The organism is Tepidibacter mesophilus (assembly GCF_002724055.1).
GTDB classification, from domain to species: Bacteria; Bacillota; Clostridia; order Peptostreptococcales; family Peptostreptococcaceae; genus Tepidibacter_A; species Tepidibacter_A mesophilus.
Window position 1 is genome coordinate 57,672 of sequence record NZ_BDQY01000010.1, and the last position, 42,552, is coordinate 100,223.

Here is a 42,552-nt window from a genome sequence, read left to right on the forward strand (position 1 = left end):
TTAGATCCTCCGATAGCAGCAGCTTCTGTAACTCTAACTAAGTTTATAGCTAAATTTCTATCCATATCAAATTCCCCCTTTTAAGTATATCACAATATATATAATATGTTACACTACTTAAAAAGTCAACCACTTCCACATGTATGCTATATATTTTTTTATATCTAAAGAAATTATATAATTATCAACCCGTGGATATATTTAATCGAAGAACTACATCATCAACTATTTTGAGCAACGGAGCCCGTAGGGATCGTTGGCGACATGAGTCAGCGCGTTAGCGACTAGACGAATTTTTTATATGTTTCCGTATTTCTCCATAAGTTCTTCTATTATTTTACTTTTATCAAGTCTATGAACAGCTTCAACAAATCTTATAGTTCCAGTTTTAGATCTCATAACTACAGAATGAGTCTGTATTCTATTTTTGTCATAACATACAGCACCTTTTAAAAGATCTCCTTCTGTTATTCCTGTTGCTGCAAAGAATAACTCATCTCCTTTAGCAAGATCATCAAGAGTTAATACCTTTTTTATATCATCATCCTTAAGTCCAAGCTCATAACATCTAGTTGTTTCTTCATCACTCATAGGATGTAATACTCCTTGCATATCTCCGCCCATACATTTCACAGCAGCTGCAGTTATTACACCTTCAGGAGCTCCACCTATTCCCATTAGTATATCTACACCAGTATCTTCAAAACATGTTGCAATACCAGCAGCTACATCACCTTCTCCAAACATTTTTATTCTAGCTCCAAGTCTTCTTATCTCAGAAACTATTTCTTCATGTCTTTCTCTATCTTGTATTATAACTGTTAAATCAGATATTTCCTTATTTAGCGCTTTTGCAACTCTAGCTAGATTATTTTGTATTGAATCATTTATATCTATACATCCTTTAGCTTTAGGCCCTACTATAAGTTTTTTCATATATGTGTCTGGTGCATGAAGTAGGCATCCCTTTTTAGCCATGGCGATTACAGCAATAGCATTAGGAAGTCCCTTAGCTATTAATGAAGTCCCATCTAGAGGATCAACAGCAATATCAACCTCCATATCAGAATCAGTTCCACATCCAACCTTCTCACCTATATAAAGCATAGGTGCCTCATCAAGCTCACCTTCACCAATAACAACTTCTCCTCTTACCTTAACACTAGAAAAAGCCTTTCTCATACCCTCAACAGCAGCTCCATCTGCTCCGTTCTTATCACCTTTACCCATAAATCTAATACTAGCAAGTGCAGCAGTTTCTGTAACCCTAACAATCTCCATAGCTAAATTTCTATCCATAATCAACTTCCTCCCGTTAAATACAAATTTCACTTTAATTATACAGTATATTTAAACATTTTGTAAAGATATATGTTACATTTTTTATTATTTATGTTACATTTATTTTTATTTTTACTTATATAGCACTAATATTTAGGACGAATCATAACCATTAGTGCTGAATATATATAAAAAAGGTTGTAAATCACAAATGATTTACAACCTTTTCTACACAGCTACACTTATAACTATTTTTAAGCAACAGAATCGTAAGACTTTTTGGAGACATGAGTCAGTGCATAGCAACTAGACGAATTTTTTATTTGTCATATTAATAAAGTACTCATGAAAAGTCGTATCATCCGTAAGTTCCGGATGAAAAGAAGTCGCAAGCATATTATCTTGGCGTGCAGCTACAATATTTCCATCAATGCAATGAAGTAACTCAACATTTTCACCAACATCTACAATATACGGAGCTCTAATAAACACCATAGGTATTTCTTTATGACTTACCCCTTCAATTACCTCTTTAGTAATAAAGCTATCTATTTGAGAACCATACGCATTTCTTCTAACTTTTATATCCATAACTTTTAAATGAGCATCTTCATCACTATCTAGTTGGGCAGCAAGCAAAATCATACCAGCACATGTTCCCCATACAGGTAACCCTCTCTTTATCTTACTTACTAAAATATCTTTGATTTTAAAATCATCAAGTAGTTTTCCCATTGCTGTACTTTCTCCACCAGGTAAAATAATCCCATCTATATCGTCCAGTTGTTCAGTTTTTCTTATTTCAACAGCTTCATGACCTATAGCTTTAATTATATTTATATGCTCTTTGAACGCACCTTGAAGTGCTAAAACACCAATTTTTTTCATTTTAGTACCCTCTATTAGCCATTCTTTCTTCTTTATCTATTGAATAAACATTGATTCCAACCATTGCTTCTCCAAGATTTTCTGATACTTCAGCTAATATTTTTGGATCATTATAATGTGTAACAGCCTTAACTATAGCATTAGCTCTTTTTCTTGGGTCTCCTGATTTGAATATTCCCGAACCAACAAATACTCCATCACAACCAAGTTGCATCATCATTGCAGCATCAGCAGGAGTAGCAACACCACCAGCTGCAAAATTTACAACAGGAAGTTTTCCATGTTCATGAACATACTCAACTAAATGAATAGGAGCTTGTAGTTCTTTAGCTGCATTCATTAATTCTTCCTTTGATAAACCTTGAATTCTTCTCATTTCAGAATTCATCATTCTCATATGTTTAACAGCTTCTATAACATCTCCTGTTCCAGGTTCACCTTTAGTTCTAATCATTGATGCACCTTCTCCAATTCTTCTTAAAGCTTCACCTAAGTTTTTAGCTCCACAAACAAAAGGAACTTTAAAATCTTTCTTATCAATATGAAGAGTTGGATCAGCAGGTGTTAAAACTTCACTTTCATCTATGTAATCTACTTCTAAAGCTTCAAGTATCTGTGCTTCTACGAAATGTCCTATTCTTACCTTTGCCATAACTGGAATAGAAACAGCCTCTTTAATACTTTTTATCATTTGTGGATCTGAAGCTCTTGCAACTCCACCATCTTTTCTTATATCAGCAGGAACTCTCTCAAGTGCCATAACAGCACAAGCACCCGCTTCCTCGGCAATCCTTGCTTCTTCTGGATTTGTAACATCCATTATAACTCCACCCTTTAACATTTGAGCTAAGTTTTTATTTAATTCATATCTACTCATTATTAACCCCTCCTTAATTGTAGCCATACAATAGTTGCATCTTTTCCCTTTTCTAACGATATTATCTCATATTGTATCGTATTTAATCAATATAATTATATGAATTTATACTTTTTTTATAATTGTATGGTTACAATTCAATAATAAGTTCTTAAATCAATCAAAAGCTATTATTCTGGGAAGTATCATTTCATTAATTAGTATTTTCAGTTTCCCATACAACAAAATATACTCCATCATCTCTTTTTTGTCCTTTTCCTAGTTCACAATGTCTAAGGACTGCGAGCTGTCTATCTATTTCTTCTTTAGATATATTAAATTTTTCTATAAGCTGTTTCATATTCGCTCCATTCATTTCTTGGATAAAGCTATAAATTTCTTTTTGCAAACCAGTAAGTCCATCTGTTCCAAAATGACCCATACTTTTTCTAGTATTTAATGCACTTTTTACAGCCATTGGATCACATTTTTTTAATGTACTACGCGATATTGCACAATCTTCACAAAAATATTCCCCCATAACCACATAACCATCTTCATCTTCTACCATTTTTTCACATTGCTTACAATGTATCATAAAAACCACCCCTTTTAATTATTTTATTCAATACTAATTTCTTCAAATAATATTAATTCTCCTATGTATTTAGATATTTCTTTCTTAATCTACTCAACTAAAAAATGCCTCTGATTAAAATGTTAGCTACTTTTGGCTTAATATTTTTCTATGAAACTTAGATTATGGCGTTTAAATATCCGTTAAGAAACTTCGTTGTCTGACAATAGGGAGTTTACGAAGTTTTAGGATATTTAATAAGACACAATCTTTAGTTTTATAAAAATATTAACTAAGTAGCGGTATTTTAATCAGAGGCATTTTTTTGCTCAACCACTATACTAAAAATATTTTTTACTTAACCCCTTCCCAATCCTTTAAGAATCTCTCAATTCCAAGATCAGTCATAGGATGCTTTAACATCTGTACAAATATATTATAAGGAATAGTAGCTATATCAGCTCCTGCAAGAGCAGATTGCTTAACATGCTCAGTATGTCTTATACTTGCAGATATAATTTCCGTTTCTATTCCATGAATATCGAATATATCAGATATCTCTCTTATTAGGTCTGAACCCACATGCCCTATATCATCTAATCTTCCAACAAATGGACTCACATAGCTAGCTCCAGCTTTAGCAGCTAGTAAAGCTTGGTTTGCAGAGAATACTAAAGTAACATTAGTCTTTATTCCATTGCTAGACATATGCTTTACAGCCTTTAATCCTTCTTTAGTCATAGGAATCTTTATAACTATATTCGGATGAATTTTAACAAGCTCATCAGCTTCTTTTATCATACCTTCAGAATCTAAAGATATTACCTCAGCAGATATAGGGCCATCTACTATACTAGTTATCTCTTTAACTACCTCTTTAAAATCTCTTCCTTCCTTAGCTATCAAAGATGGGTTCGTAGTAACTCCCTCAATAACTCCCCAATCATTTATCTCTCTTATTTCATCAACATTAGCTGTATCTATAAATAGTTTCATAAAACCAACTCCTTATATGTAATCGCTTTCATATTATATTTTAACATATATTTGCTTGTCCTATATATATTTATTTTCATATAGGGAATACTAATCTAAAACTTATATATTTTACCAACAAGGAGGTTTACAATGAGAAAATTATCTCTATTTATTTTACTTATATTTATAGCTTTTAATATTATGGCATGCTTTGATTTTTCACCTTCATACCAAGCACCAGATCCTAATACAGTAGAAAAGGAAAAAATCAAAGATACTCCATCACAAACAAGATCTCAATCAAAAAATGAAATACTTAAAATAGGAGATCAAGATGTAACACTAGACTTTAACTTATATGATGATTCTAATTTAGAACTAACAACATATATACCACAAGATATGTTAGCATCTTCCAAAGAAGGCGATTTTTTATCCATCTATGCCAACTTCAACAACAAAAAAAATAAAAAAGCAAAAATAGCATTCTTCTCACCAATAAAAACAGTATCATCTAACTTAGAAAATATGAAAAAGGTAGCAAGAGAAAATGTAACAAAAGACGGATTTGAGATAACAGACCAAACAGTTAACAATTACACTTTAATAGAAGACTCTGATGAAGAATTCGATATAATAAAAAAGCAAGAAAATAAAGAAGACATGATAGGAAAGGTATCTCTGTTTAACCATAATGAAAGAATGTACTACATTATAGTTCAATACCCACAAGACTTAGAAAAAGAAGTCCTCCCTAGAGCTCAAAATATAATAAATGATATTATGTTCTACGATGAACAATTTGAAGAAAACAAAAATTCGTCTAATGCTACGCATTGACTCATGTCGCCAACGAGTCCTACGGACTCCGTTGCTCAAAATAGTTGATAATGTACTTCTTTTATCAATATTATCCATGGGTTCAAAATTTTTAAGATTCTAATGTTTTCTTTGCCTCACACTCTTATACTTTAAAAATACATTTTTTCACTTAGGCTCCCATACTAAAAAATACCTGTAATTAAAATGTTAGATAATGATTTAAATGTTTTTTTATAAAAATTATGTTGCATCGTTTGAATATCCGTTAAGAAAGTTCGTTGTCTGAACAAAGTGAGTTTAGAATTTTTAGGATATTCAATAAGATGTAACATTTAGTTTTATAAAAACATTTAACACATTATCGTTATTTTAATTACAGGTATTTTCACACCCAACCCAACCAAGAAAAAATATATTTCTAATAACTACCTATATCATTTAAGTATTTATCCCTAGCCAAATTATAACTAAATATAACCTCTATAACCTTCTCTTCTATATCAGCAAGCCTTTCTTGAGCTGCAATAACTTCAACCATAGTACCAGCCATATCTTGAAGATTAGCATTTTTTATAACAGAAGTCTCAAATCCATATCCCTCTTTATATCTGTACTCAGCTATTTCAAGGGATTCCTTAGCATTCTGAACTACGCCTTCTGTATAAGCTAACATATCAGCGGTAGCCATTACAGCTTCATAAGATTGCATTATGCTTGCTTCAACTTCTTTGCCAGCACTGTCTATATTTACTTTTGACTTTTCCATCTTTATTTTAGCTTCCTTATACTGATATGTATTGTCTGGATACTGACCAGATGTAAGTTCAAAATTCAATTTATCAACTAAGTACTGAGCTTGAGCCTTTCTTATTTCAATCCTCTTCTCACTACCTTGCTTTAATCCCGCTTCTAAATTAGCTTCTAGCTTTGTAGTAGTAAAATCTTGAACCAGATTTATATTTTTATTAAGATCTAAATTAATAACCTTCTTTAGTTCTATTTCTGCATTTTTTCTATTCATACAAGCTTTTCTATAATCTACATTCATAAGATTTACTTGAGCTTGAGATAATAAAACATCGTCTTTAGCCTTCATTCCAGCATCAAATGCATCTTTTGCCATTTTATATTGAGCAGTAGCTCTATCAAGAGCTATTTTTTTAAGATCTTCTATCTTCTTAGTTTTTATTACTTCATAGTATTTTTGACGAGTAAGAAGTCCTATTTGCTTTTGAGCAATTAAATACCCATCCTTTGTAACCTCATTTTGAAGATCAGCCATAGTGGTCATAAGCTCAGTTGTAGAATTAACAGCTAGTACCCTTTCTACATCTATGTTTAACTTCTCAGCTATAGTTGAGTTAGCTCCTTCTATAGCTAGATCAAAAGATTGCTCTCCACCCTTAAGCCCATCTTCTATTTGTTTTTTCTGTGCCTCTAGCTTTTTTCTTTGCTCCTCAGGTAAAGATGGATTTGAAAGAGCACCATTAATTTGATCTAATTTAGGTCCATAATAATCCTTTGCATCATCCAGCTTATCTTGCCCCTTCTTTATTTTTCTCTCATTATGTTTAGCTCTATCCAAAGATAAATCTGTTGCTCTTAAATCTACCTCAAGTGATTTTAATATATAGTTGTTTTCAGTTGCAATCTTTATAGCATCATCCAAAGTTAAATTTAGATCTTCATTTTTATTCACTTCTTTTTCTGCTGCAATTTCCTGTCCATATGAATTAAAAGATGTACTCATAGGTGTTAAAATAAGTGCTGCCGATATTGCCACGGAAATAATTTTTTTATTCATCTTTATTCCTCCTCACTAAAACTTTTCACTATGTCATTTTGAAGCTTTTCAAGTAATTTATTTACTTGTTCTTTCTCTTCAATACTTAACCCGCTAGTCATTTGCTTACTAAAGTCGATATGAGTATCTTTTATTTCCTCAAATAAAGTTCGTCCTTTATTAGTAAGATAAGCTATAGAAGATCTTCTATCTTTAGGATTAACTTTCTTTTCTACTAATTCCTCTTTTTCCATTCTATCTATAAGACCTGTCATATTGGCCCTAGTTACAAGCATCTTATCTCCTATTTCAGATAGGGCCATACCATCATTAGAATATGACAATAGAAGTAGCACATAAAATTTTGATTCAGATATGCCATGGTTCACAAATAAGTCGTTATATACAAATCTCATTATCTCAACACTTTTTAATAAGTTGATTATAGTTTTTCCAGACATATCCTCAATGAAATTGTAGCTATCTAAAAAATTATACAGTTCCCTCTTGTTCACTCATACCACCTCTGTTATCATTTTTAAATACGCGTTTAAATAAATTATATCCAATAAATGCCCATATACAACCAAATACTATAAGATACATTATATCTTTTGAAAATATTCTTATTGGTGTACTCTTTACTAAGATATCTCTTATAGGAGTTATAGCGTATACCAAAGGCCATATACCTTTTATTATATACGAAAGAACAACAGGGGTCTGCTCTACAGGCCATGCATACCCAGCAGTTAAAAATGTAGGCATTGATAAAAGCATTGTAAACTGTGTAACCTGAAGCTTATCTTTAAATAATGCTGCTATTAACATACCAGGTCCAACAAGTGCCAATATGAACACCATAACATACCCAAATGCATATAATAGTGACCCAGTGAAATTTATATCAAGAAAATACTTTAAAATTAATGCACATAATACATATGTTAAGCTTGCAACTATAGAATATATAATTGATTTCATAAATATATTTTCTTTATCATCCATTATCGCTGGAATAAATGCTGATAAAAACAATTGTTGTACGAACACCAGTATTATCCCAGGCATAACATAACCTTTGTAAGTATACTTAGCGTCATACAATACCCTAGATTCAATATTAAATATCTTGGCTAAATCATAAGAAGTTTTAGGGTCTATTCCTTTAGCTTGAAGTATCTTTATATTTATGCCTGCATTTATAGTAGCAAGTATTTCTGATGCAGATGATAAAGCTGTATTTCCTACAGTTATATTACTTTCATCTATTATAAGAGCTACACTAGATGACTTTTGCTTTTTTATATCCTTATTAAAATCTTTGGGTATATAAATTCCCATATGAGCTTCTTTAGAATCTATTTTATATTTTAGTTCCTCAAATGAATTAACAGTAGAAGATACATAATACCTATCGTTATTTTTAAATTCATTTACTATCATTCTAGAAGAAGATGAATTATCCATATCAAGTACTACTATAGGTATATCATTCAAATAATCCTTTATATATACTCCGCCGAAAAGAAAGGTAAGAAATAAAGGTCCTAAAATCAATATAACTACATTTTTAGGTTGCTTAAAAAACTTTATTATCTCGTTAATTAGTTTCAATAATTTCACCTTCTCCCGAACTTTTTTTCTTACTAATTCTATTTTCTCTAAATATTTCAACTACTATAGCCAATATATAGAATAAAACAGTTACACAGATTAAATATCTTATATCATCTCGATAGTTTATAATATAGCCCTTAACCATTAAATCCCTTAGATTGTCTGCATAATGCTGCAAAGGTATATATTTTCCTATGAATTTATATCCATCATTCATACCTATTAAAGGATATGTATAACCTATCATAATACTATTAGGTAAGAAAAGTATAGCTGCAGCCTGAGATGCCTTTATCTTATCCCAAACTACTGATGATATAAAAATTGCAATAGTAGATACTGACATAGAGAATACAAAAGTAAGAGTCATAAGCTGTTTAATACTACCTCTAAACGGAACATCAAATACACTAGTTTGTATATATATATTTAACATAAGTGATATAAATCCAAGAATAGTATAAACTAATATTTTTGACCCTAAGTAAGTAATCATACTTCTTCGTTTTTCTCTATCTATACTAACAGAAGCTGCTATAACAAGACCAACTTGAACTATTGATGCCATAAATCCAGGCATCAAATAATTAGTATAATTTCTAGTTGGATTAAATAACATCCTAGTCTGTATTCCTATAGATGACACTATCTTCTTAGCTTGATCAAAAGGAATATTAAGCTTTCCCTGCAAAACTTTTACTAAAGCTCCTCCTTTTATAGTCATAAGGGTTTCTGCTGCTTGAGCCTTAGCAAATGAAGTATAAGGAAGCTGACTTCCATCATATACAGTCAATATAGTAGGTGATTCATATTCCTTAAGACTTTTATAAAAATCATCTGGAATAATAAGTCCAAATCTAACTTTGTTTTCAACTATCAACTTCTCTATATCGTATGGACTACCTACATAATATTTAACATCAAACATTTCATTATCATCAAAATAACTTACTATACTCCTAGAAAACTGAGTATTGTCTCCAAGGTATACAGCTGTAGGTATTTCTTTTAGTTGATGATCAGAAAACATATAGCAAAGCATTACATTTACCACTAAAGGTGTTATGAATATTAAACTAAATGCCATTATATATTTTTTTATTTTATTCACCAACATCACCTACTTTTCAAAATCCACAAAAGCACTCATTCCAGGTCTTAATATATTTTCCTCGTCTTCTACTTTTATTTTTACTCCATATGAAACTATATCGTAATTTCCATTGTCATTAGTAGCTTTTTTAACTGCAAAATCAGGTTTTTTGTTAACTCTTACAACCTTACCTTTAAATGTTTTATCTTTAAATGCTGTAACCGTTATTTTAGCTTCTTGACCTTCATAAACTTCGCTTAATTTAGTCTCATCTAAATTAACCTCAATCCACATATTACTTAAATCAGAAACAGTCGCTATACTCATTCCTGTAGATACTAATTCTCCTTTATCTATATTTAAAAGAGTTATATTCCCATTTATAGGAGATTTTATATTTGTATCTTGTATATAAGCATTTACTTCTTCAAGTCCTGCTTTAGCTTGCTCATACTTACCTCTTGCCGCTTCTACCATATTAGTAGCCGCTGCAACCATAGCTTGTGCTCCAGATACATCTTCAGTTCTAGCTCCCTCATTTGCCATACTAAGCGTTTGCTCTGCCATATCAAGTTGAGCCTTTACTTCATCTCTCTTTTGAGCTGATACAGCTCCTTTTTCATATAAATTTTCTACTCTTTCATAAGTTTTCAGCATAAGATCATAGTAAGTCTGCGCTTTTGCTATATCTTGGCTTCTAGCTCCATTTTGAGCTTTATCAAGCTGTGAGTTAGCAGCTGCAACTTGTGACTGGGCAGCATCTAGTTGCCCTTTAGCTGCACTTACAAGTGCCTCCATTTGGTTTTTTTTAGCTGCAAGTTCCTTCGAATCTATAGTAACTATTAAATCTCCCTCTTTAACTATTTGTCCTTCTTCAACCTTAACTTCCCCTATTTTACCAGGTATCTTAGAATTTATATCAACCTCTTGTGCTTCTATAATACCTTGATATTTATCATTAGTTTCAATTTCTTGACTAGATGCACACCCAAACAGCATTGTGCTAGCTAGCATAATTAGACAAATTAAAATATTTTTTTTATTTTTCACTTTATGTACCTCCCTCAAATAGTTAACATGTTTATTAATTAGTTTATATGTTAATTATATTACCTCAATAACATTTTGTAAATATATTTTTCAATAAAAAAAGAGTGGATATAATATCCACTCTTTTTACATTAACACATTATCAACCTTTTGTTTTAACTCAAATATATCAAAAGGCTTTTGAAGTATTCCCTCTATTTTTAACTCATTGAGTATATGAACTTTTTTAGGATCTGTAAATGCTGTCAATATAAAAACCTTTATATCTTTATCATAGGTTCTTATATTTTGTAAAATCTCATCACCATCCATATTCTTAAGTCTCATATCCAAAAGAGCTAAATCTAATTTATTATTCTTTACTGTATCTATGGCTTGCTCACCATCTTCTGCTAAATAAACTTCATATTCTTCACTGAACAAACTGTTTAAAAGGGATCTTAATCCTAACTCATCATCCACAATAAGTATCTTTTTCATCAACATATCCCCCTAGATTAATGGTTCTCTATTCTTGTTATAATCTTAGCTTCAACAGACCCCATTTTATCTTCTCCAACAACAGAAATTATATCATCATCATCAAAATTGCTTTCTTTTAAATCATCTCCATCTATATCTATAAACTTAATCGTACTAGTTGAATATCTTATATATATAGTTCTTCCATCTGCATTATTTTCAAGTTCTATTTCATTATCACCAGTATCTATATCTTTTATTCTTCCTGTATATGTACTCATGCTTACATTATTATCAGCTTCAATCTTAGTTATATCTCCACTTTCTAGCGTTATTTCTATCTTATGGTTTATTCTAAGGTCATAAAGCCCAGCAGAACTATTGCCTATTTCAACTTCAAATCCAGGAGCTAATTTATATGTCTTAGTTTTACTATCATCATCTAATATAGTTATTTCTGGAATTTGTGCCATTTTTATTTCTTTTAAAGTTCCTTTTACTTTTGTTTTAACTGTATCTGCATCTATATCCTTAACCTTATCGTATTCAACTTCGAGATCTACCTTATCTCCTACTCTAAGATCAGATATTTTAGCTTTATCATTATTTCTTCTTACTTTAGCATCCTTATCTATATCGAATTTATAAGTTTTTTCGTACTTATCATCAGTCTTTATCTCTATCTTAGAAGAAGATACTTCTTGAATTATTCCTCTAACTTTAAAATCCTTAGATGTAGCGTTTATTTCTTCTACTATTCCGTTTCTTATTTTTAAAGTTACTTTATCTTCTTTTTCAACCTTATAAATACTAGATTCTTCTCCATCAATCTTTATTTTAGTAGTGCTACCCACCTTATATTCCTCATACTTGTCTCCAATTTTAAATTTAACAGTATGGTTTCCATTAGCATCAAATGAAGCATTATAGAAATATCCTTCTTTTTCTTCTTCTTCATCACTTAATTTTACGGCATAAAGCTTAGTTCCACTAACTGTTAATTTAACACTTCTTCCTTCTTTTAAATCTTCTAATTTAGCGTCTTGAGTTCCTATTTTTATACTTATATCACTTTTTTTATTGCTAAATACAAGTTTTTTATCTCTTGAATCCTTTATAGTTACAGTTATATTTCCATCATACTCCAATACATCATCTACTTTACCTTCAATAGATGTTAGGAATTGGTTATTATCTGTTCCTGTATTAGTGTCTGGTACTGTATTGGTATTTACACCCTTATATTTTAAATCATACCCTACAGATAACATTTTAGACATTTCAGCTCTAGTAACAGAATTTTTAGGATTGAAATTTCCTTTCCAGTCACCAGCACCATTTATTATACCTTTTTTTATAAGTATATCTATATATGGTTTAGCCTCTGATGGTATTTCATTAGCATCCTTAAATCCTAATACAACAACCTTATTCAATTGATTTTCAAGATCTAATCCTCGTGCTATATAAACTGCAATTTCCCATCTTAGAGCAGTTTGTGGCGTTCCATTTTTGACGAACTGAGATAATAATTTCTCATTATTTAATATTTTTTTCTCAAGAGCAAAAACTATCTCTTCTTTAGCCCAGTCTGCATAGGTTAATATTCCATAATCCTTAAGAGCTTTTTCATATTTAGATTTATTCGCATCATAAGTCGATTGTACTTCTTTTGGATCAAATAATCTTGTTATAAGAACTATAGATTCAATTCTAGTTACCGACTTATCTGGTTTAAACGTTGCATCTGCATATCCTGTTATTATTTTCTTAGAAGCCATATTTTCTACATACTGTTTAGACCAATGTTTATCTGTTACATCAGTAAACATTTGAGCTCCAAAAGAATACATAACACTAGTCAAAATCAAAAACACTGCCAGCATTACAGCTAGAGTACTTTTAACCCATTTTTTAATTCTTACTTTTTTCATACCTAACCCCCCTACCTATATACTAAAATATACACTTTAACTTTACCACATAATTATTCAATATAAAAGAGATAATAATTTCTATATATAGTATAAATCATTTAATGCGTCTAGACTATACTTATTAAACAAAAAAAATCTATAACCTTGTATTGAGTTATAGATTTTTTACATTTGAACTTCTTTAACTATCTTACAGTTCCTATATTTACAGCCTTATTATAATCTATAATAGATAAATTATAATCTGATATAGATTTTGATAACGCAATATTAGCAGAGTACGATTTAGTTGCTGCTTCTTGAACTTCTAAAAGTGTACTCATTCCAGCATCATAAGAAAGCTTCTTAAGCCTCAATACCTCATTAGCTTTATCTACATTAGACTTTGCTATTTCTATTTGCTTTTTATTATTATTTACATTATCATACTTTGATTTTAAATCAAACTCAACTAACTGCTTGGAATTTAACATAAGATTTTCAATTTTAGCAACATTTCTTTCTTTTGTTTTATAAACATAAGTATTTGATGGATACTTAACAGAATTACTCTCAAAGTCAAGTTTTACAATCTCATAATTATGATTCATCTGAATCATATCAAATCTTTTTTCATAAGCAGTCAAAACATCCTTATTTAAATCTACACTAAACTTTTGCTCTTTAAATTCAGATGTAAGCTCAATTTTAGTATCAAGAGGATAATTTAAAATCATATTAAGTCCTCTGTATGCACTTTGAGTATTAATCTTTGCTGTTTCTAAATTAGCCTTAGCTTCATCAAGTGATATATCTGCCATATATAAATCTGACTTTGATGCAACACCCAAATCAAACTTTTTCTTCACGTTATCCCTGCTCTTTTGAGCATTAATTAAATTATTATTTGTAACTTCATAATAGTCTTTTGCTTGAAGTGCTCCATAATAAGCTTGTGTTATTTTATACTTCAAATCTTCTAACTTATAGTCTTTTTTTATTTTTTCTTCATCTAAAGCATTTTGAGCAGACTTTGAATACATGTTAGAATCTAATTGAAATCCTTCTACTGTACCTAATGAAAACCCTGATTTTTCATACTTTTTTTCATTATGTCTAGCTTGATCAAGCTCTATTTCTTTTATTTCAATATCCAAATCGCTTACCTTCAAGTCAGTTGAGTTTTTTATTCCTTCATCTATAGCTTCATTTAATGATAATTTTTTAGCATCATTTGTTTGAGGAGTATCCGCATATGTTAGTATAGATGTTACAAGAGTCATACATACAAGCAATATACTAAGAACCAATTTTTTCATCTAAAATCCCCTCTTTCTTTTTAAATTTGTTTTTTATTTTCATAACCAAATCATCAAATATGCTATATACAACTGGTATAAACGCTAATGTTAATACCGTAGATAGCGTAAGTCCTCCTATAACTACAGTAGCCATCGGAGCTTGAGTCGATGCCCCTTCTCCTATTCCAAGAGCTAGTGGTATAAGACCTAAAACCGTTGTTAAAGTCGTCATAAGTATAGGCCTAAATCTAGTGAATCCTGCTTTTATTATAGCTTCTTTTCTATCCATTCCTGATTCTCTTAATTGATTTATATAATCAACTAAAACTATGGCGTTATTAACAACTATACCCGAAAGCATTATTACACCAATTAAGGCAGGTACTGATAAAGATCTTCCAGTTACAAACAACCCTATGAATCCTCCTGATAAAGCAAAAGGAACAGAAAGCATTACTGTAAACGGATGTATTAATGATTCAAACTGAGATGCAAGCACCATGTAAACTATTACTATAGATAAAAGAAGTGCAAGTGCTAAGCTTGAAAATGCTTCCGCCATATCTTGCTGCTGTCCTGTAAATGTGTAAGTATACCCCGATGGCAGGTTATAATTTACAAGTTCCTTCTTTATATCATTAGTTACAGACTTTAAATCTCTTCCATTAAGTTGTGAAGAAACAGTAACTGTTCTAACTTGATTTATTCTACTTATTTGAGTAGGTGCATTCCCATACTCTATATCAGCTATTTGTCCAAGAGGAACAGTTTTTCCAGTTTGAGATGTTATATTTATTTGCTTAACATCTTCTATAGAATTTTTAACCGAATCTCCTAAAGATACATTTACATCTATTTCATCTCCATCAACTTTAAATGTAGTAGCATTCGATCCATCTATAGAAGATTTTATAGTATTTGCAACGTCACTTGCTGTTATTCCATAAAAAGATGCTACCTCTCTATTAAGATTAATTCTCGCCTCAGGATTTCCTTCTTCTGTATCAGATGTAACTTCTGCTGTTCCGCGAACTTGTTTTAATATTTTTTCAAAGTCAGATCCTATAGTTTTTAAAGTTTCAAGATCATCTCCTTTTATTTGTATAGCTATAGCAGCCGAACTTCCTCCGCCACCACCCATAGAAGATGCCTCTGATACAGTTATTTTAGCTCCAGGTATTGATTCTACTTCTTTTCTAACTTCATTAACTATTTGTGCAGTTGATCTTTTTCTTTCTTTTTGGTTGACTAAAACAACATTTACATTTGATGAATTACTTGCAGTAGTTGAAAATCCAGATGACCCTCCTATAGTCGAGAATATTTTATCTCTTTCAGGTATACTCTCTACTATTTTTTCAACTTCTTTTGCTATTCTATCACTTTCCTCTAAAGTTGTTCCAAATGGAGTTTCTATAGTTACATTAAAACTTCCTTCATCTTCCGCTGGGAAGAACTCTCCTCCAACAGCACCTACTAATGCTATTGATGATACAAATATAAGTATTGCTACAAATACTGTCATCTTTCTATGCTTTAAAACATAGTTTAAAAGTTTTCCATATGCACTACTCAATTTTTCTATAGATTTTGTGAATATATCTAATATCTTTTCTATAAGTTTAAACTCTTTTTTCTTGCGTTCTCCAACTTTAAGTATCTTAGAGGCTAACATCGGAACTACAGTTATAGCAACTATTAAAGATGCAAGAAGAGAGAATACTACCGCAAATGAAAGCTGTTTAAATATTATAGCAGTGAATCCCTTTACAAATACTATCGGTAAGAATACCGCTATAGTAGTCATAGTAGATGCAAATACTGCCATTGTAACTTCCTTAGCTCCTATTATAGCTGCCTCAAGTCTTGATTTTCCTTCTTCTCTATGTCTATATATATTCTCAAGAACAACTATAGAGTTATCCACCAACATACCTATACCAAGAGCCAATCCTCCAAGAGATATTAAGTTGATTGTAAGTCCTCCAAAGTACATAAGAGCAAAAGTTGCTATTATCGATATAGGTATAGCAATACCTACTATAAATGTAGATCTTATATTTCTAAGAAATAAGAACAGCACAACAACAGAAAGTAATCCTCCTATTATCGCATTACTTGTTACATTATTTATAGATTTGTTTATAAACTCAGATTGATCCGTTCCTACTGTAATATTAATCTGAGAATATTCACCGCTTATTTGATCTACTTCTTTTAATATCTTTTCTGCAACTTTAACAGTATTTGCAGAAGACTGCTTTGTTATGGATATACCTATACTATTTTTCCCATTAACTCTTGATAGAGTATCCTTATCCTTATAACCAAATTCAACCTTAGCTATATCTGATAGTTTTATTGTTTGACCAGTTCTCAATGATATAGGTATATTTTTTATATCATTTACACTTGTAAATTCTCCAACAGTTCTAACTAAAATCTCTTTATCTCCTTTATTTACATTCCCACCAGGTAGATTTAAGTTCTCAGATCTTAATATGTTTTTTATTTGATTAAGAGATAATTCATACCCTGATAATTTTTCTTGGTCTACCTTTATACTTACTTCGTTTTCATCTCCTCCTGATATATCAACAGATGCTACCCCCTCTATTCTTTCAAATCTAGATTGTAAATCATCCTCTACTATTGACTGTAATTTTGAAAGATCCATATCAGATGATACCCCTAGATTTACTATAGCCTGAGCATTAGGATCTATCTTAAGAACCATAGGTGATGATGCATCATCAGGTAGAGCTCCTTTTACTAAATCAACCTTTTCCCTCATTTGAAGTGTTGCAAAGTCCATATCAGTCCCATATTCAAATTCAACTACAATTATACTGTTTCCTTCTCTTGAGTATGATGTAACTTTTTTAAGGTTACTAACAGTTGCCACTGACTTCTCTAAAGGTTTAGTAACTAAAGTCTCAATTTCTTCAGGTCCAACCCCACTATAATTAACAGTAACTATAGCAACAGGAATATCCATCTTAGGATAAAGATCTATTGGCAAAAGTCCAAGAGATACAACTCCTATAAGTATTGCCATAAACATAAACATGAGGGTTGTAACAGGTCTTTTAACCGACATTTTTGATATATTCATATTTACTCCCCCCTATTTATTAATTTCAACTTTACTTCCTTCTTCTAGATAGTTCTGCCCTTTTTTAACCACTACTTGACCTTGCTTTATTCCTTTTTTTATCTCAACAATTTCACCATTGTCAATCCCAATTTCTACTTTATTAATATGAGCAATACCATCTTTAACTGTGTATACTATGCTTTCGCCATCCTTTATTACTACTGATTCTGATGGAATTGTTATAACATTTCCTTTCTTGTCTGTCACTAAGTTTACATTTGCAAACATTCCAGGCTTTATAATGCTATCTTTGTTATCCACCTCTATTTTTATAGGATAAGTCATAGAATTTGATGCAGTTGCAGGAGACAAGGCAGTTATTTTACCTTTAAAATTTTCTTTATTTGCTGACTTTATAGATATATCAACTAACTCTCCTAGCTTAATCTTGTTTATAAGATACTCTGAAACATCAGTATCAACAACAACCTTATTCATATTAGCTATAGAAACAGCTGCTTGGCCAGAAGATGCCATCTCTCCTTCATTTATATTAACAGCAGTTATTATTCCAGATATAGGTGCCGTAACTGTTGCATTATTTAGATTTGACTGTGCATTTTCAATTCCAACTCTAGCTTGATCCACCTGAGCCTGTGCTGCATTTAAATTAGTAGATGACGCTTGAAGCTCATATTGTTCAAAGTCCTTTTGTGATATAGCTCCTTCTTCATACAATGCTTTCATTCTTTCGTAATTTATCTTTGCATTTTGCATTTGTTCTTGTTTCATATTAAGACTTGCAACTGCCATATCGTATGCAGCTTGAGCACTTTTAACTCCATTTACTAAATCAGTTTTATCTAATGTAAAAAGAACTTCTCCTTTATTAACTTTTTTACCTATTTCAACATTTACACCAGTAACCTTTCCAGGCATTTTCGGTACAACGTTAGACTCTTCTACAGGCTTTACTTTTGCAGACAAAGTAGTTTTAACGTTTATATCTTGCTTTTTAGAAGTTTCTGTTTCAATACTTACAGACTTTTCTTTAACACTTGAAGTTTCTTCTTTCTTTCCACACCCCGAAAGAAACATAGTTAAAGTTAAAACTATTACTAGCAATAAGCTTATTCTTTTTTTCATTATTTTTTCCTCCCTATATTTTTAATACTTCATTATCTTTTTAATATTCCATTGAAAAATACGTCTATTATTATATCTATCTCTTTCTCAATTGGCACGCTATTATTTCCTCTTATCCCATTTAGCCTTTGAAAAAACATTCCAAACATCATACTTGTAAATATTATAGCTAATGAATTCTTATCTAGTGGCTTATACTTATCCTCATCTATATCTATATGTTGTAATATATGTTTCATTACAGTTCCTTCTTTTTCTTTACACTTTTTCAAATGCATATCCATTATGTCATCATGAAACTGCATCTCATAATGTATAACCTTAGATATATGGAAATTTTTTTTAAATACTTCATATCTATTAAGTACTATAAGCTTTAGAATTTCATCCAAAGGCTTATATTTATTATCCTCTATAATATTTTGTATAGAATCAAACTCTGCAAATTCATCAAATTTATCTATGTACTCAATCATTACACCTCTTAATATATCTTTCTTAGTTTTATAATATCTGAATATAGTCCCCTGAGCCACTCCAGCTTCCTCTGCTATTTCTGCAGAAGTTGCAGCCGAGAATCCTTTTTTAGCAAAAACTTTTATAGCAGCATTAAATATCTTTTCTTTAGTGTCATTACCTTTTTTAGTTGTCATATAATCACCTCTCATTTATGAATGAGTACTCACTCATTTTTAATCATATAAACATTATACTATTTATAAATATTTTTGCAACATACAATTTCAAATTTTTACAAAATTTTAATATAAGTATTATTTAGATTTTCATTAACCACTTAACTAAAAAATGCCTCTCATTAAAATGTTAGTTACTTTTGTTTAATATTTTTCCATAAAACTTAGATTTTGACGTTTAAATATCCGTTAAGAAACTTCGTTGTCTGACCAACGCGAGTTTACTAAGTTTTAGGATATTTAATAAGTCAGAATCTATATAGTTTTATAAAAATATTGACTAAGTAACGTTATTTTAATGAGAGGCATTTTTAGCTCAAACACTAACTAAATTTAAATACTCTCATAATCAACACAAGCCATAGAGCTTGCAACCGATTGTATATATTTTTTAACTGGAACATGAACTTCATGATCTGCATAAATCTTTAAATCTTCTTTTGAATCAAAATGAGTTGTAAGACATAAATCATAATTTCTATCAGATTCTAAAAAATTAACTCCAACTTCTATATGTCTTAGTACATCTATTTTTTCATTCATATCTAAAAGTTTTTTCTTTACTTCTTCAACCTCTTTTTTGTCATCAAATCTAAAAAATACTATATGTTTTATCACTTATCTCACCCCTGTGTATTATATTTTTTTACTGTATCACTTAAGTAGCTTAAGAATTCCTCTCTCAAATTTTCTCTTTTAAGAGCGTAATCTACAGTCGCCTGTAAAAATCCAAGCTTATCTCCAACATCGTATCTTTTTCCCTCAAAATTATAAGCATACATAGCTTCTGTCTTTACAAGCTCTTTAAGTCCATCTGTAAGCTGTATTTCTCCACCCTTTCCAGCAGGAAGATTTTCAAGTATTTCAAATATTCTAGGTGTTATAATATATCTCCCAAGAATAGCTATGTTAGACGGAGCTTTATCTGATTCGGGTTTTTCGATTAAGTCTTTAACCTTATATATTCTATCTTCTATATGCTTACCTTCTACTATACCGTATTTATTCACATCTCCATCCGGAACTTTTTGGACCCCAAGTACAGTAGTTCTATATTCGCTATAAGCATCAATCAACTGCTTTAAGCAAGGATTTTTAGCATCAACTATATCATCGCCTAGCATTACCGCAAAAGGCTCATTTCCTATAAAATGCTTAGCACAATATATAGCATGACCAAGGCCTCTTGGTTCTTTTTGTCTTATATAATGTATATTTATCATATTAGATATGTTCTTTACTATATCTAATAACTCTTCTTTCCCTTGTTTTTCAAGTTGCATCTCAAGTTCTACAGACTTGTCAAAATGATCTTCTATAGATTGCTTATTTCTTCCTGTTATTATCAGTATCTCTTCTATTCCAGAATCAACAGCCTCTTCTATTATATATTGAAGAGTTGGCTTATCAACTATAGGAAGCATTTCTTTCGGCTGAGCCTTAGTAGCTGGTAAAAATCTCGTTCCAAGACCTGCTGCAGGTATTATGGCTTTTCTAACCTTATCCAAACTAGAACCCCCTTTATAAAATCTTTAATATAATTGTATATATTATTATATCATTAATAATACAAAAAAATTTCATTTGATAATATAAAACCTAAATATCGAATACTAATTTAAAAGTTTCAACATTTAGGCTTGATTATATTACTTATATTAGTTTATTTTATCATAGGTATATTAAATATCTCATCTTCAGTAATTATAGCTGAAAATTTAGCTTTTATTTTTTCTGGATTTTCATATAGTATGTTCAAGGCTTTTTTTATCATTTCATCACTATTGCCCGTTACAATCCATATATTAGACAAAGAAGAATAACCTTTTGGTAGTGAAGCTATTACAGCAGCTTTTTTAAATTCTTTCGCTATATTTTTACTACAATCAAGAGCCTTAACTTTATTCTCTATTTCAAAGAAAAGTTCTCCCTTTTTATCATTATATACATCTTTTATATTTTGTATTTTAGAAATTTCACTCCAAGTTCCTATAAATACAGTATTTATTTTTTCGTCATTATAATATCCTTCATTTATATCCTTCTTAACCAGATCATCTGCACCATTATTCTTTAAGTAATCATATAATTCATCAGTATCTTTTTTGAACTTTTTAGAATATAATATCTCAGTTTTTAATTTCTTCCCATTATATCCATTAGTGAAATTTTTGGGATACGAGCCTATTATACTAGTTATATAAATTTCATTTTCCCAAGTATGATAGTCCCATACCACATCATCTCCTGGCTTTAGATAATAATCATAAGGACTTACTTGTGCTAAATTTCCATTTATATAATAAAACCAACCTAACTTGTTTTCTTGACTATATTCAGACTTTATTCCATTTATAGAATCTATAAACCCATTTTCAGTCTTTACATCTAAATTACTCTCAATAAATTCCATAACAGTAGTATCTTTAGCAAAATCTAGTTTTTCATCATATATTTTTTGGTCTCCAAAATCTTGAGATAAAATAATATTACTTTTACTTTTTTCTAAATCTCTACTACATCCAAATAAAGATGTCATAATTATCGAAATGATAATAAATAATAATGTCTTTTTCATAATTTAAGCCTCCAAAAATTAATAACCTCATCTATTATGATGAGGTTATTTTTATACAGTATTATTTTTATTATATCATTCTTCTCTATTGTTTTGTAGTAATTTCATTCGTTATTTTTTTAATTTTCTAAAAAATCACTTTTTTGAAGTTCTTTTACCAAACTTTCAAATTTTTCAAGAGCATCCTTTATACATTTAGTATCATTCATATCTACACCTGCTTTTTTTAGTATATTTATAGGATAATCAGACCCTCCAGCTGCTAAAAAATCTAGATACTTGTCATTTTTACCATTTAATATATCTTGAGACAAACTTATCGCAGCACAACATCCAGTAGCATATTTATAAACATAAAAGTTAGAATAAAAATGAGGTATCCTACTCCACCATATAGAACATATATCATCAAGATAAAAATCTTCACCGTAGTATTTTTTCATAATATTTGTCCAAATTTTGTTTAGATTATCTGAAGTTAAAGCCTCTCCTTTTTCAGCTTTATCGTGTATAGTCTTTTCAAACTCAGCATACATAGCCTGAGTATATATACTTCCTGTTATAAGATCTATATATCCTTGTATATAATATATCTTTTCATCCTTAGTCTTAGCATTTTTTATCAAATATTCAAAAAGCAGAGCTTCATTAGTTATAGATGCTACCTCTGCAGTAAATATTGGATAATTGTAATTTACATAATCCTGGTTTTTAGAAGAATAATAATTGTTCATAGCATGACCCATCTCATGAGCAAATGTTGATACACCTCCTAAAGTATCATTATAATTTAAAAGTACATAAGGATGTGTATCATAACTACCCCAGGAGTAAGCTCCTCCTCTTTTATTTTCACTCGGATATACATCTATCCATCTATTATCTATTCCAAACTCAAGGTCTTTTACATACTTCTTTCCAAGAGGAGATAGCGCCTTAGTTATAATTTCTTTAGCATCATCATATTCTATTTTTTTATTACTTTTTACCAAAGGATTATACATATCATAATAATGTATCTTATCAAGCTTTAATATTTTTTTTCTAAGAGATACATATTTGTGGAATACATCTAATTTATTATTTACTTCTATTATTAAATTATTGTACAAGGACACATCTATGTTATCCTTATCAAGAGACGCTTCAAGAGATGTTTTATAATTTCTAGCTTTTGAATAAAATATATCCTTATTAACTTGACCTGATAAAGCCGATGCTAAAACATTTATATTTTTTTTATAGCTTTCAAATTCTTCTACGAATGCCTTTTTTCTAGTTTCACGATTATCATCTTGTAAAAGTCTTGAATATTCGCCCGGGGTAAAATTCGTCTTTCTATCTATATCTTTAAACGAAGTATACACCTTCTCCGGAGTGCTTGCCATACCTTTTGACAAAGACAAAATTCTCTCCTCTTTATCAGACAACATATGCTCTTTTGACTTATACAAATTATTTAAATAAAATTCATACGGTTTTAACTTATTATTACTCTTTATAAATTTATCTATAGTCTTTTTTTCTACACTTAAAATTTCAGGCTCTATAAACGATACACTACTGCTCAGCTTAACACTTAAATAACTTATATTATCACACATAGTAAGATACTTATTATTAGATGTATCTGTATCCTTACTCATATAAGCATATGCATACAACTTTTCTAACATCCTACTCATATTATCAGTCATATCCAAAGCTTCATATAAATACCTAGATCCCCTAGAAAGTTTACCCTTATAAGCCTCTATCTTGAGTATATTCTTCTCAAGTATCTTATAATCTCTCTCCCAATCAGAATCAGACGAATATATATCAGAAAGATTCCACTTGTACTTATTAGTATTTTGCTTATTATTAAATACAGATACCGTCTTAGTTTGTAAACTATAAAAAGAAAATAAACTTATAATCAGAACTATAATAAAAGATAATTTATATAACTTTTTCATAATAACCTCCTAATTAAACTTATATAATTAGGTTGTGTATTTTTTCGAAAATTATAATTAAATTCATGTGCTTAATCCAAAATAAATAACATTAAAATATCTCGTATGTGTTAAATAGTAACTCACATAACCAAGAAAAAAGATGGCTAATTTAGCCATCTAATTAATTCTTCTTTATTACATCACCTGAATAATCTAAAAATTCCCCAGTTAAAGCATCTATATGTTTGATATCTTCCATTCCACCTTTTTCAATCATCTTGTACATCAATTTTATCTCTTTTTTATCACTTTCTTGATCATATATAGTTACATAGCAAAGCTTTACTTCGTTTTTATCAAGATATGCCTGTTTTACCTTCTCAATGTCTAAAGCTTTATTCTTATCTGAAAATACTTTAGTATTGTCCCATTCGGATTCTATAGCTAATACATTATTTGTATTTAAATCTACATAAACACTTACATCATTATCTCTATAAACTACTCCATTTACGACTCTATTAAAAGAATAGCTTCCAACCTTATCATAAGTTACATTGCCTTCTTTATCCTCATAATAACCTGCCTCTTTTGTCATTTCAGTATCTATATTTATTCCTTTACTCTGACAACTATCTTTTATAGCTTGTAAAGCTCTTTCATATCCATCTTCCCATGTGTACTTTGGCTTTACATCTGTTTCATCCCATATCTCAAAATCAGTGTCCATATGTATTATTTCTTTATTATTTTTATCTATTACTATCTTTCCATTTGCTTCATTTCCTTCTTGATCTTTATAACTAAATTTAGCTCCCCAAGCTTGTCCTTTTGATGTCTTTTTACTCTCATCATCCGCAAGCTCTTCTATACTAGTTATAGTTATATCTTTATTTAATAACTCTTTAATTTTTTGCGTTACCAAATCTCTAGTCTCTTGCTCATTTAAATTATAGTTTGGTGTTTTTACTGATACAGATTCTTTATAATTTTCTTTACTCATCATATCTTGGTCTATATTCTTTATATAATACTCAAGCTCACCGTCTTTGGCATCTACCATGCTTGAAGTTTTATAATACGGATTATATACAAGACTTACTTTCTCATTTCCATCTTCATCATATATATTCATATACATAGGTTTCATCTCTATGTTATCTTGTATAATCTTTGCAGCCTTAGATTTGTCTATTACATTTTCAACCTTTGGAATATCCATATCCTTATTCCAATTCAAGCTATACTCAGATAATCTACCCGTTTCTTTATCTACAGTTATATATATTCCTTCTTGATCAAACTCTACTTCATTTAAAATTCTATTATATTCAAAATTAAAGCTATATTCATCTTCTTTTTCTATACATTTAGTGTTTTTAACTTTATCTGAGTGCATTTTATTTACTACATTGTCTGCTAGTTTTCTAGCCTCAGTCTTAGTTATTTGCTTATCACTTTCAACGTCTCCGTATATAGAAACACTGGACACAGTTTTATCAGGTTCAATATAAACGTCTACATCTACATAATTTTCATCTTCTCTACATATGTTTATATCCCAAGCTCCTTCTTCATAACTTTCCTCAGCCGTAACTTCAAAATTATTATCAATATCTATATCAAAGTATTTCTCAACAGCATCAGTAGCTATCTTCTTCGCTTCATCCCCACTCAAATTCTCATTTGCAAAAATAGATACACAACTACTCATTATAAAAACTAATATAAATAAACTCAAAATCCATCTATTCTTCATAAAAAAATCCCCCTTACTTTTTTTGTATACATAAGATGATAATACCATATTATGGTTTATTTTTGCAATATGAATAGTGATACCAAACTCATATCTAAATTTAACACAAAATACCCTATAAAATAGGTTTTTTAATTGCCTACTTTATAGGGTACATTATATTATCTTATCATTATTTTATTCCAGACTTGGATAAAGCCTTGTATACAGATACTGCCATTTCCGTCATAGTAGCATTGTCCTTAGGTCTAAAGCTTGAGTTGTCTCCAGCTACTATTCCAAGTCCCTTACATACAGCTACATATCCCTTGTAGTCATTATCTATACTATCTTCATCATTAAATCCAAGTGAATATACATCTTTCATATTTGCCATTTGTTCTTTGTCTATAAGTTTAACTATCATCTTAGTCATCTCTTGTCTTGTTATCTTAGCATCTTTGTTGAAATTTTCTTCTTTATTTTCTACAAATCCATACTCAATCGCAAGCTTTATATAAGACATATCTTCATCATCATTTTTTATATCTTTAAATTTAAGATCCTTTATATCACTTGTTCTATAAGTATTGTATCCTTTTGCATTTACAATCATCTTTATAGCATCTATTTTAGATATTTCATTATTTGGTTCAAATGTTTTAAGATCTATTATATAGCTATCACTCAATATTGTAAGTTCTTTTTTAGCCCAATGATCTTTTATTTTATCTGAATAGTCTTTATCATCCTTATTCTTAAATTCTTCTCCATTATAATCCAATTTTTTCCCAGTGATTGCATCAATTTTATCTAATCCATACATATCTTCTAATGAATAAGCTAGAGTTGCTTTTCTATTATTTTCTTTGTTATCATTAATAGTAGTATAACCTAATTCAATTTTACTATTGTCAAAGTATATATCCTTTGCCTTTTCTTTATCAATTACATTATCTACTGTTATGAATTTAGCATCATTGTTCCATACATAATCTACTCTTGTAACCTCACCAGTTATTGCATCAACAGATACAGATATATTATTATTTTCATAATTCATTTTATTATTAATTCTTGCAAAATCATAGTAATATGAATCTGAATTTATTTTTTTACCATTTATATAATGATAACCTTTTTGTTCTAATAATTTAGTATCTATATTTTTTATATTATATCCATAGTACTTGCTTAAAACATCTATAGCCTTATCATATCCTTCATTCCAAGTAATTTTAGGAGTAAAATCTTCATCTTCATCATTAAATCTATAAATATCAAAAGATATGATTTCACCTGTAAGTGCATCTATTGATATATTTCCATCCATATCTTTGTCTTTAATATTCAAATCAGCTTCCCATACTTTTCTTCCTCTATTCATATAATAATCATCATCTTCTTCATATCTAAATCTATCAATTTTAAAATCATCTTTTATAAAGTCTTTTGCAATAGAATTAATTATATCTTTAGCTTCTTTTTCTGTTAATTCTTTGCTGCGTTTTTGAGGCTTAGTACTATTGTTATATATTTTTTCTTTTTCTTCATCTTTTATATCCTTATACTTTAATTCTTCTTTAGAGCCATCCCATCTTAGCATTTCTCCAGTTTTCGCATCTACTAAAAATCCTTTTTCATTGTATGACTTATAAGCCAGATCTATACTTTCAGGTTTATCATCATCATTTTTATCTACATCAGAATATACAAGCTTCATATCTGTATTATCCTTTAATATCTGCTTTGCCTTATCTTTATCTATAACTTCTTTGTTATCATCAAATTTTACATTATAATCCCAATCAAATCTATACGATTCAATTTTACCTGTAATTCCATTTACTCCTATCTGTATATTATCTTGATTAAAACCAACTCCATTTTCCTGTCTTACATAGTTAAATGAATACTCTTCTCCTCTAAATCTTTCTGCCCAATAATTATCATCATTAAGCTTCACTTTAGTACTTTCAACAGGATTTATTTTTCTTAAAAAATCATCAGCTATTTTTTTAGCTTCTTCTTTTGTCATAGTAGGAATTACTATATTATCATCATTCCTATTCCAGTTATGATATCTTAATTCTACTATTTTTCCATTACTAGAATCTATCTCTGCATCTATATTTATGTGTATATCACCTTCAGATTTATTCCAGTCAATATTCCATACAGACCTGTCTTCATATCTTTCATTTCTAAATTCTATTCTAGACTCAAATTTATCGTCTAATTCAATACCTAAATAGTTCTTTAAAGCATTCTCAGCTGTCTTCTTTGCCTCTTCCTTTGATACCTTAGAATCAGCAAAAGATAGTATAGAACCCCCCAATACCAAAAATACTGTAAAAATAGTTAAAATAATTCTTTTCAAATTCATACCTTACCCTCCTTATTAATATCTATCCTTTATTATTATACTATAAATTTGTAAATAAATTACATCTTCAGTGCACCTTTTATTTTTTTATATCCATATATAGAGTTGAAAGGGGATGATAACATGGCAATAACAAGTATTAAAACAGGAACAAGTTTAAAATTAAAGTATTCTTTAGGTCTTAATGAGAAAGGGGTTGAAAAGTTCAAGACGACATCTATCAAGAACTTGAAATTAGACGCAACTGATGAAGATTTATTTGGAATCACTACTTTAATGAAGGGTATGCAGAGCAATTCTTTGGTTGAAGTGAAGAAGGTAGTTGATACTGATTTAAGCGAGTAGTTACAGTAGCCAAAATATATATATGAGAATACCGTTCATGCAACGATATTTTGAAGAAAACTAAGATTTCGTCTTATTGATAATCCTAAAGTTTCTAAACTCCCTTTGGTCAAACAAATAAACTTTTTAACAGATTATCAAACGACAAAACCTAAGTTCTCTAATTCAAAATATCTAAAAGCAATCACTAACATTTTCATAGATATATTTTTAGAGTAGTTCTTAATCAATTTACTTAAATCATTTTAAATTTTGAGAGAGAAAATGAAAATATAGGGGGTAATATTATGGAAAAGAGACTTGATATGAAATTTATTAAATCTGATGGTAAGAAGGTGACTGTTAAGGTTAATAGCTTAAAAGATGATGTTGATGATAGCGCTATAGATGCTTTGATGGATTACATAGTTTCTAAAGATCTGTTTAAGTTCAATGGAGAAAGCATAGTTAAGAAAGAATCAGCTGAGATTGTAACTACTCAAACTGAAAATATTCATATTAACTAATTGAGAAGGGGGGCTAATTTTAGCCCCTTTTTGAGTATAAGGAGGTATATTATGAATGAGATTTTAGGACTTGTTTCTAATGTGGGTTTTCCAATAGTTTTGTCTATATATCTTTTAACAAGGATAGAAGAAAAGCTTGAGAATTTAACCCAGAGTATTAACAAGTTGAATAATGTGATTTCTAGAATAGAAGTACAGTAATCTTACCTTTAAATTTGTGGGTTATCAAAATATGTATATGTCTTTAAAAATATTTTTTCTTAAATCTACATAAACTCTAATCACTACACCTAAAAATGAAGCTTATAAAAATGTTAGCGAATGATTTAAATGTTTTTGTATAAAACTTGTGTTACAGCGTTTGAATATCCGTTAAGAAAGTTCGTTGTCTAAACGTAGTGAGTTTAGAACTTTTAGGATATTCAATAAAATGTAATACTTAGTTTTATAAAAAACATTTAACACATAAGCGTTATTTTTATAAGCTTCATTTTTCATTTAAGCACTATAAAATCTTCACTTAGATTACATATATATTCCAGCCCCAGGTCCTAAAGGAATATTGAATTTCATAAATACAACCAGTAATATTATCCATAGTATTCCATAAGCTATTGAATACGGAATCATATTTGCCATTATAGTTCCCATTCCAGCTTTCTTATCATACTTTCTAGCAAAAGCTAGAATTATAGGAAAGTATGGGAAAAGTGGACTTATAGGATTAGTGATTGAATCTCCTATACGATAAGCCACTTGTGTCAAAGCTGGATTATAATCAAGGAGCAAGAACATAGGAACAAATACAGGAGCCATTATAGCCCATTTCGCTGAAGCACTTCCTACAAATAAATTTATAAATCCAGACAATATAATAAATCCAATTATAAGCCCAAATCCAGTGAAACCCATATCCTTTAATGACTCTGCGCCTTTTACAGATATTATTACCCCTATATTACTAATTGTAAATAAAGCTAAGAATTGAGATGCAGCAAATGCAAGCACTATATACATACCCATCTCACTCATAGATTGCCCCATCATAGCAACTACATCTTTATCACTTTTTATTTTTTTAGTTATCTTTCCATATATTAGTCCAGGAATGAAGAACATCAAAGTTATTATAGGTACAAGACCTTTCATAAGAGGTGCCTTAGGCGCTAGTAGTGAATTAGTCTCAGGATCTTTCATAAATGCATTATCACCTATACAAAGACCAACTAATACAACTGCAATAAAAAGTAAAGATATGCCTGCCCATTTAAGCCCTTTCTTTTCATATTCGTTAATTTCACATACAGCTTCAGTATCTGAATCTCCTTCATATTTGTCAAATCTAGGAGCTATTATTTTCTCAGTTATAATTACAGATGCTATAAGAATTGCACCAGTAGAAACTAAAAGAAAATAAAAGTTCATAGCAGGGGTCGCTTGATAGCTAGGATCTATCATTTGAGCAGCAGGTATAGTAAATCCTCCTAGCAAAACATCTATCATACTCACCATAATATTAGCAGAAAAACCACCAGCAACACCAGCATAAGCTGCAAACATTCCTATAAGAGGATGTCTTCCTATTCCAAGAAATACTATAGCAGCAAGTGGAGGTAAAACTATAAATCCTGCATCTCCAGCTGCATTAGCAAGTATTCCTACAAATATTATCATACCTGTAATTAAACTTCTTGGAACCTTACTAATAGAATTCTTAAGAGCTGTTTCCATAAGTCCTGACTTTTCAGCAACGCCAGCACCAAGCATAACAACTAAAACCAAACCTAATGGTGGGAATCCTTGAAAGTTTCCTACAATACCTGTTAATATACCCCTAAGTCCATCCTTACTCATAAGATCTACTACACTTACAGTTTCTTTAGTTAATGGATGAATTACAGATACATTTCCCATAAATAATATCTTAGACAATATAATTATTAGTCCACATAAAATAACGAATAAAGTTACAGGATCAGGCAGCTTATTTCCCACTATCTCAATCCCATTTAAAAATCTACTAAAAAGTTTATTCTCCTTAACTTGTACTTTTTCCATAATACTCCTCCCCTTTACTCACTCAAATAATCTATTGCAGTCTGAGCAAGCCCCTTAGCAATAGTAAGTACATTCTTATCATTCCACTTGAACTTAGGATGATGATGAGCTACTAAATTATCATTATCCTTACTAATTCCTACAAATATAAAAGATGATGGAACTAATTGCCCAAAATACGCAAAATCTTCTCCACCCATAGTAGGTTCCTTCATGTCAAACACTTTATCTTCTCCTAATATCTTCTTAAATGAATTTCTAGCAAGCTCAGTCATTTTTTCATCATTTATAAGAGCTGGATATTTTTCTTCATATTTAAATTCATAGCTTGCTCCTTGACACTCAGTTACTGCCTTTAATATATCCTCCATGGCCCTTGGTATAAACTTTCTATGTTCCTCACTAAAAGTTCTAACAGTACCTACAACCTCTACATCATTAGGTATAACATTATGACTTTTTCCCCCATTAATACAGCCAAAAGATATAACTGCACTCTCAAGAGGACTTATTCTCCTACTTACAATAGATTGAATATTATTAATAACTTGAGCAGCTATAACAATAGGATCCACACTAAGATGAGGAACTGCTCCATGTCCACCTTTTCCCTTTACTGTAAATCTAAATAAATCTGGTGCAGCCATCATAGCTCCTTTTCTTACATGAACCTCCCCTTCAAGCATTTCCCCCCATAGATGACATCCAAAAGCTGCATCTACCTTAGGATTTTCCATAATTCCCTCATCTATCATAGGCTTGGCTCCACCTTGTTCTTCCTCTGCTGGTTGGAATATAAGCTTTACATTTCCATGAATCTTATCCTTCATATCATTTAATATCATAGCAGCACCCAAAAGACCTGCCATATGTCCATCATGACCACACGCATGCATACAATTCTCAACCCTAGACTTATACTCTACATCTGCTTCCTCATTAATACGCAAAGCATCCATATCAGCACGAAGAAGAACTGTCTTACCAGGATGATTTCCTTTTATAAGACCTACAACACCCGTCTTAGCAACATTAGTTTTATACTCAATTCCCAACCTTTCAAGCTCATCTCCAATAGTCTTTGCAGTCTTAAACTCCTCATAGCCTAACTCTGGATACATATGAAACTGATGTCTTAACTCAACCATTTGGCTGTAATTATCATCACCTATTTTATTTATAATGTTCGTACACATTTTTACCCCTCCCTTTTTGTCTTCATATCATGAACACTTGTATTTTATTCATATGCAATAGTACCATATTTTAGTACCAAGTTCAATATATTAATATTTATATACATATTAATTCCTTCATACAGTATGTTCATCTGAACTTTCTGAATTTTTATCTTATGAAAATTCGTTTAATCTTACATAAAAAAATTCGTCTAGTTGCAAGTGTAGTTCTTCTATCAATGTTATCCACAGAGCCCAAATTTTATAATCCCTTAGTATATAAAAACACGCTTATTAAAATCCAACTACCGAAATAACAGTAGCTTAAATTTTAATAAGCGTGTTTTTTATCATTGTAATTAAAATAATGGGATGAACTAAATCTTATACTCTAGTAGCATCAATACTAAAACTATATATGAAAATGTTAGCAAATATCGTTGTATTCGCAGTATTTTCATACATAGTTTTTGATAACCCACAAATTATAAAATAAGTAATAGTATTTATTCTAAGCAACAGCCAATGATTTAAATGATTTATAAAGCAATCCCACTACAGCTATAGATATTAAAAGCTCAGGTAATAAGTACGATGCATTATAAGTAATTGAATAAATCCAAGGATTAGTTCCCTCTGGTGCATAAGAAGCCCAAATTATAGCTCCTGATAATACATGTGACGTGAACCTTAAAAATACCCCAAGACAAGTTCCAAGAACTACACCTGTTAATGAATCTCTAAACAATCCTGCAAATCCCAGTACTCCAAATGCCAATACATAATCAAGTAGTATAGACATTATATGAAAACTATACTTTGTATCCAATATAAATTGAAGTATTCCATAAGTTATAGCTACAAAAATTCCCGGAGATACTCCCCATCTTATAGCATAAAATATTATAGGAATCATACTTCCAGCAGTAACCGCTCCACCAAATGGACCCTCATATATTTTAATATAGCTAAGAATCTGTGCAAGTGCTATCATTACGCCTGCTTCTACTAACATTTTAGTAGTCATTTTTTTCATTTGTACTTCCCCCTTTTTTAGATAATAAAAATGCTACGCATATAGCGTAGCATTGATTAACTAATTCAATATGATTCCTACGCTGGCATTATCCAGATCAGGTATTAGGGTCGAAACATTTATACGGTTTCCTCTCAGCCAGACTCCTCCAGCTCCCCTTTTACTATTATTCATTTTTACTATACACCTATTATATATTTTTTGAAAACGTATGTCCATACGCTTACAAAATTTTCATATTATTTTGTATATACTATTGCACTCCAAACAAATGTTCGGTATAATATTCTCAGAACGTATGTTTGGTTAATTTAGGGGGGATACCAAATGAATGCATATGAAGAAATTAATGAATTAGTTAAAATGTCTCAACAAGGAGATACCGATTCACTTGAAAAGCTACTAGATATATTAAAACCACTTCTAATCTCAAAATGTAAACACTACTTCGGATATATAAGCGAGGATCTTTATCAAAATGGAGTTATAAAATCAATAGAACTTATAAATAGCTTTGACTTTAAAAAGAACACCAAATTCCTTGGATATATGAAATTTATGATAAGTTGCTTTTACTGGGATCAAAAAAAGGACGAGCTTAATTCAAAAGAAGTGAGTGTAGACTTTAACGGCAATCAAATTAAGGAAGTCTATGTTGAAGACTTTTCAAGTATAGAGACTATAGAAGCATTATCTATTTTAAATGCTACAGAAATAAAAGTTATAGAAAAGAATTTGATACAAGGACATACTCTTCTTGAAATATCAAAAGATATGGACATATCATATAGTTGGGTCAAGAGAGTTAAGTCTCAAGCAGTTAAAAAACTTGAAAAATATTACTCACTAAACTACTCTATATGATAAAAAATCTTTATTCTAAAGATCTTAAATACATATATTCTTTACTCAGTGGGTTATCCAAAATATATAGATTAAGATAACGCTCATGCAGCGATATTTTGAAGAAAACTAAGATTTCGTCTTATTAATAATTCTAAAATTTATGAACTCCCTACGGTCAAACACATAAATTTCTTAACGTATTATCAAACGACAAAACCTAAGTTATCTAAATCAAAATATCTAAAAGCAGTCACTAACATCTTAATCGATATATTTTTAATTTTCCTTTTATTGTAGAGTAAGTTGTTATCGCATTAAAAACCAAAAGATTTTTAAAAAGATTTTTTATTGAATCTACTCAAATTCTAGGCACTAAACTTAAAAATAAAGCTTATTAAAATGTTAGCGATTGATTTAAAAAACTTTTGTATAAAACTTGCGTTACAGTGTTTCAATATCCGTTAAAAAAATTCGTTGTCTGACCAACGGGAGTTTAGAACTTTTAGGATATTGAATAAGCTGTAATGCTTAGTTTTATGCAAAAGTTTTAATCCATGAGCGGTATTTTAATAAGCTTTATTTTTTGCCCAATCATATGTTAGAATTAGTGTTCTTAAAAACAAAACCCAGACAGCTATTATACACTATCTGGATTAAATATCATAAAGTATATTATATATAGCATGCCTAGGTAAATTATGAGTTACATCCCCTACAGTAAAAGATATAATCGGAGAACCTTCTGATTCAAACCACTGTAGTATTTGTTGTATCTGTAATTGAGTTAATTCTGCTTTGGGTACTATCAAAGAATTCCCATCAATAAAATTTATCTTTATTGACATAAATATCTTTCCTTTCTGCATATTATTTCGATTTAATATATATTATTTAGCCACATACTAAATTGTTCCCATAATAAATCGTATTAATCCCCACCTTTATATTTTACCATATTAGAATTTTTTTCCAATATATATTGTTTTAATTTTCCCTTAATGTTATAATTCTGTTAAAATGTTACATATTTTCATTTAGTGAGCATATGTAATATAAGGAGGAATTTAATGGCCGCTAACAACAATCGAGAACTTATAAAGGTTTCATACTATTATTATAAAAAAGGATTAACGCAAGCTGAAATAGCAAAAAAAATGCTTATATCTAGACAAAAAGTGAATAGATTATTAAAAAAAGCTCTTAATGAAAATATAGTTCAAATTCAAATAGTAGATGTAAACAAGTATAACTTAGATCTTGAAACAAAACTTGAAGAAAAATTTAATTTATCTCAAAGTGTAGTAGTGTCTTCTATAGATGAAAAAAGTATAACTAGATGTCTAGGTATAGCAGGTGCTGAATATTTAGAAAAGACACTTGGAAAAGGCGATACTATAGGTGTTACTCTTGGAAAAACATTATCAGAGGTTGCTAATAGATTATCATATAATACTAAATTGCAAATACCTGCTGTTCAGCTAATAGGAGGTCTTGATATAGAATATTCTGCTTTACGACCAGATGAAATAACTAGAACTATTGCAGAAAAACTAGGTGGAAACCCCTATTTATTGTATGCTCCTGCTATAGTAGAAAATAAAGAAACTAAAGATGCAATAATTTCTGATGAAATCTTTAAAACTACTCTTAAAAACATGGAAAAATGCAATATCATAATGGCTGGTATAGGAGAACTAAATTCAGATAGTACCCTATACTTTAATGAAGATTACACAAATCACCTTCTATCTCGTAATTGTGTTGGAGATATTGGATTTAGATGGTATGACAAATCTGGTAAACCTGTAGATCATGATTATACCGATAAAACGATAGGATATAACATACTTGCAAATAAGTCTGACGCTCTAGTAATAGGAGTTGCAGGTGGTAAGTCAAAGTATGAATCTATATTAGCAGCATTAAAAGGCAAATATCTAGATGTCCTTATAACAGATGCTGATACAGCCACACACTTAATTGAATAGCTAAGCTTAAAAAAACTGACACTTAATTACTTTCACAATCGAGTCTAATTAAGTGTCAGTTTTTTATTTATAAGTAAGTTCTATAATTTAAATCTATATATGAAAGGGAGGAATATATTTGATATTTCAAAACGAGAGAGAACAAATTATCGAATATGGAAAAAACCTAATTCAAAGTAACTTAACTAAAGGAACAGGAGGTAATATCAGCATATTTATAAGAGATAAAAAATTAATGGCTATAACTCCAAGTGGAATTGACTATTTTAAGTTAAAGCCAGAAGACATTATAATAATGGATCTTGATGGAAATATAGTTGATGGAACTCAAAAGCCATCTAGCGAATGCTCAATGCATCAAATCTTTTATAAGAACAGAGATGATATTAACTCAGTAGTTCATGTTCACTCGACTTATTCAACTACTCTAGCTTGTATGAATTGGGATCTACCTGCTCTCAATTATTTAGTAGCTGTTTCAGGGGGAAACAATGTTAGATGCACAGAATACGCAACTTTTGGAACTAAAGAGCTTGCCCAGAATGCATTTGAAGCTATGAAGGACAGATACGGTGTGTTTTTAGCAAACCACGGTCTATTGACAGGAGCAAAAGACTTACCTAATGCTTTTAGTAAGGCAGAAGAAATTGAATTTTGTGCTGAATTATATTGTCGCTGCAAAAGTTTAGGTCAACCCAAAATACTTTCAGATGAAGAAATGAATAAAATGGTATCACTTTTTCAAAGCTACGGCCAAGTCAAAAATTCGTCTAGTCGCTAACACGCTGACTCATGTCGCCAATAAGTCTTGGGACTCTGTTGCTTAGAAATAGTTGATTCTGTACTACTTTTAAGCAGTATTAACCACAGCTTTAAAATTATATGGTTTTAATTGGGAGGGAATAGAATGAGTAAAATAGGAACAGATAAAAAAAGTAGTTTTAAAGGATTATTGCCTTTGGTATTTTTCTTATTATTATTTATGGGAACAGGAATTATAACAGGAAATTTCAACAATATGCCGCTACTACTAGCTTTTATCCTTGCTTCTGCGTTTGCTTTACTACTTGATAAAGAAGGTGCAAATACATCTTTATCTGATAAAATTGATATTTTTTCTAAAGCTGGTGGAGAACCAACTATTATTTTAATGGTTGTTATATTTCTATTAGCTGGAGCTTTTTACTCTATAGCAGATGCTATGGGTGCTGTTAGTTCTATGGTAAACCTTGGATTAAGTATATTACCTGCAAACCTGTTATTACCAGGACTATTTATGGTTGGATGTATCTTATCATTCTCTATGGGTACTTCAATGGGAACTATAACAGCACTTGCTCCTATAGGTGTAGGTATAGCCTCTCAAACAGGGCTTAGCTTACCTCTAGTTTTAGGAACTGTTATAGGTAGTGCTTTATTCGGAGACAATTTATCATTTATCTCAGATACAACAATAGCAGCTACAAGAACTCAAGGTGTAGAGCTTAGAGACAAATTCAAGGCAAATGGATTGATAGTTTTACCAGCTGTTATAGTTACTCTTGTAATCTTAACCTTCTTATCTGGTGGAAATGCAAACCTAGAAACATATGAATATTCCATAGTTAGAATAGTACCATATATAGCTATCATCGGTAGTGCATTAATAGGTTTAAACGTTATGGTTGTTTTAGGGATTGGTATAGGATCTGGTGCAGTAATAGGACTTTTCATGGGTGATTTTACTGTAGTTGAACTTTTTGGTGTATTACAAAGAGGGATGGGATGGATGGAAGATCTAGCTATAATATCTCTTATAGTAGGTGGACTTGTTGGCCTTATGAATTATTACGGAGGAATCAACTATTTATTAGAAAAAGTTACATCTAAGGTTAAAACAGCAAAAGGTGCTCAATTAGGTATAGCTGCACTAGTTAGTTTAATAGATATAGCTACTACTAACAACACTATATCTATAATTACAGCAGGACCATTAGCAAAAGACTTATCAAAGGAATATGATATAGACCCAAGAAGAACTGCAAGTATTTTAGACATCTTCTCATCTGCATTCCAGGGTCTGATTCCTTATGGAGGACAATTCTTATTGGCTGCAGGAATCGGTCAGATATCACCTGTTGAAATAGTACCTTATTCAATATATTCATTATTGATGATAGTATTTGGATTAGTAGCAATTATGTTCAACTTCCCTAAGATGAAGCAATAATACCCTCATACAGAAAGGCGGAATATATATGCAACGAGTAGATACAGACTTAGCATTTATGCTACAATTCGAAAATGTAGCTTGGTATGATAATAAAAAAGTAAGAATATTAGATAGAAGAATTTATCCAACTAAAGTAAAATTCATTACATGTGATAACCATAAAGAAGTTGCTAAAGCTATAGCAGATATGGTAACTCAAAGTGCTGGTCCTTATACCGCTGCAGGTATGGGGATGGCACTTGCAGCATATGAATGCAGCAACTTATCTTATAAAGATCAAATAAATTATTTAGAAAATGCTGCTTTCACTCTTTCAAATGCAAGACCTACGACAGCAAATCGTATGACTTTGGTTGTTAATGGGTGTTTGAAGGTTGCTAAGACTGCCATGGAAAATGGAAACAAAGTTGATGAAGCTATTTTTGAACATACAGTTAAATCTATGAATAATCGCTACTCTAGAATAGGAACAGTAGCAAAATATCTAGTAGATATGTTTCCTCAAAACGGAAATATAATGACTCAATGCTTCGGAGAGACAATAATAGGTATGATGCTAAAAGAAGCAAAATCAAGGAATAATAACATCAAACTATTTTGTCCAGAAACAAGACCATACCTACAAGGAGCTAGACTTACTGCAAGTGTAGCATATGACCAAGGCTTTGATGTTACTGTAATAACAGACAATATGCCTGCCTTTACTATGCAAAACAAAAACATAGACTTATTTACATCAGCAGCAGATTCAATATGTTTAGATGGACATATAGTAAATAAGGTTGGAACACTTCAAATAGCTATAGCAGCTAAATACTTTAAGGTTCCATACTTCGTAACAGGAATACCAGACAAAGACTACACTAACATATCACAAGTTAAAATAGAAGAAAGAGACCCTAATCAAGTACTAGAATTCAGAGGAATTAAAAACACTATGGATGGAGTTAAAGGATACTACCCTTCTTTTGATATTACTCCACCTAGCTTAGTAAGTGGTGTGGTAACAGATAAGGGAATACTTAGTCCTTATGATTTATACAGATATTTCGAATCCAAAGTAGAGAACTATTATTAAGATTATAGATGAACTTAAGGGGTGAATACATTGTCTAAATTTAACTCACATTTTAGAATGAATATAGAAGATGCTGTACTATATGCAAAAGAAAAATTAGATATATTCGACGAAAATGCCAATTTGCGAGCAGAAGAAATTGGAGATGGAAATATAAACTATGTATTTAAAGTATGGGATACAAATACACAAAAATCAGTAATAATAAAACATGCTGATGTAGTTATTAGATCTTCAGGAAATCCTCTAGATATAGCTAGAAATAGAATTGAAGCAGAAGTTTTAATGCTTCAATCAAACCTAGCTCCCGGATTGGTTCCAAAAGTATATAAATACGACCCTATAATGTGTACTCTATCAATGGAGGACATATCTGATCACATAAATCTAAGAAAAGAACTTCTAAAAAGAAAGACATTCCCAAAACTCGCAGACCACGTAACCACATTCATAGTAAATACACTCTTACCTACTACAGACCTAGTAATGAATTCAGCTAAGAAGAAAGATAACGTAAAAAAATTTATCAATAAAGAACTTTGTAAAATATCAGAAGACCTAGTATTCACAGAACCATATATAGACTATAAGGGTAGAAACATAATATTAGAAGAAAACATGGATTTCGTAAGAAAAGAACTATATGATAACAAAGAATTAATACTTGAAGTTGGCAAGCTTAAAAACAACTTTATGAATAACGCTCAAGCTCTAATACATGGAGATTTGCACTCAGGATCTATATTCATAAATCAAGAATCTACCAAGATATTAGATCCAGAATTTGCATTCTACGGTCCTATTGGATATGACCTTGGAAACGTAATAGGAAACTTATTCTTCGCATGGGCAAATAATATCGTTACTAATCATAACGATGATGTAGAAAAATTCACTTCATGGATTTCAAATACTATCCAAGATATAATATCTTTATTCAAGCAGAAATTTATAACACTATACAAAGAATCAGTAACAGACGTAATGGCAAAGCAAGAATACTATATGAATTGGTATCTAGATACTATACTATCTGATACAGCTGGAACAGCTGGACTTGAAATAATAAGAAGAGTTGTTGGAGATTCAAAAGTTGCAGATATTACAGATATAGCTAATATAGATGAGAGAATCCATGCTGAAAGAATTTTGATACTAGCAGCTAAATCATTTATAACTAATAGAGACTCTATCAAATCAGGAGATCAATACGTAAATATATTTAATACTACAGTCCACGACTATATAAAGGAGGCTTGTAATGAATAGTTTCTATTATTATAACCCTACAGAATTAATATTTGGAAAAGACTCTATCTCAAAAATAAAGGATCATATTCCAAAAACAGCAGAGAAAGTACTTCTACACTACGGTAGAGACAGCATAAAAAAATCAGGTTTATATGACCAAGTAATGGATATATTAAATAATAACAATATAGAGGTAATTGAACTCTCAGGAGTAACACCAAACCCAAAACTATCTTTAGTAAAAGAAGGTATAAAACTTTGCAAAGATAATAATATCGACTTTATACTAGCTGTAGGTGGCGGAAGCGTTATCGATTCATCAAAAGCTATAGCTGCTGGAATCTACTACGAAGGTGATGTATGGGATTTATTCGCTAAGGACATAGAAATAACAAAAGCTATGCCCATAGGTGTAATATTAACAATACCTGCAACAGGAAGCGAAAGTAGCTCAGCTACAATAATAACTAATGAAACAACACTTCAAAAGCAAGGTCTAGAGAACGATCTTCTAAGACCTAAATTTGCAGTATTAAATCCAGAACTAACATTAACACTTCCAAGAAAGCAAACTTTTGCTGGTATAGTAGATATACTTTCTCATGTTATGGAGCGATACTTCACTAATACTAAAGATGTAGAACTTACAGATAATTTATGCGAAGCTACAATGAGAACAGTTATAAATAATGCATACAGACTATTAGATAACCCTAACAACTACTGCGCAAGAGCCGAGATAATGCTAAGCGGAACTATGGCTCACAGCGGAATACTCGGACTCGGAAGAGAAGAAGATTGGGCAAGTCATAGAATAGGTCACGAAATAACAGCTTTATATGGAACAACACACGGAATAACTTTATCAATAATACTTCCTGCATGGATGAAGTATGTATATAAAGAAAATATAGAGAGATTCTCTAGATTTGCAGAGCAGGTATTCGGTGTTAATGATAACAATAAAATACAAGAAGAAATAGCTCTTATAGGAATTCAAAAATTCGAAGATTTCTTAAAAGATATAGATATATCTACAAAGTTAGACGATGAAAATATCCCTTGTGATAAATTCCAAGAAATGGCCAGAAAATGCACAGCTTCAGGCCCTGTAGGAAGATTTGTTAAGATATATGAAGAAGATGTAATTAAGATATTAGAAATGGCAAAATAAAAATTCATCCAGCTAATACTGCACAAAAATAGCCCCAATAGATATCTATCGGGGCTATCTTTATACTATGAGATTTAAATAATTAATACTTATAATTCATAGTATTATACGAAACCCAACCAGTATAATAATCTCCCATATCATCATAGTATTCAACCTTACACCAGAATCTTTCAGCATTCTCAACTTTAGTTTCATTAACATAACACTCGGTTCCCTCTGAAATTGTTGTTATAACATCTGAACCAAGTTTTGGAGCAACCCTTAGATTTGCATTCTTAGCAATAATTGTTTGATATGTATCTTCTACATCATATGCTTTGTATTTAGTCTGATTTAGCATTTCTTCTTGTTCAGCCATTTTTTCAGCTTCTTTTATTTGCATTTCTTCATTTTTCTTAGCTTCTTTTATCGAAAACTTTAGTTCCTCTTTTAGATTTGGATTGTCAACACTTTTTAGGACACTTTTTTGTCGGACATCAATAACCTATATTCTATAGGGCTAAGGTAATCTAATGACCCGTGTATTCTGTGATTGTTATACCAATTTACATAATCAAATAATTCATATTCTAGTTGTTCGAAATTTTCAAATATTTTATTGAAAGCAAATTCAGTTTTTATAACCTTAAATGTAGCTTCTGCTACGGCATTATCATAAGGGCATCCTTTT

General features: G+C 30.4%; 40 protein-coding genes and 1 riboswitch (1 of these 41 cut by a window edge). Of the genes, 11 read left to right on the forward strand and 29 right to left on the reverse strand.

From position 1 onward, the window contains the following. The 6 genes from glpX (Tmeso_RS08235) to fsa all read right to left on the reverse strand — a co-directional run. A protein-coding gene (glpX, locus tag Tmeso_RS08235) for a class II fructose-bisphosphatase (RefSeq protein WP_099190084.1) crosses the window boundary here: on the reverse strand, positions 1-65 show its 5' end (the start). 904 nt of this gene lie to the left of the window's left edge; only the first 65 of its 969 coding nucleotides appear in the window; its start codon is at positions 63-65; its stop codon lies beyond the left edge, outside the window. 232 nt (positions 66-297) lie between these two features. After that, positions 298-1,299 (reverse strand): class II fructose-bisphosphatase, encoded by a 1,002-nt coding sequence (gene glpX / locus Tmeso_RS08240; RefSeq protein ID WP_099190086.1) that lies wholly within the window; start codon positions 1,297-1,299, stop codon positions 298-300. A gap of 288 nt (positions 1,300-1,587) precedes the next feature. Further along, on the reverse strand, positions 1,588-2,169 hold the full coding sequence (gene pdxT, locus Tmeso_RS08245; protein WP_099190088.1) for a pyridoxal 5'-phosphate synthase glutaminase subunit PdxT: 582 nt from the start codon (positions 2,167-2,169) through the stop codon (positions 1,588-1,590). Between the two features lies 1 nt (position 2,170). Further along, positions 2,171-3,046 (reverse strand): pyridoxal 5'-phosphate synthase lyase subunit PdxS, encoded by an 876-nt coding sequence (pdxS, locus tag Tmeso_RS08250; protein ID WP_099190090.1) that lies wholly within the window; start codon positions 3,044-3,046, stop codon positions 2,171-2,173. 193 nt (positions 3,047-3,239) lie between these two features. Continuing rightward, positions 3,240-3,623 carry a hypothetical protein gene (locus Tmeso_RS08255; RefSeq protein WP_099190092.1) on the reverse strand — a complete coding sequence of 128 codons (384 nt, stop codon included), beginning with the start codon at positions 3,621-3,623 and terminating at the stop codon, positions 3,240-3,242. Between the two features lie 333 nt (positions 3,624-3,956). Then, positions 3,957-4,598, reverse strand: a complete 642-nt coding sequence (gene fsa / locus Tmeso_RS08260; RefSeq protein ID WP_099190094.1) for a fructose-6-phosphate aldolase — start codon at positions 4,596-4,598, stop codon at positions 3,957-3,959. A 132-nt stretch (positions 4,599-4,730) separates the two neighbouring features. On the opposite strand from fsa, the gene Tmeso_RS08265 reads away from it, so the two are divergent. Next, complete coding sequence (locus Tmeso_RS08265; protein WP_099190096.1) at positions 4,731-5,420, forward strand: hypothetical protein; 690 nt, start codon at positions 4,731-4,733, stop codon at positions 5,418-5,420. Positions 5,421-5,820: 400 nt separating this feature from the next. On the opposite strand, the gene Tmeso_RS08270 is transcribed toward Tmeso_RS08265, so the two are convergent. The 17 genes from Tmeso_RS08270 to Tmeso_RS08350 form a co-directional block, all read right to left on the reverse strand. Next, a complete protein-coding gene (locus tag Tmeso_RS08270) occupies positions 5,821-7,206 on the reverse strand; it encodes a TolC family protein (RefSeq protein WP_099190098.1) in 1,386 nt (461 codons plus the stop codon). A gap of 2 nt (positions 7,207-7,208) precedes the next feature. Next, entirely contained in the window at positions 7,209-7,700 is a 492-nt protein-coding gene (locus Tmeso_RS08275; protein WP_099190100.1) for a MarR family winged helix-turn-helix transcriptional regulator, read from the reverse strand. Continuing rightward, the gene (locus tag Tmeso_RS08280; protein ID WP_187296278.1) at positions 7,678-8,802 is read right to left on the reverse strand and encodes an ABC transporter permease; all 1,125 of its coding nucleotides are present in this window, start codon (positions 8,800-8,802) and stop codon (positions 7,678-7,680) included. Before Tmeso_RS08280 ends, Tmeso_RS08275 begins: the two co-directional genes overlap by 23 nt. Further along, on the reverse strand, positions 8,789-9,916 hold the full coding sequence (locus Tmeso_RS08285) for an ABC transporter permease (RefSeq protein WP_187296279.1): 1,128 nt from the start codon (positions 9,914-9,916) through the stop codon (positions 8,789-8,791). Before Tmeso_RS08285 ends, Tmeso_RS08280 begins: the two co-directional genes overlap by 14 nt. Positions 9,917-9,925: 9 nt before the next feature. Then, positions 9,926-10,948, reverse strand: coding sequence for an HlyD family secretion protein (locus Tmeso_RS08290; protein ID WP_099190106.1), 1,023 nt, complete (start codon positions 10,946-10,948; stop codon positions 9,926-9,928). Positions 10,949-11,074: 126 nt separating this feature from the next. Next, on the reverse strand, positions 11,075-11,428 hold the full coding sequence (locus Tmeso_RS08295; protein ID WP_187296280.1) for a response regulator: 354 nt from the start codon (positions 11,426-11,428) through the stop codon (positions 11,075-11,077). A gap of 17 nt (positions 11,429-11,445) precedes the next feature. Then, entirely contained in the window at positions 11,446-13,344 is a 1,899-nt protein-coding gene (locus tag Tmeso_RS08300; RefSeq protein ID WP_099190110.1) for an S-layer homology domain-containing protein, read from the reverse strand. A 188-nt stretch (positions 13,345-13,532) separates the two neighbouring features. Beyond that, positions 13,533-14,645 carry a TolC family protein gene (locus Tmeso_RS08305; protein WP_099190112.1) on the reverse strand — a complete coding sequence of 371 codons (1,113 nt, stop codon included), beginning with the start codon at positions 14,643-14,645 and terminating at the stop codon, positions 13,533-13,535. After that, on the reverse strand, positions 14,626-17,742 hold the full coding sequence (locus tag Tmeso_RS08310) for an efflux RND transporter permease subunit (protein WP_099190114.1): 3,117 nt from the start codon (positions 17,740-17,742) through the stop codon (positions 14,626-14,628). The genes Tmeso_RS08305 and Tmeso_RS08310 overlap by 20 nt, the downstream gene beginning before the upstream one ends. A 12-nt stretch (positions 17,743-17,754) precedes the next feature. Further along, positions 17,755-18,870: an efflux RND transporter periplasmic adaptor subunit gene (locus tag Tmeso_RS08315; protein WP_099190116.1), complete on the reverse strand. Its 1,116-nt coding sequence runs from the start codon at positions 18,868-18,870 to the stop codon at positions 17,755-17,757. Positions 18,871-18,902: 32 nt separating this feature from the next. Continuing rightward, positions 18,903-19,523, reverse strand: a complete 621-nt coding sequence (locus tag Tmeso_RS08320; protein WP_187296281.1) for a TetR/AcrR family transcriptional regulator — start codon at positions 19,521-19,523, stop codon at positions 18,903-18,905. A 375-nt stretch (positions 19,524-19,898) separates the two neighbouring features. After that, positions 19,899-20,183, reverse strand: coding sequence for a Dabb family protein (locus Tmeso_RS08325; RefSeq protein ID WP_099190120.1), 285 nt, complete (start codon positions 20,181-20,183; stop codon positions 19,899-19,901). Positions 20,184-20,188: 5 nt separating this feature from the next. Further along, positions 20,189-21,073 carry a UTP--glucose-1-phosphate uridylyltransferase GalU gene (galU, locus tag Tmeso_RS08330; protein WP_099190122.1) on the reverse strand — a complete coding sequence of 295 codons (885 nt, stop codon included), beginning with the start codon at positions 21,071-21,073 and terminating at the stop codon, positions 20,189-20,191. Between the two features lie 155 nt (positions 21,074-21,228). After that, a complete protein-coding gene (locus Tmeso_RS08335) occupies positions 21,229-22,143 on the reverse strand; it encodes a DUF4430 domain-containing protein (protein ID WP_099190124.1) in 915 nt (304 codons plus the stop codon). Between the two features lie 119 nt (positions 22,144-22,262). Continuing rightward, the gene (gene pepF / locus Tmeso_RS08340) at positions 22,263-24,101 is read right to left on the reverse strand and encodes an oligoendopeptidase F (RefSeq protein WP_099190126.1); all 1,839 of its coding nucleotides are present in this window, start codon (positions 24,099-24,101) and stop codon (positions 22,263-22,265) included. Between the two features lie 163 nt (positions 24,102-24,264). Further along, positions 24,265-25,842: a YcdB/YcdC domain-containing protein gene (locus Tmeso_RS08345; protein ID WP_099190128.1), complete on the reverse strand. Its 1,578-nt coding sequence runs from the start codon at positions 25,840-25,842 to the stop codon at positions 24,265-24,267. A gap of 172 nt (positions 25,843-26,014) precedes the next feature. After that, on the reverse strand, positions 26,015-28,207 hold the full coding sequence (locus tag Tmeso_RS08350; protein ID WP_099190130.1) for a YcdB/YcdC domain-containing protein: 2,193 nt from the start codon (positions 28,205-28,207) through the stop codon (positions 26,015-26,017). A gap of 123 nt (positions 28,208-28,330) precedes the next feature. Here Tmeso_RS08350 and Tmeso_RS08355 point away from each other — a divergent pair, with 123 nt between their 5' ends. The 3 genes from Tmeso_RS08355 (at position 28,331) to Tmeso_RS08365 (ending at position 29,259) form a co-directional block, all read left to right on the forward strand. Further along, positions 28,331-28,552, forward strand: a complete 222-nt coding sequence (locus Tmeso_RS08355; protein ID WP_099190132.1) for a DUF1659 domain-containing protein — start codon at positions 28,331-28,333, stop codon at positions 28,550-28,552. A gap of 287 nt (positions 28,553-28,839) precedes the next feature. Beyond that, positions 28,840-29,058: a DUF2922 domain-containing protein gene (locus tag Tmeso_RS08360; RefSeq protein ID WP_099190134.1), complete on the forward strand. Its 219-nt coding sequence runs from the start codon at positions 28,840-28,842 to the stop codon at positions 29,056-29,058. A gap of 51 nt (positions 29,059-29,109) precedes the next feature. Beyond that, a complete protein-coding gene (locus tag Tmeso_RS08365) occupies positions 29,110-29,259 on the forward strand; it encodes a YvrJ family protein (RefSeq protein ID WP_099190136.1) in 150 nt (49 codons plus the stop codon). Between the two features lie 324 nt (positions 29,260-29,583). On the opposite strand, the gene Tmeso_RS08370 is transcribed toward Tmeso_RS08365, so the two are convergent. The 3 genes from Tmeso_RS08370 to thiT form a co-directional block, all read right to left on the reverse strand. Beyond that, on the reverse strand, positions 29,584-31,116 hold the full coding sequence (locus Tmeso_RS08370) for an AbgT family transporter (RefSeq protein WP_099190137.1): 1,533 nt from the start codon (positions 31,114-31,116) through the stop codon (positions 29,584-29,586). 14 nt (positions 31,117-31,130) lie between these two features. Beyond that, positions 31,131-32,312 carry a M20 metallopeptidase family protein gene (locus Tmeso_RS08375; RefSeq protein ID WP_099190139.1) on the reverse strand — a complete coding sequence of 394 codons (1,182 nt, stop codon included), beginning with the start codon at positions 32,310-32,312 and terminating at the stop codon, positions 31,131-31,133. A 493-nt stretch (positions 32,313-32,805) separates the two neighbouring features. Further along, positions 32,806-33,330 carry an energy-coupled thiamine transporter ThiT gene (gene thiT, locus Tmeso_RS08380; RefSeq protein WP_099190141.1) on the reverse strand — a complete coding sequence of 175 codons (525 nt, stop codon included), beginning with the start codon at positions 33,328-33,330 and terminating at the stop codon, positions 32,806-32,808. Between the two features lie 56 nt (positions 33,331-33,386). After that, a riboswitch (TPP riboswitch) is annotated at positions 33,387-33,499 on the reverse strand. Positions 33,500-33,657: 158 nt separating this feature from the next. Here thiT and Tmeso_RS08385 point away from each other — a divergent pair. Beyond that, positions 33,658-34,194: a sigma-70 family RNA polymerase sigma factor gene (locus Tmeso_RS08385; protein WP_099190143.1), complete on the forward strand. Its 537-nt coding sequence runs from the start codon at positions 33,658-33,660 to the stop codon at positions 34,192-34,194. Positions 34,195-34,829: 635 nt separating this feature from the next. On the opposite strand, the gene Tmeso_RS08390 is transcribed toward Tmeso_RS08385, so the two are convergent. Beyond that, complete coding sequence (locus Tmeso_RS08390; protein ID WP_099190145.1) at positions 34,830-35,021, reverse strand: hypothetical protein; 192 nt, start codon at positions 35,019-35,021, stop codon at positions 34,830-34,832. 222 nt (positions 35,022-35,243) lie between these two features. On the opposite strand from Tmeso_RS08390, the gene Tmeso_RS08395 reads away from it, so the two are divergent. The 6 genes from Tmeso_RS08395 (at position 35,244) to Tmeso_RS08420 (ending at position 41,879) form a co-directional block, all read left to right on the forward strand. After that, on the forward strand, positions 35,244-36,164 hold the full coding sequence (locus Tmeso_RS08395) for a sugar-binding transcriptional regulator (RefSeq protein WP_099190147.1): 921 nt from the start codon (positions 35,244-35,246) through the stop codon (positions 36,162-36,164). Positions 36,165-36,282: 118 nt separating this feature from the next. Next, positions 36,283-36,945, forward strand: coding sequence for an L-fuculose-phosphate aldolase (locus Tmeso_RS08400; protein ID WP_099190149.1), 663 nt, complete (start codon positions 36,283-36,285; stop codon positions 36,943-36,945). A gap of 126 nt (positions 36,946-37,071) precedes the next feature. Next, entirely contained in the window at positions 37,072-38,373 is a 1,302-nt protein-coding gene (locus Tmeso_RS08405; protein ID WP_099190151.1) for a Na+/H+ antiporter NhaC family protein, read from the forward strand. Positions 38,374-38,401: 28 nt separating this feature from the next. Beyond that, complete coding sequence (locus Tmeso_RS08410; RefSeq protein WP_099190153.1) at positions 38,402-39,454, forward strand: S-methyl-5-thioribose-1-phosphate isomerase; 1,053 nt, start codon at positions 38,402-38,404, stop codon at positions 39,452-39,454. Between the two features lie 30 nt (positions 39,455-39,484). After that, positions 39,485-40,723, forward strand: coding sequence for an S-methyl-5-thioribose kinase (mtnK, locus tag Tmeso_RS08415; protein WP_099190155.1), 1,239 nt, complete (start codon positions 39,485-39,487; stop codon positions 40,721-40,723). Continuing rightward, positions 40,716-41,879: an iron-containing alcohol dehydrogenase gene (locus tag Tmeso_RS08420; RefSeq protein ID WP_099190157.1), complete on the forward strand. Its 1,164-nt coding sequence runs from the start codon at positions 40,716-40,718 to the stop codon at positions 41,877-41,879. The genes mtnK and Tmeso_RS08420 overlap by 8 nt, the downstream gene beginning before the upstream one ends. 82 nt (positions 41,880-41,961) lie before the next feature. On the opposite strand, the gene Tmeso_RS08425 is transcribed toward Tmeso_RS08420, so the two are convergent. Together Tmeso_RS08425 and Tmeso_RS08430 are read right to left on the reverse strand one after the other, a co-directional pair. Further along, positions 41,962-42,264 carry an SH3 domain-containing protein gene (locus tag Tmeso_RS08425; protein WP_099190159.1) on the reverse strand — a complete coding sequence of 101 codons (303 nt, stop codon included), beginning with the start codon at positions 42,262-42,264 and terminating at the stop codon, positions 41,962-41,964. Between the two features lie 71 nt (positions 42,265-42,335). Further along, a partial coding sequence (locus Tmeso_RS08430; protein ID WP_145993143.1) for an IS3 family transposase occupies positions 42,336-42,552 on the reverse strand: 217 nt, incomplete at its 5' end.

Excerpts from the sequence above, each read along its gene's own strand:
- glpX (WP_099190086.1), bottom strand. The coding sequence starts at position 1,299 with ATGGATAGAAATTTAGCTATGGAGATTGTTAGGGTTACAGAAACTGCT.
- pdxT (WP_099190088.1), bottom strand. The coding sequence starts at position 2,169 with ATGAAAAAAATTGGTGTTTTAGCACTTCAAGGTGCGTTCAAAGAGCAT.
- pdxS (WP_099190090.1), bottom strand. The coding sequence starts at position 3,046 with ATGAGTAGATATGAATTAAATAAAAACTTAGCTCAAATGTTAAAGGGT.
- Tmeso_RS08255 (WP_099190092.1), bottom strand. The coding sequence starts at position 3,623 with ATGATACATTGTAAGCAATGTGAAAAAATGGTAGAAGATGAAGATGGT.
- fsa (WP_099190094.1), bottom strand. The coding sequence starts at position 4,598 with ATGAAACTATTTATAGATACAGCTAATGTTGATGAAATAAGAGAGATA.
- Tmeso_RS08265 (WP_099190096.1), top strand. The coding sequence starts at position 4,731 with ATGAGAAAATTATCTCTATTTATTTTACTTATATTTATAGCTTTTAAT.
- Tmeso_RS08270 (WP_099190098.1), bottom strand. The coding sequence starts at position 7,206 with ATGAATAAAAAAATTATTTCCGTGGCAATATCGGCAGCACTTATTTTA.
- Tmeso_RS08295 (WP_187296280.1), bottom strand. The coding sequence starts at position 11,428 with ATGAAAAAGATACTTATTGTGGATGATGAGTTAGGATTAAGATCCCTT.
- Tmeso_RS08300 (WP_099190110.1), bottom strand. The coding sequence starts at position 13,344 with ATGAAAAAAGTAAGAATTAAAAAATGGGTTAAAAGTACTCTAGCTGTA.
- Tmeso_RS08305 (WP_099190112.1), bottom strand. The coding sequence starts at position 14,645 with ATGAAAAAATTGGTTCTTAGTATATTGCTTGTATGTATGACTCTTGTA.
- Tmeso_RS08310 (WP_099190114.1), bottom strand. The coding sequence starts at position 17,742 with ATGAATATATCAAAAATGTCGGTTAAAAGACCTGTTACAACCCTCATG.
- Tmeso_RS08315 (WP_099190116.1), bottom strand. The coding sequence starts at position 18,870 with ATGAAAAAAAGAATAAGCTTATTGCTAGTAATAGTTTTAACTTTAACT.
- Tmeso_RS08320 (WP_187296281.1), bottom strand. The coding sequence starts at position 19,523 with ATGACAACTAAAAAAGGTAATGACACTAAAGAAAAGATATTTAATGCT.
- Tmeso_RS08335 (WP_099190124.1), bottom strand. The coding sequence starts at position 22,143 with ATGAAAAAGACATTATTATTTATTATCATTTCGATAATTATGACATCT.
- pepF (WP_099190126.1), bottom strand. The coding sequence starts at position 24,101 with ATGAAAAAGTTATATAAATTATCTTTTATTATAGTTCTGATTATAAGT.
- Tmeso_RS08345 (WP_099190128.1), bottom strand. The coding sequence starts at position 25,842 with ATGAAGAATAGATGGATTTTGAGTTTATTTATATTAGTTTTTATAATG.
- Tmeso_RS08350 (WP_099190130.1), bottom strand. The coding sequence starts at position 28,207 with ATGAATTTGAAAAGAATTATTTTAACTATTTTTACAGTATTTTTGGTA.
- Tmeso_RS08355 (WP_099190132.1), top strand. The coding sequence starts at position 28,331 with ATGGCAATAACAAGTATTAAAACAGGAACAAGTTTAAAATTAAAGTAT.
- Tmeso_RS08360 (WP_099190134.1), top strand. The coding sequence starts at position 28,840 with ATGGAAAAGAGACTTGATATGAAATTTATTAAATCTGATGGTAAGAAG.
- Tmeso_RS08365 (WP_099190136.1), top strand. The coding sequence starts at position 29,110 with ATGAATGAGATTTTAGGACTTGTTTCTAATGTGGGTTTTCCAATAGTT.
- Tmeso_RS08370 (WP_099190137.1), bottom strand. The coding sequence starts at position 31,116 with ATGGAAAAAGTACAAGTTAAGGAGAATAAACTTTTTAGTAGATTTTTA.
- Tmeso_RS08375 (WP_099190139.1), bottom strand. The coding sequence starts at position 32,312 with ATGTGTACGAACATTATAAATAAAATAGGTGATGATAATTACAGCCAA.
- thiT (WP_099190141.1), bottom strand. The coding sequence starts at position 33,330 with ATGAAAAAAATGACTACTAAAATGTTAGTAGAAGCAGGCGTAATGATA.
- Tmeso_RS08385 (WP_099190143.1), top strand. The coding sequence starts at position 33,658 with ATGAATGCATATGAAGAAATTAATGAATTAGTTAAAATGTCTCAACAA.
- Tmeso_RS08390 (WP_099190145.1), bottom strand. The coding sequence starts at position 35,021 with ATGTCAATAAAGATAAATTTTATTGATGGGAATTCTTTGATAGTACCC.
- Tmeso_RS08395 (WP_099190147.1), top strand. The coding sequence starts at position 35,244 with ATGGCCGCTAACAACAATCGAGAACTTATAAAGGTTTCATACTATTAT.
- Tmeso_RS08405 (WP_099190151.1), top strand. The coding sequence starts at position 37,072 with ATGAGTAAAATAGGAACAGATAAAAAAAGTAGTTTTAAAGGATTATTG.
- Tmeso_RS08410 (WP_099190153.1), top strand. The coding sequence starts at position 38,402 with ATGCAACGAGTAGATACAGACTTAGCATTTATGCTACAATTCGAAAAT.
- Tmeso_RS08420 (WP_099190157.1), top strand. The coding sequence starts at position 40,716 with ATGAATAGTTTCTATTATTATAACCCTACAGAATTAATATTTGGAAAA.
- Tmeso_RS08425 (WP_099190159.1), bottom strand. The coding sequence starts at position 42,264 with ATGCAAATAAAAGAAGCTGAAAAAATGGCTGAACAAGAAGAAATGCTA.